Source organism: Rhizobium sp. BK529 (genome assembly GCF_014194105.1).
In the GTDB taxonomy this organism is placed as follows: domain Bacteria; phylum Pseudomonadota; class Alphaproteobacteria; order Rhizobiales; family Rhizobiaceae; genus Rhizobium.
Genome location: NZ_JACIAU010000001.1, coordinates 3,023,782 through 3,080,888 on the forward strand (window position 1 = coordinate 3,023,782; position 57,107 = coordinate 3,080,888).

Sequence of the window (57,107 nt, forward strand, 5' to 3'; positions counted from 1 at the left end):
TTTTCGCCCAGATCGACAAGAACATGACAGCCTATGTCTCGGCCCTCCTGCAAATGGAGCATGACGAGGCCCGCAAACTGCAGAAGCAATACTATCTTGAACATGGGACAACGCTGCAAGGCCTGATGATCCATCACGGGATCGATCCTAACGATTTTCTCGAAAAGGCCCATGCCATCGACTATTCCGCGCTGACCCCACAGCCGGAACTTGCCGAAGCCATCAAGGCCCTGCCGGGGCGCAAGTTCATCTTCACCAATGGCAGTGTCAGGCATGCGCAGGCGACGGCCAGCGCGCTCGGCATTCTCGATCATTTCGACGATATTTTCGATATCGTTGCGGCCGACTACCTGCCAAAGCCGGCACAGGCGACCTATGACAAATTCACGGCGCTCGAGAAACTCGAAACCGGCAAGGCGGCGATGTTTGAGGATCTGCCGCGCAATTTGACGGTGCCGAAGGCGCTCGGCATGCAAACCGTTCTGCTCGTGCCGCGCAATCTGGAAGAGACTGTCGTCGAATGGTGGGAGCGGACGAGCGGCGAGGACGATCACATCGACTTCGTCACCGACGATCTCGCTGATTTCCTGAAGAAGATTACTGCCTGACTTACCAAAATTTCATCCATCTTACAGATGTTTAATTGGGCCGTGACGCGGTTCGGTCCTACCTTTCGTAGCGAGGGACATTCTACGAAAGGACGCACTGATATGTATCGCAACAAGCTTATCCTGACGGCGCTTTCTTCTGTTCTTCTACTCGGCGGAGCCGCCGGGGCCAGCTTCGCAGCAGCGGGCGACCAGCCTAATCGTCCGCCTCACCAGGGGAAGATGGAGCATGGCATGATGGGCGGACCGCGCGGCGCCGCCTTCCGCGAAATCGCCTTTGTACGCATGCTGAAGCAGTTCGACGCCAATAAGGACGGACAGGTCTCCAAGCAGGAGGCAACCGACGGCATGGAGAAGATCTTTGCCGCCATTGACACGAACCATGACGGATCCCTAACTCCGGGGGAAATCCGCGAATACCGTCAGGCCCAGTTCAAGGCTCGCCGCGAAGCTGCCTCGGCCAAACAAGGCGATGCGGACGCGGATGCAACAGCTCCGAAGATGGCCGATAACAATGACCGTGGCCGGCCCGATCGCGACGGTCGTCATGGAAGGCACATGCGGATCATGAGCGCTTCACTGATGATGCATCGCATCGATACGGATGAAAACGGCCAGATCAGCAAACAAGAGGCGGAAACCGCCTTCAACAAGTTCTTCGATCGCATGGACCGTAACAAGGACGGTGTGATTTCGATCGACGATATGCCGGACCAGCCTTTTCTCTAAGAGGAAGTGATTGTCTCTTCCTTAATATCGCGAGGGGTTTGCCCCTTACCCAGAGCCCTCTTCCCTTCTACGGGGAGAGGGTTTTTCGTGGCAGTTTCTCGAAGGTGAAGCTCACGAAGCAAATGCCACCGGCCTATGTGGCACTGCTCTGCTCCCGGTGCTCGTAAGCGCCCTGCACGATCTCCCAGGCCTCGTCGGCCGTGTCGACGAAGCTGATCAGGTTCACGTCTTCAGGCGCGATCGTACCGAATTCGGCAAGCGCTTCGAAATTGATGATACTACGCCAGAATTTCGAGCCAAAGAGCAGCAGCGGGATGCGCTCCATGCGGCCGGTCTGGATCAGCGTCAGGCACTCGAAGAATTCATCCAGCGTGCCGAAACCTCCGGGAAAGACTGCAACCGCCTTGGCGCGTAGCATGAAATGCATCTTACGGATCGCGAAATAGTGGAAATTGAAGCTGAGCTCCGGTGTCACATAGGCATTCGGCGCCTGCTCATGCGGCAACACGATGTTGAGGCCGATAGAAGGGGCACCCTCATCAGCCGCGCCGCGGTTACCAGCTTCCATGACGCCGGGGCCGCCGCCGGTGACGACGACATATTCGTGGAAATCGAAGCCGGCCGAGTAACGTGAGCACAAACGGGCGAATTTGCGGGCCTCATCGTAATAAACCGATGCTGCTTCGAGGTTTGCACGCTGGGTCTCGTTGCGGGCTGCCCAGGCGCTCTGGCCGGGGGCCGGAATACGGGCGCCGCCGAACATGACGACGGTTGACGTGATGCCGCGCTCGGCCATCATCATCTCCACCTTCAGCAGTTCAAGCTGCAGGCGGATCGGGCGAAGCTCCTCACGGCAGAGGAAATCCTCGTCCACATAGGCCAGGCGATAGGCCGGCGAGAGCGTCTGTGGCGTTTTTGGAACCGCTTCCGCACGCTGCTTGTCGCTCGAACTGCTCTTCAGCGGATCCCAGACGCTGTCCTTGCGCCCCGCGCCGCCGTTTCTTGCCTTCGCCATGTCGAAATGCCTTTCAGTATCACCGGTCACAAGTGATCGGATATGTCGCTATAACGCCTTGAATCCAGATATGATCTTGTCCGAAAAATCATTCCATTTTACGGGCGCATGCTGTAGATCGGGTGACAGCCCGCCAACCGCAATTCCGGAGACTCCGTCGTCTCCACGATAAAGATCGAAGTTTAAGGAATTCTCATGAGCGCCACTGACCTCGCATCCCTCGAAAAGACCATCGAAACCGCCTTCGACAATCGCGATAATGTGAACACGTCGACCAAAGGCGAAGTCCGCGATGCGGTCGAGGCTGCTCTCAATCTGCTCGACGGGGGCAAGGCACGTGTGGCCGAACGCGGTGCCGATGGCGCCTGGAAAGTCAATCAATGGCTGAAGAAAGCCGTACTGCTCTCTTTCCGCCTCAATGATATGGAAGTGGTCAAGGGCGGTCCCGGCCAGTCAACCTGGTGGGATAAGGTTCCGTCGAAGTTCGAAGGCTGGGGCGAAAACCAGTTCCGCGCCGCCGGCTTCCGCGCCGTGCCGAACGCCGTCGTGCGTCGCTCTGCTTACATCGCTCCGAATGCGATCCTGATGCCATCCTTCGTCAACCTCGGCGCCTATGTCGGCGAAGGCACGATGGTCGACACCTGGGCGACAGTCGGTTCCTGCGCACAAATCGGCAAGCATGTGCATCTTTCCGGCGGCGTCGGCATCGGCGGCGTTCTGGAGCCGATGCAGGCTGGCCCGACCATCATCGAGGACAATTGCTTCATCGGCGCCCGCTCGGAAGTCGTTGAAGGCTGCATCGTGCGTGAAGGCTCGGTACTCGGCATGGGTGTCTTCATCGGCAAGTCCACCAAGATCGTTGACCGCGCCACCGGCGAAATCACCTATGGTGAAGTACCGCCCTATTCCGTCGTCGTCGCAGGCTCGCTGCCGTCGGACAAGACGATGGCGAATGGCCAGCCCGCACCGAGCCTCTATTGCGCTGTCATCGTCAAGCGCGTCGATGAACAGACCCGTTCGAAGACGGGCATCAATGAACTGCTCAGGGATTGATGACAGTCCGGAATTGATCCGGTAAACAGTCGGCGTCTTTTTGGGCAAGACGGCCCGCGCCTTGCCACGTCTTTGCCATTCCCACCGGATAATTCCACCGCCATGACCGCCACGAATCCTGTTGCCAATCTTCAGACGTTGATCCGCTGCCCGTCCGTGACGCCGGCGGAAGGTGGAGCGCTTTCGGCGCTGGAAGCTATGCTTTCGCCGCTCGGCTTCAAGGTCGAGCGAATGGTTGCGGCGGAAGCTGGCACGCCCGATGTCGAAAACCTCTATGCCCGTTTCGGGACGGATGGCCCGCATTTGATGTTCGCAGGCCACACCGACGTCGTGCCCGTCGGCGACGAAGGTGCCTGGACGCATCCGCCCTTTGCCGCCGAGATCGCTAATGGTGAGCTTTTCGGCCGCGGCGCGGTCGACATGAAGGGCGGCATTGCCTGCTTTGCAGCAGCCGTTGCCCGTCATATCGAAAAGTATGGTGCGCCGAAGGGTTCGATTTCCTTCCTGATCACCGGCGACGAGGAAGGCCCATCGATCAACGGTACGGTCAAGGTTCTGCAATGGGCGGCTGAACGCGGCGAGACCTGGGATGCCTGCCTCGTCGGCGAACCGACCAATCCGAACAAGCTCGGCGACATGATCAAGATCGGCCGGCGCGGCTCGCTCTCCGGCAAGATCGTCGTGCATGGCGTGCAGGGCCATGCCGCCTACCCGCACCTCGCCGACAATCCGGTGCGCGGCATGCTGCAGCTGACCCAGGCGTTGATGGATCCACCCTTCGACGCCGGCACCGATAATTTCCAGCCCTCCAACCTCGAAGTGACGACCATCGATGTCGGCAATCCGGCGACGAACGTCATACCGGCCAGGGCTCTGGCAAGCTTCAACATTCGATTCAACGACAGCTGGACGGCGGATACGTTGCGGGCCGAGATCATCCGGCGCCTTGATGCGGCCGCCGCAGATGGCGCATTGAGGCCGAGCCGCGAGCCGGTGAAATACGAGATCATTTGGGCCGATCGGCCGAGCCACGTTTTCCTGACGCGTAACAATGCGCTGATCGCCTCATTGTCCTCGGCGGTTGAGAGCGTCACAGGTGCATCGCCTGTTCTGTCGACCACGGGCGGCACCTCGGATGCGCGCTTCATCAAGGATTATTGCCCGGTCGTGGAATTCGGTCTTGTCGGCAAGACCATGCACATGGTCGATGAACGGGTCGCCGTTGCGGATCTGGAGACGCTGACAGCGATCTACGAGACCTTCGTCGAGCGTTGGTTTGAGAATGCCGGGGTTTGAGAATGCCGGGCTTTAGAGAGGTTCAATATTATCTCGCCGGCATCTGGTTGCTAATCAAGCTCGATCCGCGCGGTTTTCGCTTCCTCGATATATCGGACCGCGGCGTCAACCGTTCCTTCTGGGCAATCGTCTGGTGCTTGCCACCGACAGGAATTTCCTGGCTCGCGTTGCGTAACGGCTATCTCAGATCGATGCCGCCGGAGGCTGATGTAAGCTATCCCTTCTATTTTCGGCTAGGGCTTATCGAACTTAGCAACTGGATCGTGCCGCTGATCTTTGTTGGCCTGCTGCTGCTTGCTTTGCGCATGGGGGAGCGTTTCGCGCCTGTCGTCGTCGGCGTCAACTGGCTCAACGTGCCGCTCGCCTACATCAACGGATTGTTGCTGGCACTTGTCTTCTTCATCCCGAGCTTGATCGACATCGTGCGATTGCTGCTGCTCGTTTTGGTGCTGGCTCAAATTTTCGTGCTGACACGCGTTCTAAGAATGATCTGCCACGGGCAAGTCCTGATGGTCAGCGCGCTAACTCTGGCGCTGATAGTGCCGTCGATGATCGTGTCGGATTATCTGTTCAACTTCCTCAGCATATCCTCAGGGTAATCAGCGCGGATTGACGACTTCACCGTCCTCCTTGATGAATATTCCGACATCGGGATTGGGAAAAATCTCCGGCACGGCTTTGGGCGGGTGGCAGGCTCACGCCCCTCTCCATCACCACGATCGGTCGGTTTATCGGATGCGGGTCATCGCCAACCTATTGCGCGACGTGCCGCATGCGGGATTATGATAGATCGTCACCGTCATCGTTTTCATCCCCCTCTTTGCGGCGATCGGTAATCACCTCGGGATAGTCAACCTGCATGAAATAGAGCCCGTCCGGCGGCGCCACAGGTCCGCAGGCCTTGCGATCGCGTGCGTCGAGGGCCGCCCGCACATCGTCAGGCGTCCACTTGCCCTCGCCGGCGAGCTTCAGAGTTCCGGCGAAGGAGCGAATCTGATTGTGCAGGAAGCTCTGAGCGGTGGCGCGGATCTCGACCAGTTCGCCGTTACGCGTCACATCCAGCCGGTCGAGCGTGCGCAGCGGGCTGCTTGCCTGACAGTGCGCTGAGCGGAAGGTGGAAAAATCGTGCCTGCCGACGAGCGTCTGGGCTGCAGCATGCATGGCCTCGTGATCGAGCACCTTCGGCACCCACCAAGCCTTGCCTGCTTCCAACGCCAGCGGCGCCCGGCGACTGATGATGCGATAGAGATAATGCCGGCGAAGCGCGGAAAAGCGGGCGTCGAAGAATTCGCTCGCAACTTCTACATTCAGGATCGCCACCGTTTCGCCAGCGAGCTTCAGATGGGCGTTCAGCGCATTCTGCAGCTTGAAGGGTGACCAGTCCTTCGAGAGGTCGGCGTGGATGACTTGCCCCATAGCATGAACGCCGGAATCGGTGCGCCCGGCGCCACGGACGGAAACGGTATCGCCTGATGCCGAGAAAATCGCCCGTTCAATCGCGCCCTGCACGGACGGTCCATTGTCCTGTCGCTGCCAGCCGACATAGGGGCCGCCGTCATATTCGACGATCATGCGGTATCGCGGCATCAGGCGAGCCTCGTACCCGCAGCAAGCGGCGTACCGCGCAGGAAGTCGGCAGCGGCGAGCGGCTTGCCACCGGCTTTCTGAAGCTTTGTGAGGCGGACGGCGCCTGCGCCGCAGGCGATCACAAGATCGTCCGTCAGAAGCGTGCCGGCTGCCCCCTCACCCGTCGCGAGTTCTGAGCCGAGCACCTTGACGCGTTCCATCTTGCCGTTGCTCTCAAGTTCGAACCAGGCACCTGGGGACGGTGCGAGACCGCGAATATGATTGTGGACGTCCTTGGCGTCGCGGCTAAAATCGATGCGCGTTTCCGACTTATCGATCTTGGCGGCATAGAGCACGCCTTCGGCCGGTTGGGGGGTGAGCGGCAGGTCGTTCATCTCCAGCTTGACCATGGCTTCAGCCATCGCCTTCGCGCCTGTTTGCATAAGCCTGTCATGCAGTTCGCCGGCTGTCATATTGGGACCGATCTCGACTTCGCGCGTCAGCGCCACGTCGCCGGTATCGAGACCCTTGTCCATCTTCATGATCATCATACCGGTCTTTGTATCGCCGGCCATGATCGCCCGCTGGATGGGAGCGGCACCGCGCCAGCGCGGCAGTAGTGAGGCATGGCCGTTGTAGCAGCCATACCGCGTGCCATTGAGGATGGCTTCGGGCAACAGTAGACCATAGGCGACGACGACGCCGACGTCAGCGCTCAGCGCACGGAAGCGCTCACGCTCCACGGAGTCTTTGAAATTAACCGGCGTGAAGACCGGCAGGCCGAGCAGTTCGGCCGCCTGATGCACCGGCGATTTCTGAAGATCGAGCCCCCGTCGTCCGCCGGGTCGCGGTGGCTGGGTATAGACGGCGACGATCTGGTGGCCGGCTTCGACGAGCAGGCGCAGCGTCGAGACGGAAAAATCGGGCGTGCCCATGAAAACGATACGAAGAGACATTCTATCTCGCCAATTGAGGATCAACCGTCTTCAAACGGTTTGCCGGCTTACAATCAAGCCCGCTCGAAATCTATCGTATCACCGCTGCTATTCGGTTCAGAGCGCCTTGGATTTTGCAGCCTTGGTGAACTTCTTGATCACCATGTCGCGCTTCAGCCGCGAAATGTGATCGATGAAGAGCACACCGTTCAGGTGATCGATCTCATGCTGCAGGCAGGTCGCCAGAAGGCCATCCGCCTCTACGCTCTGTTCCTTGCCTTCACGGTTCAGATATTTGACCGTGACCTTCGCAGGGCGCTCGACTTCCGCATAATAGTCGGGAATGGACAGGCAGCCTTCCTCATAGACGGAGCGGTCTTCCGAGGAACTGACGATCTCCGGATTGATGAAGACGAGCGGCTGCTTCTCCTCACCTTCCTTTGCGAGGTCGATGACCAGCATGCGGCGCGGCAGACCGATCTGGATCGCGGCAAGGCCAATGCCTGGCGCGTCATACATAGTTTCCAGCATGTCGTCGGCCAGACGCTGGAGATCGGCGTCGACCCGTTCGATCGGCTTGGAAACCTGACGGAGGACGGGATCGGGAAGAATGATGAGTGGCTTGATGGTCATGGCGTTCCCATAACGCATCTTTTCACGCTAGGGAATCATCCGCCGGGCAGGGATTGCGGTTTTTTGCAGCACCTGCCCGAATTTTTCTCTCGATTACTCAGGCCGCGCGGCGAGCGGCAGTGGTACCCTGCCGGCTTTCGGCGCGCGCGCGGAAACGCTGCAGCAGTTCGACGAGGTTTTCGACCTCATCTTTCAGCCTGCGGGTTTCGGCCGAGGTACGCTCCACCATGCTGGAATTCTGCTGGGTGATCGTATCCATGTTGCGGATCGCGATGCTCACCTCGTTCACGCCCGTCGCCTGATCGCGGGCAGCGGCGGCGATATCGGCGACGAAGCGATTGATGATATCGATGCGGCTGATCATGTCACTCAGCGCCTCCCCGGTGCTGCTGACGATGTTCACACCTTCGTTCACCTGCGTCGAGCTTTCCGAAATCAGGTTCTTGATCTCCTTGGCAGCATCGGCCGTGCGCTGAGCGAGCTGGCGGACTTCCTGTGCGACGACGGCAAAGCCCTTGCCGGCATCACCGGCACGTGCGGCCTCGACACCGGCATTCAGCGCCAGCAGGTTCGTCTGGAAGGCGATCTCGTCGATGACGCCGATGATCTTGGCGATCTCGGTGGAAGACTTCTCGATGCCTGCCATGGCGGAAACGGCGCTGGTGACAAGCTCGCCAGAGTTCTTGGCCTTCTCCTGCGTTTCACGAACGGCACCGGATGCCTTCTCGGCATTGGCGGCGGTCTGGCTGACGCTGACGGAAAGCTGCTGCAGCGCCGCCGAGCTTTCCTCGACACCAGCTGCCTGCTGAGCAGTACGCAAGGCGAGATCGTCGCCGGCCTTGGAGATCACATCGGCGCCTTCGAGAATGTGACTGGAGGTCGTACGAACAGAGGTGAAGCCCTCACGGAGCGCGCTGACAGCCCTGTTGTAGTCTTCGGCCATTCCACGGAAATTGCCCGGCAAGTCGGAAGGAATCGTTGCTTCGAGGTCCCCACGCGACAGAGCTTCGAGACCACGGCGCAGATGCTCTAACGCTAAGGCCTGATCGGCTTCGGCACGAACCCGCTCATCCTCCAGCAAACGACGCTTTTCGTCGAGCGCATCCAGATAGACCGAGATCGAATAATCCATGTCGAGCATTGCTGCCTTAATGACTGCCGTCAGCTTTTCGGCAAGCGCCTTTCCCTGTTGGCGGGCAAAGAGAGAGGGCCATTGCCTTTCCATCAGACCGCGGACGAGATCCGACATGACCAGCGCATAGCCGCCAATATACCAGCGCGGCTCCAGGCCGATACGGGCATGGGTGCGGCCGACAGCTGTGACGCCGTTCACATAGCTCTGGTCGAAATTGCCGCCTGAAAGATTGCCCCAATGTTCCTGCTGGCGCTTTTTGGCGTGGCCCATATGCGCTCTGTCTGAAAAGAAGCCAGAGACAGCCGGCGTTTTAGCAAGCTTGTTGTAAAACTTGTCCAGGGCACCGCCGAGGAGCTCCGAGATCGTCGGGCGCAGTTCCCGCAGGTTCTTGCGTGCCTCGTCGTCGAGCTCAATGAAGTCAAGGCGCTGCCGGAGGGCATTGTCGGTCTGCTGGGAAGTCATGGGGGATCTCTATCTGGCGCGAATGCGGAGGGATAACGGCGCCAGATTTGGCGAATATGGTTGAGCAATCGTTAAACGCATCGCTAATTTTTCTTCTGTTACAGCGAAGTAGCCGAAAGCAGGCGAAAATGCCAACGTGGATTGTTCACGTTTTGATCTGGATATCGCTGGGCATTTTGTTATGGTGCGATATGACCATGACACCCGACTCACTCACCATTTCCTTGCCCATGCTGAGCCCTGGCGTGCTTGCGATCGCCGGCGGCGCGCTCGCCGTCATCATTCTCGTGACGATTGTGTTTGCGCTGCGCAATGCCGGCATTCGTCGCGAGGAAGCAGAAGAGGCCAATCTTCGCGCTATGGAAAGCGAAGCGCGCATGGCCGAGCTTCTGAAGATCCAGGCCGAGATGCAGGGGCGCATCTCGACGATGGCCGAGGTCTTCGGCTCGAGGCAGGCCGAACTCAATCAGGCAATCAACCTGCGGCTCGACGGCATGTCGCAGCGCATGAACTCAACGTTGACCGAGCAAACGAAATCGACGCATGATAACCTGCAAAAGCTGCAGGAGCGTCTGGCTGTCATCGATGCGGCCCAAAGCAATATCCAGACGCTCGCCAAGGATGTCGTCGGGCTGCAGGCCATCCTCTCCAACAAGCAGACGCGTGGCGCCTTCGGTCAGTCGCGCATGGAGACTATTGTTGCCGACGGTCTGCCCATTGGCGCCTATGCCTTCCAGCAGACGCTTTCCAACGGCTCACGTCCGGACTGCACGATCCGGATGCCGAACGGCGCGCCGCCGCTGGTCATCGATGCGAAATTTCCGCTCGAAGCCTGGAACGCAATCCGCGATGCCGGTGGGCCTGACGACAGCAAGCTTGCCGCCCAGCAGTTTCGCCGCGACATGGAAGTGCACATAAAGGACATTTCCGACAAATATCTGATCCAAGGCGAAACGCAGGATACCGCTTTCCTCTTCGTTCCATCGGAATCGATCTTCGCCGAAATCCATGAGAATTTCGAAGCGATCGTGCAGAAGGCGCATCGTGCGCGCGTCGTCATCGTCTCGCCTTCGCTGCTGATGCTGTCGATCCAGGTCATCCAAGCCGTGCTGAAGGATCAGCGCATGCGGGCGCAGGCGCATGTCATCCAGGGCGAAGTCGCGCTTTTGATGGATGACCTCGGCCGGCTGGACGAGCGCGTCCGTAAGCTGCAGGGACACTTCTCTCAGACGCAGCGCGACGTGGACCAGATTATCACCTCTGCGGACAAGCTCACGAAGCGTGGCGCAAAGATCGAAGCACTGGAATTCGAGGCGGGTGGCGACGGCAAGCCGGTGCGCGAGAATGAGCCGCCACCAAAATCAGTCGAAAGCCGGACCGGCCTGCTCAAGCTCAGAGTGGTTGACGAGGAGTAATCGCTTCGGCAGTGTCGCGACCCAAACAAGGGACGGACATTTCATGATCACAGTTTTTGGCTCCATCAACATGGACCTTATCGCCACCACAGAGCGCCTGCCGAAGCCGGGCGAAACAGTTGCAGGTAACAGCTTTGCGACGGCTGCCGGCGGCAAGGGTGCCAATCAGGCGCTCGCCGCCCGGCGCGCAGGCCGTTACGTCCATATGGCGGGCGCTGTCGGCAAGGACGCATTTGCCGAGGGTGCGCTTGAACTTCTCGACAGCGCCGGCACCGATCTTTCCCGCGTCAGCCATGTCGAGGGGCCGACGGGCACCGCTCTCATTCTCGTCGGTGGCGATGGTGAGAACATGATCGCCGTCATCCCCGGCGCGAATGGCAAGGTCAGCGGTGACGATGCCGAGGCTACCGTCGGCGCCATGAATGAGGGCGATATCCTCATGCTGCAGCTCGAGATCCCGGTTGAAGCGGTCGAGCGCGCACTTGCCGTCTCTCGCGCCAAGGGTATCACCAGCATTCTCAATCTCGCTCCGCTCATCCCGGATGCGCCGCGTCTGGGGCGGCTGGCCGATATCGTCATTGCCAATGAGACCGAGTTCGAGCGTCTGGCTGGACAGGAGAATATGAGTGCCAGCGATCGTGAAGCGGCGTTGAAGCGGCTGCATGCGGAGACCGGCCAGACCCTGATCGTCACACTCGGGGGGGATGGTGTCATCGCGATCCGGGACAGTCAGATTTCCCGTGCTCAGGGCCTCGTCATCGAACCAGTCGATACAGTCGGCGCGGGCGATACGTTCTGCGGCTATTTCACCGCAAGCCTCGACGAGGGTCTGGATTTCAATTCGGCCCTGCGTCGCGCAGCAGTCGCCGGCTCGCTTGCCTGCCTGAAACCGGGCGCGCAGCCGTCGATCCCGCTCGCAGCCGAAGTCGCAGACAGAATATAATCCATTCCAGCTGCGAACATTCGAAGAAACACCACCCCCAGTTTTAGGGTGGTGGTCCGGTTTTGCTGTCAAAGCCCGGCAAATTTCATTCAAATTTAAGAGGTTTCTGACGATCCTTCTCAAGATCGCACCTCGTCCCTCTTCGAGGCGGTTCAACCCTATAGCTGCTCCATGACGGAGCGTGCCTTATCCGCTGTGCCGAAGAATGGCCGTTCGGCTCGTCCTTGCCCCGAGGAACACATGTTCGTTTTCAGAATGAAATCGCTTGCGGCGAAGCTCATTGTCATCACCGGTGCCGCCATCGCGCTGGTGCTCGTCGTTTCGAACCTTTTCCTGATCGATCAGACCCGTAACCGCGTCCAGACGCTCACGCTGGATCAGGCCAACTCGGAAGCCAAGTCGATCGCCAATGAGATCGCCGCCAATGTCGGCGAGCTTGCGAGCGCTGCCCGCACCATGTCGGGGGTCGTCGGACGCGGACATGAAGGCAAGATCCTCGACCGCAAGGGTATCATCAGCATTCTGAAAGCCAACCTCGAACAGAACGCCTTTGCCTTCGGCAGCTGGTTCTGCGAACAGCTTGGCGCTTTCGACGGCAAGACCACCGAGATCGCCAACAACAATGACGAGGGTACCAACAAGGCTGGCGCCTTCACGCCCTATTGGTCGAAGACCAAGACCGGCGATATCCAGTTTTCGACCTTCGACAATGACTATACTGCAGAATGGTGGAAGCTTGCCGCCGATAGCGGCAAAGGTGCTATCACGGCTCCTTATCTTGCCGAAGGTACGGACGTTCCGACGCTCTTGACCTCGATCGCCTATCCGGTCATGTCGGGCGGCAAGATGATCGGCGTGGAAGGTGTCGATATCTCGCTCAAATCACTGACCGACAAGGTTCAGGCACTGCGTCCTTTCGGCTCCGGCCGGGTGACGCTGATCGCCCAGAACGGCAACTGGATCGTCGCGCCGGTCCCGGACCTGATGTCGAAGCCTTATGGCGACAACCCGGGTGCTGCCGATGTGAAGGCTGCGCTTTCCTCCAAGCAGATCGGCCTCGTCAAGAACCTGAGCTTCGACGGTCTCGATCCCTTCGATCGCGTTATCTATCCCTTCTCGGTTCCCGGCCTGAACGCCACATGGGTCGTTCTGGTCGACGTTCCGCACACGGCAATGAATGCGCCGGTTCAGGACCAGACCTTCATGATGATCATCAACGGGATCATCGTACTCGGTGCTGTGCTGCTTGCCCTCTACTTCGCCGTCCGCACGCTGGTTCAGCGTCCGCTCGGCGGCCTCGTCACCAGCGTTAAGGCGCTCAGCGACGGCAGATATGATGAGGCGGTCGACGGTCAGAACCGTGCCGACGAAATCGGCTCAGTCGCCAAGGCTCTCGAAGGTTTCCGTTTTGCGCTCGCCGATACGCAGCGCCTCGAGGCCGAGGCCGACAGCCAGCGCCTTGCCGCCGAAGCCGAACGCGGTCGCTCGGAATTGGAACGCCAGCAATCAGTCAACCTGCAGCGTCACATCGTCTCGATCGTCGGCGCAGGCCTTTCGGAACTGTCGCAGGGCAATCTCGGTCATCGCATCACCGAGGATTTCCCTGGCGAATACGGCAAGTTGAAGCAGGACTTCAACGCCGCTCTGGCAAGCCTCGAAGAAACCATCAACACGATGAACCTCAGCGTCGTCAATATCGGCTCAGGCACCGGCGAAATCAGCAACAGCGCCTCCGATCTTGCCAAGCGTACCGAGCAGCAGGCGGCAAGCCTGGAGGAAACCGCAGCGGCCCTGAACGAGCTCACGGCCCAGGTCAATTCCAGCGCCGAGAACGCCCGTACGGCGGCCGACAATGTCAACCTCGCCTGCGAGGATGCAGAGAAGTCCGGCGAAGTGGTGCAAAAGGCAATTGCCTCCATGCACGGCATCGAGCAATCTTCGACGGAAGTCTCGCGCATCATCGGCGTCATCGACGAGATCGCCTTCCAGACCAATCTTCTCGCTCTGAACGCCGGTGTCGAAGCAGCACGCGCCGGCGAAGCCGGCAAGGGCTTTGCGGTTGTCGCACAGGAAGTCCGGGAACTCGCCCAGCGCTCGGCAAACGCTGCCAAGGAGATCAAGACACTCATCAATACCTCGGCCGTTCAGGTCAAGGAAGGCGTCGATCTCGTCGGACGCGCCGGAGACACGCTGCACAAGATCGCCGAACAGGTGATGGGCATCAACGGCCTCATCCGCCAGATTTCGGCCTCGGCCAGCGAACAGGCCATCGGCCTGAAGGAAATAAACCAGGCCATGAACCAGATGGACCAGGTCACCCAGCAGAACGCCGCGATGGTGGAAGAAACCACCGCGGCCAGCGTGACGCTGAACGACGAAGCTCAGACGCTGAAGGCACTGGTCGCCCGCTTCCGTATCTCCAGTCAGGGAAATGCCGCGGCACTGCGTTCCACAGCGCAGCAGATGCGCACACCGGCCTCTGCACCGGCACCACGTGCTCCGGCCCCGGCACCGCGCCGGGTCGCTGCACAGTCTTACGGCTCGGCCGCCGTTGCTCAGGACAATTGGGAAGAGTTCTGATTGCTGATTATCTGACAAGAAAAAGGCGCTCGATCACTCGGGCGCCTTTTGCGTTTCGGCTAAATCTCCAGCGATCAGGCGGCGTTCGACGTCTGCTCCTCATTCAGGAAGGCATAAATCGCCGACGCGGAGTCGGTCGCACGCAGCTTGGCAACCAGATCGTGGTCGCGGAGCACGCGAGCGATGCGTGAAAGCGCCTTCAGGTGATCGGCACCTGCACCTTCCGGCGCCAGAAGCAGGAACACCAGATCGACTGGCTGGTCATCCAGCGCTTCGAAATCGACCGGCTGTTCCAGCCGGGCAAAGATGCCGACGATAGAGTGGATGTTGGTGAGCTTGCCGTGAGGAATGGCGATACCGTTGCCGACGCCGGTCGAGCCCAGACGTTCGCGCTGCAGGATCACATCGAAGATTTCCCGCTCGGAAAGCCCCGTAATCTTGGAGGCTTTTGCTGCCAATTCCTGAAGCAACTGTTTCTTGGAATTTACCCTGAGGGCGGGAATGATCGCATCCTGGTGCAGCAAATCTGCCAATGCCATTTCTTTTTCCTTCTGTCGCCGAAACCAAGCGTCCGAGGGAACGGCGTCTTGCGATGTTCCCCCGTCCTGGTCTCAGCCTTTGATATTGGCCGAATCGATCCAGCCAATATTTCCGTCGTGACGACGGTAAACGATGTTGAGCTGCTCCTTGCCGGGGCTGCGGAACAGGAGAAGCGGCTCGTCGGTCATGTCGAGCGCCATAACGGCGGTTGCGACGGACATCGTCTTGAGCTGCTTCGTGCTTTCAGCGACGATTGCCGGAGCAAAATCGTCCGGGACTTCGTCTTCGTGATCGGGAACCGCGTCCATGACGGTGTAGGCCACTTCTGCGAAGCCATTACCGTTCAGATGGTTTCCGGCATGGTGATCCTTGAGCTTCCGCTTGTAGCGGCGCAGGCGCTTCTCGATACGCTCGGATGCCGCATCAAAGGCAAGCTGCGGGTCCATGGCTTCGCCTGCCGCATGCAGCACGACGCCGCTATCGAGATGAAGCTTGCAATCAGCGGAAAAACGAGAGCTCGATTTTTCCACGATCACCTGACCGGAATACCCCCCGTCGAAGTATTTCGTGACGGCTACACCAATTTGGTCCTCGATCTTTTGACGGAACGAGTCACCAATTTCCATATGTTTACCGGATACACGCACACTCATGGAGTTTCCCTTCTTATGTAGTTTGCGAGTATCAGTTTACGCCAAGCCTCAAACTCATCCAAGCACTTCGCGCAATCTCAAGCAAGATGAGCTCAAGTCTGCGTGTCCCTGGCGCCCTGAGGATGATGGGGATAATGTCCGGATGCCGTTCTGCTCCGATTGCGGCGGGCTTCTAGCGACAGGCTCCCGGAAAGTCAAGAGCCCGGCAAAGCGAGGCCCAGTCCACGCGGAAAGCGTGCAGCGAAAATCCCAGGGAATGGGGCGTCTCTGCGGTCAACAGTTCGCAGCGGCGAACATTGGCTCTCCCCTAAGTTGCGGCTAGAAACTGGCCACCTTGGCCAACGCGCGCTTTTCCCTGCGGCGTTGGACGGAAGAGGCGATGTTCATAGCCTCGCGATATTTGGCAACCGTACGGCGGGCGAGATCGATGCCACCGCTCTTGAGCATATCGACGATGTCGTCGTCGGAAAGCACCGCATCGGGGCTTTCCTGCATGATCAGCGTGCGAATCTTGTGGCGAACCGCTTCAGCCGAATGGCTGTCACCACCCTCAACGGCGCCGATCGAAACCGTGAAGAAATATTTGAGCTCGAAGAGGCCACGCGGCGTCAGCATGTATTTGTTTGAGGTTACGCGGCTGACGGTCGATTCATGCATCTTGATCGCCTCGGCCACTGTCTTCAGGTTTAGCGGCCGCAGATGATCGACGCCGTGCAACAGGAAGGCATCCTGCTGACGCACGATTTCGCTCGCCACCTTCATGATGGTCTTGGCGCGCTGGTCGAGGCTGCGCGTGAGCCAGTTGGCGCTTTGCAGACATTCGGAGAGGAAGGCATAATCCTCACCGTTCTTCGCCACGCGTGAAAAATAGGACTGGTTGATGAGGACCCGCGGCAGCGTATCCGGATTGAGCTCCACCAGCCAGGCGCCATCCGAGGAGGGGCGAACCACGACGTCGGGCATTATCGCCTCGGAAACGCCAGCCTCGAAACCGCTGCCGGGCTTGGGATTGAGCTGACGGATTTCCGAGAGCATGTCGAGTAGGTCTTCCTCATCGACGCCACAGAGGCGTTTCAGGGTAACGAAGTCGCGCCTTGCCAAGAGCTCGAGATTTTCGACGAGCGCTTGCATAGCAGGATCGTAGCGATCCTTCTGACGAAGCTGAATCGCCAGGCATTCGGCGAGATTGCGGGCGAAGACACCAGGCGGATCAAGCGTCTGCAACGCGGCCAGCACACGCTCGATATCTTCGGCATCCGTCCCGAGACGTTCGCCCGCTTCCGCCATATCCGCCTGCAGATAGCCGGCATCGTCGAGCTGATCGACGAGATTTTGGGCGATCAGGCGATCGGCCATATCCGGCAATATGAAGGGGATCTGCTGAGCAAGGTGGTCTCGCAAAGAGACCTGACCGGCGACGAAATCATCGAGATCGTAATTGTCCGTGCCGTCGGTGCTGCCCGGCATCGACTTCCACTGGCTGACAAGTTCCGGCGCATCAAGCCGCTGTGGCGCGCCGTCATCCGGGAAGACATTGGTATAATTGGCGTCGAGTTCGTCGCTCAGCCGGCTCGAGCTGCCATTGTCGTACCAGTCGCCAGACAGGGTTTCGCCACGGTTCTCATACTCGCCATCGCCCGCATCATCCGCCTGCTGGGGATATGGTTCGTCCGCAGCCTCGCGTTCACCGGACTCCCCCTCGCTCGACGGAAATTCCAAAAGCGGGTTCTTCTCCACTTCCTGGGCGATGAACTGGGTGAGTTCCACATACGTCATCTGCAGCAACTGGATGGATTGCATCAGTTGCGGTGTCATCACCAGGGACTGGTTCTGTCTCAGAAAAAGATTAGCAGACAGGGCCATGGCGGACGCGAAACTCCCTCGACTCCTCCAGGAAACCGTGTCCGGCTAGGGCTTCGGGCCACGGAAATCCGAGTTGGCCCAAAAATTGCTTTTTTATCCTATTTGGTCAAGCGGAACCTATGACGCGACTGTAATTTCCTACCGCCCAGGACTGGTTTAGAGACTGAAATTGTCGCCCAGATAAAGCCGCCGCACTTCCGGATTGTTGACGATGTCGTTCGCACGCCCATGTGTCAGCACCTCGCCGGCATGGATGATATAGGCCCGGTCGATCAATCCAAGCGTCTCACGCACATTGTGGTCGGTCACCAAGACACCGATGCCGCGGGCCGTCAAATGGTGCACGAGGTTCTGAATATCCGCGACCGAAATCGGGTCGACGCCGGCAAAGGGCTCGTCGAGCAGCATGAAGGTCGGGTCGGTTGCAAGCGCACGGGCAATTTCGAGGCGACGCCGCTCGCCACCGGAGAGAGCCACGGCCGCACTCTTGCGCAGCTTCGAGATATGAAACTCCTCAAGCAATTCGTCGAGCTTGCGTTCCCGCGTCGCCTTGTCGTTTTCATGAACCTCGAGGACGGCGCGGATATTCTCCTCAACCGTCAATCCGCGAAAGATCGAGGCTTCCTGCGGCAGGTAGCCGACGCCAAGGCGCGAACGACGGTACATCGGCATCGTCGTCACGTCATTGCCGTCGATCTCTATGGTTCCCTCGTCGACAGGCACGAGGCCGGTAATCATGTAGAAGCAGGTGGTTTTACCGGCACCGTTCGGCCCCAGTAGACCGACTGCCTCACCGCGTCGCACTACGAGTGAAACGCCATTGACGACACGCCGGGTCGCGTAGGTCTTGGTCAGACCACGCGCGATCAGCGTGCCTTGATAACGGGCCCTGTCGACAGGAGCCGCGGCGACTTCCGGCGCGGCTCTGCCAGACTTGGTGGATAAGGAGAATAACTTCACGTGAAAGGCCGACTTCTCAATTCTGCTTTGGCTGCTGACTCGGCTGCGATTTTGGATCGAGCTGAATCTGGACACGGCCACCGCAGCTTTCAAGCTCTGCCTGACCAGTCGCCATGTGCACGGTCAACTGGCAGCCGGTAAAGACGTTCGGTCCATCGGTCAGCACGACCTTCTTGCCCGTCAGGATAAAGACCTGCGAAGTCATATCGAAATTGCCGTCATCCGCCGTCGCCGTCTGCGTACCCGAGGTGAGGTAGACCTTATCGGTCACCAGGATCTTGTCGATATCGGCGCTGCCCGAAGCAAGCGAGCTCGTCTGTTCCGCCGCGGTCTGGGCCGGCTGGGCGGCAGGTGCTGCAGCGCCGCCGGTTTGGGGCTGCTTCGCCTTGTCCTTGTAATAGACCGTCATCTTGCCGGCCTGCATCGTCGTGGTGCCCTGAACGACCTTGACGTCGCCGGTGAAGAGCGCCGTGTGTTCCTGATCATGGATTTCAAGCTTGTTGCTTTCAATCTGGATCGGCTGATCGCTCGAAAGCTTCATGCCCGGCATCGTCGTCGACTGGGCGGCCGCCCCCGCGACCGACAGGACGAGCGCAAACGCGCCAGTGATGAAAACTACGCCAGTCTTACGCGTTGAAATGCGACAATCTTTTGTCATTTGACCCGGCTCTTTAGGTGCCCTGTTTATGGATGGTGGATGATTCAACATTCATGCGAACATTCCCCTCGAATGTGATCACCCGCCCCTTATCTGTTATATTGAGGGTCTGCGCAACAATCGAAGTATTGTCCTTGGTAATTCTGACGGGATCGTCCGTCGACATGTTTCCGCCCTTGATATCAAGGTGAGCAGACTGAAAATTCGCAACGAGACCGCTGCTCAAAACGAGCGTGAAAGGCGCCGTCATGTGCAGCTTGTCGGTCGCACGATTGAAATCAGCGGTTGCCGCCGTAACGCGGGCGATCAGGCCGTCATTCATCGGCACGGCAGCCTTGATCGTCTCCAGCGTTATCAAGTCGGGATTCCGGATATCTTGCAGCGCGCGCTCGGCAAGCATGGAATAGTTGATGCCATCGGAATTGCGCCCGGCGATCGCCGGCTTTTCCATCACGACTTTGCCGTTTTCGATTTTGGCACCTTCGATCTTGATGGTTTCCGGCAGGTAGGTTCGGATCACCGATACGGCGATGAAGATAAGAGAAATAGCGAGGGCCGTGACCGGCAGCAAAAACTTCAGGCGGCGGACACGCATGGAATGGAACCGGGCAAGGCCATAGGCGCTGTCCTTAGGTCCCGCGTAGGCGGGCGTCCCATTGTTCCTGAGGGTATTGAGCATATGCCTGGTCCATGTGTGATGATCGTGCCGCTTATATAGCAATGCCGGGCGCCAATCACAGTTCGTTTCGCATTATTACATTGGCTTGCCAATATGGATTTTTTTCTGCAACAAGCAACTAAACCGAAAATAGCAGGTTTCCGGACATTTTCACGACGGAGCTCGCGCCTTATCTCCCCAGCGGCGGAAAACCGCCCGTTGGGTTTCGTCTTTGGAGGTTGAAATGGACAGCTCGATCATCGCAGACCGCCGGCTGCTGCGCCGCAGGCTTGGCTTTTGGCGCCTTGTCGCGGTCGTGCTGCTGGTTGCGCTCGGCTTTGCGCTTTATAATTTTGCCTTCAGCGAAAGCAGTACGGCGCGGCCCCATATCGCCCATGTCACGATCTCCGGCTTGATTACCGATGATGACGAGCTGCTCGAGCGGCTGGAAAAGATCAAGGACAATGACCAGGCGAAGGCAGTCGTGATCTCAATCTCCTCGCCGGGCGGAACGACCTATGGCGGCGAAAAGATATTCAAGGCGATCCGGGCGATCGCGGAGAAGAAGCCCGTCGTCTCGGACGTCAGGACACTCGCCGCGTCCGCGGGCTACATGATCGCAACGGCAGGCGACACCATCATCGCCGGCGAAAGCTCCATCACCGGTTCGATCGGCGTCATCTTTCAGTATCCGCAAGTCCAGCCGCTGCTCGAAAAGCTCGGAGTCTCGCTGCAGGAGATCAAATCCTCGCCGCTCAAGGCCGAGCCCTCGCCGTTCCACGACACCAGCGAGGAAGCCAAGACCATGATCCGCAGCATGGTTCTCGACAGCTATGACTGGTTCGTCAACCTTGTTGCCGACCGGCGCAAATTGCCGCACGACGAGGCGCTGAAGCTTGCCGACGGCACGATCTATACGGGCCGGCAGGCGCTCAAGGTGAAACTCATCGACGCCGTGGGTGGAGAACCGGAAATCCGCGCCTATCTGACCACGCGAAACGTCAGCAACAACCTGCCCATGGTCGATTGGGACAAGAAGAGCAACACGCCCTTCCTGCTCGCGGGGGCTGTTTCGCGGTTGATTACGATCCTCGGTTATGGTGATCTTGTCAAAGGCCAGGATCTGAACGGCATCCTGCCCCCAAAGTTGCTCCTTGACGGGCTGCTTTCAGTTTGGCAGGTTGGCCAGGATTGAATAAGAAATCAATAATTTAAGGGGGCGACCGTGATCAAGTCCGAATTGGTGCAGATTGTTGCGGCACGCAATCCGCATCTCTACCACCGCGATGTGGAAAATATCGTCAACGCGGTCCTCGACGAGATCACTGATGCGCTTGCCGCCGGCAACCGCGTCGAGCTGCGTGGCTTCGGCGCATTTTCGGTCAAGAACCGCCCGTCCCGTTCCGGCCGCAACCCGCGCACTGGTGATACGGTATTCGTCGAGGAGAAGTGGGTTCCCTTCTTCAAGACCGGCAAGGAACTGCGCGAGCGCCTGAACCCCGGACAGGCGGACGAAGAGGATTGATCCTCACAATCGGCTATCAAGCCACACTTGAACTTTGCCGCCGCGCTTCTATTCTGGCGTCCGTGAAGCTTGCCTTCGCCAAACCGGCGCGGAGAACGACATGACCACGAAGATCATCAACCTTTTGATTTTGCTGCCGCTTGGCGTCATCTTGATCATCTTCTGCGTCGCCAACCGGCAGAGTGTCACGCTCGCCTTCAATCCGTTTCGGCCGGAAGATCAGGTTCTATCCTTCGCCGCGCCCTTCTTCGTGTTCCTGCTGATCGCGTTCATCATCGGCATGCTCGTCGGTTCGGCTGTAACCTGGTTCAACCAGGGCAAGCACCGCAAACGTGCGCGTGTTGAAGCCAAGGAAGCGATTCGCTGGCAAGGCGAAGCAGACCGCCACAAGACGCGGGCGGAAGAGATCGCCGGCCAGCTGCCCTCGCGATAATCACTTCTATTCCGCTGAAGCCGGAGCAAAACTCAGCTCCTCATAATCGCCTTCGGTCGAAGCGCCCCTGCCGGTGACCTGAAAGCCATGCGCCAGATAGAAAGCTTTGGCGCGGCGGTTGTTGACGAGGCATTTCAGCCGATATCTGTGCTTTGGCCAGGCGGGCAGCGATTGCAGCAACGCCGTTCCCGCGCCCTTGCCTTGAAATTCAGGCAAGACGTAAAGCATATGGATGAAATCATCCGCCGCCCAGATCGAGATGAAGCCGGCTATTTTCCCATTGGGTGCCTCGCAGACGGAAACGACTTCGCCATTCGTATGGGCGGAAAAATCCTCGCGATGAAACTTGCCGGGATCGACCCAAGTGAACGTCTGGCGCCGAACGGTCAGATAGATGTCGGAAAGCTGCATCGCGTCTTCGGGGCGGTTTGGTCGTATTTTCCAGGTCATCGGTCTTGCGTAAAAGGGATTATCGGGGATGCCAAGTCTTCGAGACCAAGTCTCGAGCTAGCCTGCAGCCTTTTCGACGACCGCAGCATTGAAATTTCCCCAGAAGCGGCGCGCGAGCTTTTCCAGCGTGGCGCGGATCAACCGGCTGCCGAACTCGGCGATCCGCCCGCCCGTATCGCCGTCGGCTTCATAGCGCAGAAGGGTATGCAGGCCCTCATCGACCAAGATAACATCGGCCTCACCTTTGGCGAAGCCGGCTATGCCGCCCCGCCCTTCCGCCGCGATAGTGTAGCTGCGCGGGGCATCGACATTTGAAAGCCTGATTTCGCCGTTGAAGGTCACTGAAAACAGCCCGAAGCCGACCTTGACGGTTGCCAGGAATTGCGTGGGCGACAGCTTTTCCACGCTCTGGCAGCCCGGAATGCACTGCTTGATGATTTCCGGATCGTTCATCGCCGCCCACACGACATCCCGCGGCGCGGCGATGCGCTCCTCCCCGATCAGATCCATCGGCAGTTCCTCATTTCCATCACCGGACCATATCATAATTGGAAAGCGCTTTGCCAAGGTCGGACGGGATGCTATTTGCACTGGCTCAATTGAATTCAGGACGCGGAAGACCACGTTGAAACAAAGAGAACGCCGGCCCGGAGTAAAGACGGCCTCAGGTCCGTCCGGCGGGCGCCGCACCGATGCGCGGCCGGCAAAACCGGAAAAACCTGCAGCAAAGGCAACGCCTGCGCGGGAACAGCGCCCACCGGCAGCGGTTCCGGCCGCAATCGAACGTCCGTTGACGGTCCGTACGGGCGACCGGCCGGTCGAGCGCGTGCCTGTCATGCTCGAATCCACAGGCGCAGGCGATTTTCATCTGATCGACAGCGGCAACGGCCAGAAGCTTGAGCAATACGGCCCCTACCGGATCATCCGACCAGAGGGGCAGGCGCTGTGGCAGCCGTCGCTACCCACCCATGTCTGGGAAAAGGTCGATGCGGTCTTCACTGGTGATACGGATGAAGAAGGCACTGGTCGCTGGCGCTTTCCCAAAGAAGCGCTCGGAGAGACCTGGCCGCTCAACCTGCTCGGCGTCGATTTTTTCGGCCGTTTCACCTCCTTCCGGCACGTTGGTGTCTTTCCAGAGCAGATCATGCATTGGAGCTGGATGAAGCAACACATCGAAAGCGCCGGCCGGCCGTTGAAGGTGCTGAACCTCTTCGGCTACACCGGTGTTGCCTCGCTGGTTGCCGCGGCTGCCGGTGCAGAGGTGACCCATGTCGACGCCTCAAAGAAGGCGATCGGCTGGGCGCGCGAGAACCAGGCGCTGGGGCGTATGGAAAAACTGCCAATCCGCTGGATCTGCGAGGATGCGATGAAATTTATCCTGCGCGAGGAGCGTCGCGGCAGCCGGTACGACATCATCCTCACCGATCCGCCGAAATTCGGCCGCGGGCCGAATGGCGAGGTCTGGCACCTCTTTGAACATCTGCCTGTGATGCTCGACATCTGCCGGGAGATCCTGTCGCCGAAAGCGCTCGGCCTCGTGCTGACGGCCTATTCGATCCGGGCGAGCTTCTATTCCATTCACGAGCTGATGCGCGAGACGATGCGGGGCGCAGGCGGCGTGGTCGAATCGGGCGAGCTCGTGATCCGCGAGGCTGGGCTCGACGGCAAGACGCCGGGCCGAGCCCTCTCCACCTCCCTCTTTTCCCGCTGGGTACCGAAATGAACGAATTTCACGATCGCGGCCCCCGCAGGGTCGGGCAGGTGAAGGAAGTCACCTCGCTCGCCAATCCGATCATCAAAGACATCAAGGCGCTGACCAACAAGAAGTCGCGCGAGGAGAGCGGCACGTTCATGGCCGAAGGCCTGAAGCTCGTCATCGATGCGATCGAGCTCGGCTGGACGATCCGCACGCTCGTCTATGCCAAGGCGGCAAAAGGCAAGCCGCTGGTCGAACAGATGGCGGCGAAGACCGTTGCGTCAGGCGGGCTGGTCCTTGAAGTCAACGAGAAGGTGCTCTCTTCGATCACGCGGCGCGACAATCCGCAGATGGTGGTCGGCATATTCGAAACACGCTGGGCAAAGCTCAAGGATATCCGGCCGAAGGAAGGCGAAACCTGGGTGACACTGGACCGCGTGCGCGATCCCGGCAATCTCGGAACGATCATCCGTACTGCCGATGCGGCCGGCGCCTCCGGCGTCATCCTCGTCGGCGAGACAACCGATCCCTTCTCGCTGGAAACGGTGCGCGCCACGATGGGTTCGGTCTTTGCCGTTCCCGTCGCCCACGCAACGGCCGAGGAATTCATCGCCTGGAAGAAGCAGGCCGGCGTTTCGGTCGTTGCGACCCACCTTGCCGGCTCTGTCGACTATCGCACGATTGACTACAAGAAGAAGCCGGTCGTGCTGCTGATGGGCAACGAGCAATCCGGCCTGCCGGACCGGCTTGCCAAGGAAGCGGATGCGCTTGCCCGTATTCCCCAGCAAGGCCGCGCCGATTCTCTCAATCTGGCCGTTGCCACCGCCGTCATGCTTTTTGAGGCACGCCGCCATCTCCTCTCACTGTCCGAGGGCAAATGACCGACCAGACGACCGTGCGCCCGGCACTCTTCTCACGACCTCTGCCGATCCTGATCTTCATCGTGGTCGCCGTCATCCTCGATCAGATCGTCAAGATCGCCGTCGACCACTATTTGCCGCTGCAGGAAGCCGTGCCTGTCATTCCGATGCTGGCGCTCTACCGCACCTATAATCTCGGCGTCGCGTTCTCGATGCTGTCAGGCATGGATGGATGGTTCATTGTCGGCATGCGGCTGATCATCGTCGCCTTCGTACTCTATCTGTGGCATCGCACGGCCAAGGACCGGTGGCTCGCGCATCTCGGTTATGCGCTGATCATTGCCGGCGCAATCGGTAATCTGATCGATCGTTTCGCCTATGGACATGTGATCGACTACATCCTCTTCCATACGGAAACCTGGTCATTCGCCGTCTTCAATCTTGCCGACAGTTTCATCACCGTGGGGGCGGGATGTGTCATTGTCGACGAGATGCTGCAAAAGCCAAAAAAGGCGGATCGCTAAATTTTTAGCGGATTCCTGAAAACATTCGGAACGGGCGATATGTTAGCTGATCCGCATGCAGAGTATGGCGCAGTTTCAGGAACGATTGTCCGCTGCATTCGGCGGAGCCGCCGTCAGGTCTGATCGAGACCGGACGACGAGCCAGTCGGCGTCGCCAATTCCTCTTCACTCCCGTCACCCGCTGCTCTTTCACTGGCTTGGCGGGGCGGGCCTGCTGGCGGCGATCCTGCTATTGCTTCTCTCCCATTGGAGCGGATCGCTTCTGGCCAGCCTCGGTGTCATCCTGCTTGCCGCCATCGCCGGCTATCTTGCCGTTCTTTTCGGAAATGGACACAGACAGCGCGGCCGTGGTCCGGAATTATTGGAACACGCAGATGCAACGGGCCTTCTGGGGACTGTCCATGACGTGCTCGGCGATATTGTCGTCACCCGCATGATGGACAGGCGCATCATCGGCGCCAACGAAACCTTCCGTAACCTGACGGGTCGTGCAAAACCCGAAGGTCAGACCTGCGAAGAGATCGGCCTCGCCTTCCGCCCCGGTCCGCAGCCGCATCGTTACGACGTGGAGATTTCAACGCCCGCCGGACAGCGCATCTTCCTCTGGCATGATGTCGTGACTCGCGACCCCGCAACCGGGCGCTTGCTACTCCAGAGCATCGCGCGCGATGTGACCGAAGAACGACTTGCCGCCGAAAGCCGTGAGGAAGCCCGGCAAAAGGCCGAATATAACAGCGCCGCCAAGTCGCGGCTGCTCGCCACGGTCAGCCATGAAATCCGCACGCCTCTATCAGGCATCCTCGGCATGGCGCATCTGATTTCAGAGACGAAACTGACGCAGGAACAGCAGAACTATCTGACCAGTATCGGTCAGTCCGGCCATGCGCTGTCTCAGCTGGTCGAGGATCTGCTCGATTTCTCCACGATCGAGGTCGGCCGTTTCCAGCTCCGCCCGCGGTCGGAATCCCTGCGTAAACTGCTCGAGAGCGTGGTGGAAATGCTGGCTCATCGCGCTCATGAGAAGGGCATAGAGATCGGTGCGACCGTTTCTTCCGACGTGCCGGAATTTATGAGCTTCGATCCGGCGCGGCTGCGCCAAGTGCTCTTCAATGTCATCGGCAATGCCGTGAAATTCACACAGGCCGGCGGTGTCTTCATCCGTGTCTCGAGAGCCGCCAATGAATTGCTGATATCGGTGACTGATACCGGCCCCGGTATGACGGCGGAGGAGCAGGCTCGCATATTCGGAGAATTCGAGCAGGGCGGATCGCTTGCTCAAAAGAGCAACGGCACGGGCCTCGGCCTTGCGATCTCTGCCCGCATCCTGCGTGAGTTCGGCGGATCGCTGACCGTCGCAAGCGAAAGAGGCAGGGGTAGCCAGTTCACCATCCGCTTCCCGGTCGAGTTGCCGGAGGAAGACGCCACCAGCCGGAACACGCTGCTGGCTGGAAACAGCATCGTGCTGCTGGCTCCGGCGGGTGCGGCACGCACGGCGATCGCCGAGACGATTACGACGCTCGGCGGGCGCTGCCATCTGGTCGCCGGCGGCGAGGCAGCACGCGAAAGCCTGCTGTCGCTTGCCCGCGGCGGCGACCGGCCAACCGATATCATCGTCGACCACCGCATGTCCGAGGAATTCTCGCTGCATATTGCCGACCGCACGGAGATTGCGGCGCTCGGCCTGCGCAAGGTGCTGCTCGTCAATCCGGAAGAGCGCAATTCGCATTCGCTCGACCTCTTCGACGCATGGCTGATCCGGCCGCTGCGCGAACAGTCGCTGATCGACGTGCTGCGCGGGCGCATGCGTGGCATGGAGAAACGCGACGCGCTGAACGATAACCAGCCGGGCATCGGACTCTCCGTCGCCGAACGCACCGCGACAGGCGAAGGGCTCTCCATTCTGCTCGGCGAGGACGACCCGATCAACGCCATGCTGGTGCGTGTCATGCTGGAAAAGGGCGGCCATTCGGTCCGGCATGTCGAGGATTTCGAGTCTCTACTCGACCGCGCGCTCGGTGACGGCAGGCCCGACATCATCATCAGCGACCTTTCCATGCCCGGCGGCAACGGCATCGACATGCTCGGCCGCCTTCGCGGACACGAGCGGCGGCTCGATCTTCAGCCGGTTCCCGTCATCATCCTGACTGCGGACAAGAGAGACGAATCGCGGCGGCAGGTCTTGCTCAACGGTGCCAATCGCGTCATGGTAAAGCCGGTCGATCCAGTCAGGCTGCTTACCGAAGTACAGGCGGTTGTCGCTCTTTCAGCACGCCGAGCCGAGGCGCGTTGAAGCTGGGGAAACCGGCACGTTTCTTGCGTGCACGAAATTGGCATGTCACTTTCCTGTCGTATATAAGTGTTTTATGGCCTGTGATAAGCCGGAGACGGGAGAGTTGCCATGTCTGTTGACATCCTCAATTGTGACGCCACTGCCGAGGCCTCGCGGCCGTCGACGGCTGCTGCGCCGAAGGAAGGCGATGTTTTGGGCCGCATCGGCAATCTTGAGACACGCCTCGCCCGCACCGCACGCGAAATCGATGCCGCGCAGGCCGTGCGTTACCGCGTTTTTGTCGAGGAAATGAAGGCCCAGCTGCCACCGGACGCCATGCGCCGCGGACGGGACTTCGATGCCTATGACGCTTTCTGCGACCACCTTCTGGTTCTCGATCGTTCGATCGAAGGCGATGCAGAAGACCAGATCGTCGGCACCTACCGGCTGCTCAGGCAGGAAGTTGCCATGGCTAATGGCGGTTTTTACTCGGCTTCCGAATTTGCGATCGATGAGCTGATCGCACGCCATCCCGACAAGCGCTTCATGGAACTCGGCCGCTCCTGCGTGCTGCCGGAATATCGCACCAAGCGCACGGTAGAACTGCTCTGGCAGGGCAACTGGGCCTATGCACTGAAGCACGGCATGAGCGCCATGTTCGGCTGCGCCTCTTTTCCGGGTGTTCATCCGGAAAGCCACGCGCTGGCTCTTTCGTTCCTTTATCACAGCGTGCTCGCCAAGGGTGAATGGGCCGTCGGCGCCCTCCCGCATCTGGCCCGCGGCATGGACCTGATGCCGGCTGAAGGTGTCAATCCGAAGAAGGCGCTGATGGCGCTGCCGCCGCTGATCAAGGGTTACCTGCGCCTCGGCGCGATGGTTGGCTCCAGCGCGGTTGTTGATCAGGCCTTCAACACGACCGACGTGCTGATCGTGCTGCCGATCTCAAGCATTTCCGACCGCTATCTGAACTATTATGGCGCCGATGCAGGCCGTTTCGCCAGCTAATCATCCCGATGGGAATTTGATCGCTTTTGCGGGCTAGATGCGGAGCGGACCAGATGTGGTCCGCTCCGTTCTCTTGTCTTATCAGGATCCGGCAGAATAGGCCGCAATCGCGGCCATATTCACGATATCGCTATCCTTGGCACCCATCGAAGTGATCTGCACTGCCTTGTCGAAACCGACGAGGATGGGACCGATGACCGTCGAGCCACCGAGTTCCTGCAGCATCTTCGTGGAGATCGATGCCGAATGGAATGCCGGCATGACGAGGACGTTGGCAGGGCCGGAAAGGCGGCAGAAGGGATATTGCTCCATCGCCTTGCGGTTCAGGGCAACGTCAGCGGACATTTCGCCGTCATATTCAAAATCGATACGACGCCTGTCGAGGATCTTCACCGCCTCGCGGACACGCTCGGAACGTTCGCCCGAGGGGTGGCCGAAGGTGGAATAGGCGAGCATCGCCACGCGCGGCTGGTAGCCCATGCGCCGTGCAAGACCGGCTGCCTCCTCGGCAATATCGGCGAGCTCTTCGGCCGTCGGCATATCGTGAACCGCGGTATCGGCAACGAAGACGGTGCGGCCGCGGCAAAGCGCGATCGACACGCCGATCACACGATGGCCCGGTTTGTGATCGATGCAGCGGCGCACATCCTCCAGCGCAGTCGAATAGTTGCGGGTAATGCCTGTCACCATGCCGTCGGCATCGCCAAGCGCCACCATGGTCGCGGCGAAATGATTGCGGTCGTTGTGGATGAGGCGCTGCACGTCGCGATGCAGGTAGCCTTTCCGCTGCAGACGGGCATAGAGATAGTCGATATAGGCGTCGACCCTAGTCGAGATGCGGGCGTTGACGATCTCCAGACCCGGACGATTGAGATCGATACCGGCACGCTCCGCAGTCGCTCGGATCAGGTCCTCGCGGCCGAGCAGGATTGCGGTGCCGAGCTGCTGATTGGCGTAGGACATGGCAGCGCGCAGTACCTGCTCTTCCTCAGCCTCAGCAAAGACCACGCGCTTCGGATGACGGCGCACGCGCTCATAAAGGCTGGCAAGCGTGGAGGCGATCGGATCGCGGCGAGCCGAGAGCTCGCGCTTATAACCTGCCATATCGGAAATGATCTTGCGGGCGACGCCGCTTTCGATCGCTGCTTCGGCGACGGCGGCTGGAATGGCCGATATCAGGCGCGGATCGAAGGGGACTGGAATAATGTATTGAGCCCCGAAGCGCGGGCGGTTGCCCTGATAGGCGGCAGCGACATCATCGGGCACATCCTCGCGGGCGAGGCTCGCGAGCGCCTTCACGGCGGCGATCTTCATCGCGTCGTTAATGGTCGTGGCGCGGACATCGAGGGCGCCGCGGAAGATATAAGGAAAGCCCAGAACGTTATTGACTTGGTTCGGGTAATCCGAACGACCAGTCGCCATAATGGCATCGTCACGGATGCGGGAAACTTCCTCTGGCGTGATTTCCGGATCGGGATTGGCCATAGCAAAGATGATCGGCCGATCGGCCATGGAGCGGATCATCTCCTCCGAGAAGGCGCCCTTTTGCGACAGGCCGAAAACAACATCCGCACCTTTCATGGCTTCTTCCAGCGTCCGGGTATCGGTCTTTGCCGCGTGCGCCGATTTCCACTGGTTCATGCCCTCGGTGCGGCCCTGATAGATGACGCCCTTGGTATCGCAAAGGATGATGTTCTCAGGTGCAAAGCCCATCGACTTGATGAGCTCGACGCAGGCGATGGCGGCGGCGCCCGCCCCATTGCAGACGAGCTTAGTGGTCTTGAGATCGCGGCCGGTCAGTTCCAGCGCGTTGATCAGGCCGGCTGCGGCGATGATCGCCGTGCCGTGCTGGTCGTCGTGGAATACGGGAATATCCATCAACTCGCGCAAACGGCTCTCGATGACGAAGCAGTCAGGAGCCTTGATGTCTTCCAGATTGATGCCTCCAAAAGAGGGGCCGAGGAAGCGCACGCAGTTGATGAACTCGTCGACATTTTCGGTGTCGACTTCAAGGTCGATGGAATCGACATCGGCGAAACGTTTGAAGAGCACCGATTTGCCTTCCATGACCGGCTTGGAGGCAAGCGCGCCCAGATTACCGAGGCCGAGGATGGCCGTGCCGTTGGAAATGACGGCGACCATGTTGCCGCGCGTCGTATAGTCGTAGGCCGTTGCCGGATCGGTAGCGATGGCTTTGACCGGCACTGCGACACCAGGGGAATAGGCCAACGAGAGATCGCGCTGCGTCGCCATCGGCTTGGTGGGGTTGATCTCCAGCTTGCCGGGCCGGCCCATCGCGTGAAATTCAAGCGCTTCCGTGTCAGTAACAGACGTCGCCGGCCGTTCTTTCTTCTTCATATGGGACATGCCTCCTCCAAACGCCTGTGGGTGACGTTTTCCTCTTCCCCAATAGCTGTTGTCATCTATAGCGGCGCGCGGATAGGGTTGGCACCTGTTTTTTTGGGAAAAACTGCACCTCCGTGAACGCACGAATAGACAGCAGAAACGAAGCCTTCTCGGCAGCCGAGCTTGCGACTGAGGAAAGCCGCGCCTCGGCAACGCCGATGATGGAGCAATATATCGAGATCAAGGCGAACAATCCGGATTCGCTGCTCTTCTATCGTATGGGCGATTTTTACGAGCTGTTTTTCGAGGACGCGCTCGAGGCTTCGCGCGCGCTTGGTTTAACGCTGACCAAGCGCGGCCAGCATATGGGGCAGGACATTCCCATGTGCGGCGTGCCTGTGCATGCGGCCGACGACTACCTGCAGAAGCTGATCGCGCTTGGCTTTCGCGTCGCGGTCTGCGAACAGGTGGAGGATCCCGCGGAAGCCAAGAAGCGCGGCTCGAAATCGGTCGTCAAGCGCGACGTCATCCGCTTGGTCACACCAGGCACTATTACCGAGGAGAAGCTGCTTTCACCCTCGGAATCGAACTATCTGATGACGTTGGCGCGCATTCGCGGTTCCTCCGAGCCGGTGCTGGCGCTCGCCTGGATCGATATTTCCACCGGCGTTTTCCGAGTAGCGGAAACGGATGCCTCGCGGCTGCTCGCCGATATCCTGCGCATCGATCCGCGCGAGCTCATCGTGCCTGATACGATCTTTTATGACAGCGAGCTGAAACCGGTCTTCGACGTGCTCGGTCGCACAGCCGTTCCACAGCCGGCTGTGCTTTTCGACAGCGCGACGGCGGAGGGTCGCATAGCGCGCTATTTCGACGTTTCGACGCTTGACGGTTTCGGCAGCTTTTCACGCGCCGAGCTTGCTGCGGCGGCAGCGGCCATTGCCTATGTGGAAAAGACGCAGATTGCCGAGCGGCCGCCGCTCGGGCGCCCGGAGCGGGAAAGCGGCGCTTCGACGCTGTTCATTGATCCCGCCACCCGCGCCAACCTCGAGCTTGTGCGCACTCTGTCCGGCGATCGTAATGGCGCGTTGCTGAGGGCGATCGACCGCACGATCACCGGCGGCGGAGCCCGATTGCTCGCTGAACGGCTGATGTCGCCGCTCACTGATCCCGCCCGGATCAACGAGCGGCTGGATTCGATCGGCTTCCTGATGCAGGAACCGTCGCTCTGCGGCGAGCTGCGCGATGCGCTGAAGCATGTGCCCGACATGCCGCGAGCACTTTCCCGCCTGGCGCTCGATCGTGGTGGTCCGCGCGATCTCTGGGCGATCCGCCAGGGGCTCGGTGCAGCGGCGCAGCTCGTGGGCCAGCTGAACGGCGCCCTGCTGCCTGAGGAGCTGGAACGCGCCCGCATGGAACTGCGGGCGCTGCCATCGGCCCTTGAAACCCTGCTTGCGGAGACCCTCGCCGACGAGTTGCCGCTGCTGAAACGCGACGGCGGCTTCCTGCGTGACGGCGCCAACGCCGAGCTGGACGAGGTCCGGGCATTGCGCGACCAGTCGCGCCGCGTCATTGCCGGCTTGCAGCTGCAATATGCCGAAGAGACCGGCATTAAGTCGCTGAAGATCAAGCACAACAACATCCTCGGCTACTTCATTGAGGTTACGGCCGGCAATGCCGGCCCGATGACCGACACATCTGAGGCGAAGGCCCGCTTCATTCATCGCCAGACGATGGCGAACGCCATGCGCTTCACGACCACAGAGCTTGCGGATTTGGAAAGCCGCATCGCCAACGCCGCCGACCGCGCGCTGCAGATCGAGCTTGAAGCTTTCGACCGGATGACGGAAGCTGCGGTTGCCGAGGCGGAGGCGATCAAGGCCGGCGCACGCGCACTGGCCATTATCGACGTTGCGGCTGGTTTGGCACTGCTTGCCGAGGAGCAAGCCTATTGCCGGCCATTGGTCGACGGCTCAAAGATGTTTGCCATCGAAGGCGGCCGTCACCCTGTCGTCGAACAGGCGCTGCGACGGCAGTCCACAGGTCCCTTCGTCGCCAATAATTGCGATCTGTCCCCCGTCTCCGATGGCAAGGATGGGGCGATCTGGCTGCTGACAGGCCCGAACATGGGCGGTAAATCGACGTTTCTGCGCCAGAACGCGCTGATTGCCATCCTTGCCCAGATGGGATCCTTCGTGCCGGCAACATCGGCACATATCGGCATTGTCGACCGGCTGTTCTCGCGTGTCGGCGCATCTGACGATCTGGCGCGCGGGCGCTCCACCTTCATGGTGGAAATGGTCGAGACAGCGGCGATTCTCAACCAGGCGACCGATCGCTCCCTCGTCATTCTGGACGAAATCGGTCGCGGCACGGCAACCTTCGACGGTCTTTCCATCGCCTGGGCCGCTGTCGAACATCTGCATGAAGTCAATCGCTGCCGCGGGCTGTTCGCGACGCATTTCCATGAGCTGACGGTGCTGTCGGAAAAGCTCGCCCGGCTATCTAACGCAACGATGCGGGTGAAGGAATGGGACGGCGACGTCATCTTCCTGCATGAAGTCGGTCCGGGCGCTGCCGATCGCTCCTACGGCATTCAGGTCGCGCGGCTTGCCGGCCTGCCGGCGTCGGTCGTGGCTCGTGCACGCGATGTACTGACCCGTCTTGAAGATGCCGATCGCAAAAACCCGGCGAGCCAGCTGATCGACGATCTGCCGCTTTTCCAGGTCGCGGTGCGACGCGAGGAGACATCGCGCGGGCCCTCCAAGGTCGAGGAGGCCCTGAAGGCAATGAGCCTCGATGACATGACGCCGCGAGAGGCGCTCGATGCGCTTTACGACCTCAAAAAGAAGATGAAGTAGGAGCAGCGTCCCCGTGTTTATGGAAAAGCTGCTTCAGGAAACCCAGCGCCTCTCGGTCATCGTCTCGATGCTCGAAATCATGAAACAATCGGATGGTAATCTGGAGGCGCGCGGCTGGAATACACCGATCGGTATGGCGAAGATCACCGGTTCCTGCCTGAAAATCGGTGAACTGAGCGACGCGATCGTCGATACTGGTTATCGCGAATGCGACAAAGCGACCCTCGATAGCATCATGAGCGAGACACGGCAGGTCCTCGACACGCTGCTGACGCAACCGCTTCCCTGAGGCCTTGCGGCAAAGGGTCCTTCGCCGACGGCTTGCCAACACCATTTCGCCAAAATTAAAGGTTCATGCAATATGAACACCTGTATTATCAGGCGGCCAAAGAGGCTTTAGCGCATGCAGACGAAATCAGAGGCGCGCCACGAGCAAGCGGCCCGGCCCGGGCAGGAAGCCGCCCGGCCAATGGTGACGCACGACATCGATTTCTCGGAGATCTTCGATGTAGAACTGCTGCAGGGACAGTGCGACGCCATTGCCGAAGCCAACCGCAATCGTCCCGACGTACTGCGCAGCGATCTTCTTGCCGTTTTGAAGAAGGCGAGCATCGATGGGCGGCGGAAGGCACGTGAACTGCTGGATGCCGAGGGTAGCGGGCTTGATTGCGCGCACCGCATTTCCTGGCTGCAGGACCAGATCATCACCATTCTCTATAAGTTTGCCACTGCGCACATCTTTCCGAAGCAGAAGGATAAGTTTGCCGTCACGGCGGTCGGCGGTTATGGGCGCGACACCTTGGCGCCGGGCTCCGATATCGACCTGCTCTTCCTCTTCCTGCCAAAGCCGGCAGAAGAGACGCACAAGGCCGTCGAATTCATGCTCTACATACTGTGGGACATGGGCTTCAAGGTCGGGCACGCAACCCGCACCGTCGAGGAGTGCATTGCGCTTTCCAAGTCCGATATGACGATCCGCACTGCCATATTAGAGATGCGCTACATTTGCGGGCTAAAGTCACTGGGGACGGAGCTGGAAGCTCGTTTCGACAAGGAAATCGTTACCGGGACCGGGCCGGAATTCATCGCCGCCAAACTTGCCGAACGTGATGAACGCCACCGCAAGGCCGGTGACACGCGCTATCTCGTCGAGCCGAATGTCAAGGAAGGCAAAGGCGGCCTTCGCGACCTGAATACGCTCTTCTGGATTTCGAAATATTATTATCACGTCCGCGATCCAGCCGATCTGGTGCTGCTCGGGGTTCTGTCGAAGCAGGAATACCGGCTTCTCGAAAAGGCGGACGACTTTCTCTGGGCCGTGCGCTGCCATATGCACTTCCTGACCGGAAAAGCCGAGGAACGTCTTTCCTTCGATATCCAGCGCGAAATTGCCGAGGCGCTCGGTTATCATTCCCGCCCCGGCCTTTCGGCCGTCGAGCGCTTCATGAAGCACTATTTCCTGGTTGCCAAAGACGTGGGCGACCTGACGCGGATCCTCTGCGCCGCACTTGAAGACCAGCAGGCAAAGTCGATTCCCGGCCTTACGGGCGTGATCAGCCGCTTTACACACCGCAGTCGCAAGATCCCAGGCAGCGTCGAATTCGTGGAAGATCGCGGCCGTATCGCGCTTGCCAATCCCGATGTCTTCAAGCGCGATCCGATCAGCATCATCCGCTTGTTCCATGTGGCCGATATCAATGGCTTGGAATTTCACCCGGATGCGCTGAAGCGTGTCACGCGTTCGCTCGCTCTCATCAACAACGACCTCCGTGACAATGACGAGGCCAACCGGCTTTTCCTGTCGATCCTGACGTCCAAGCGCGATCCGGCATTGATCCTGCGGCGCATGAACGAGGCCGGCGTGCTTGGCCGTTTCATTCCCGAATTTGGCAAGATTGTCGCGATGATGCAGTTCAACATGTATCATCACTATACTGTCGACGAGCATCTGATCCGCGCCATCGACGTTCTCTCGGAAATCGACAAGGGCAAAGCTGAAGAACTGCATCCGCTGTCCAACAAGCTGATGCCACATATCGAGGACCGCGAAGCCCTTTATATCGCGGTTCTGCTGCATGACATCGCCAAAGGCCGGCAGGAAGACCATTCGGTCGCCGGCGCGCGCGTTGCCCGCAAGCTCTGCGCGCGCTTCGGCCTATCACAGAAGCAGACCGAGACCGTCGTCTGGTTGGTCGAGGAACACCTGACGATGTCGATGGTCGCCCAGACCCGCGACTTGACCGACCGCAAGACGATTACCGATTTTGCCGACCGTGTTCAATCGCTGGACCGGCTGAAGATGCTGCTGATCCTGACGATCTGTGACATTCGCGCTGTCGGACCGGGCGTCTGGAACGGCTGGAAGGGCCAGTTGCTGCGCACACTCTATTACGAGACGGAACTACTGCTCGCCGGCGGCTTTTCAGAAGTATCCCGCAAGGAACGCGCCCAGGCTGCCGCCGAGGCGCTTTATGGGGCGCTGTCCGACTGGCCCCAGAAAGATCGCCGAACCTACACGAAGCTGCATTACCAGCCTTATTTGCTTTCCGTGCCGCTGGAAGATCAGATCCGCCATGCGCATTTCATCCGGCAGGCGGATAAGGCTGGACAAGCCCTGGCAACCTCCGTGCGCACCGACAGCTTCCATGCCATTACCGAAATCACCGTTCTTTCGCCCGACCATCCCCGCCTGCTCGCCGTCATTGCCGGCGCGTGCGCGGCGGCCGGCGCCAATATCGTCAACGCGCAGATCTTCACGACGTCGGATGGCCGGGCGCTCGATACGATCCATGTCAGCCGCGAATTTCCGAACGATGAGGACGAACTTCGTCGCGCAGCCACGATCGGCAGGATGATCGAGGACGTGCTTTCCGGCCGCAAACGCCTGCCCGAGGTGATCGCGACCCGCGCGAAGAACCGCAAGAAGAGCAAGGCTTTCATCATCCCGCCATCGGTCACCATCACCAACAGCCTGTCGAACAAGTTCACGGTTATCGAGGTGGAGTGCCTCGACAGGCCGGGCCTGCTGTCAGAAATGACCGCGGTGCTCTCCGATCTGTCGCTCGACATTCAATCTGCCCGCATTACCACGTTCGGTGAAAAGGTCATCGATACCTTCTATGTCACCGATCTCGTCGGCCAGAAGATTTCGGGCGACAGCAAGCGGGCCAATATCACTGCCCGCATGAAAGCGGTCATGGCCGAAGAGCAGGACGAACTGCGCGAGCGCATGCCATCCGGCATCATCGCGCCTGCCGCTACCGCGGCCGAAAAGAAAGCCGGTTCCTCAGTATGAGTCTCGTCAAGAAATTCGCCACCGTCGGCGGCGCTACCCTCGGCAGTCGTATCTTCGGTTTTGCCCGCGAAACGCTGATGGCTGCAGCACTCGGCACCGGGCCGATGGCCGACGTCTTCTATGCCGCCTTCCGCTTTCCGAACCTCTTCCGCCGGCTCTTTGCCGAGGGCGCTTTCAACGCTGCCTTCGTACCGCTCTTCGCCAAGGAGATCGAGGAGAACGGCACCGACGGCGCCAAGCGCTTCTCAGAAGAAGTGTTCGGCGTTCTCTTCTCGGTTCTGCTGCTCATCACCATTGTGATGGAACTCTGCATGCCATTGCTGGTGCGCTTCGTCATTGCGCCAGGCTTTGCCGATGATCCCGAGAAATTCGGCATCACCATTCGCATGGCGGCGGTGATGTTCCCCTACCTCATGTGCATGTCGCTGACGGCGATGATGAGCGGTATGCTGAATTCGCTGCATCATTTCTTTGCCGCGGCCGTCGCACCCGTCTTCCTCAACGTGGTGATGATCGCTGCGCTGTTCTATGCGCTTTATACGGGCGCCGAACCGCTGGCGACGGCTTGGTATCTCTCCTGGGGCGTTCTTGTTGCCGGCATCCTGCAGCTTGCCGTCGTTTACGTCGGCGTTCTGCATGCCGGCATGAGCATCGGCTTCCGCTTTCCGAAGATGACATCGAACGTCAAGAGGCTGCTGATCCTTGCCGTTCCGGCCGCCGTCACCGGTGGCATCACGCAGATCAACCAGCTCATCGGCCAGGCGATCGCCTCCTCCCGGGAGGGCGCTATCGCCGCCCTGCAATACGCCGACCGCATCTACCAGCTGCCCCTCGGTGTCGTTGGAGTCGCCGTAGGCGTCGTGCTGCTGCCGGAACTTGCGCGCGCGCTGAAGGGCGGCGCGTTGCGCGAGGCAGCTTATCTGCAGAATCGATCGATCGAATTCGTGCTGTTCCTGACGATCCCTGCCGCCTTCGCACTCTGGATCCTCTCCGATGAGATCATTCGCGTACTTTATGAACGCGGCGCCTTCCACCAGGAAAACACCCTCATCGTCGGCTCGATCCTGGCGATCTACGGCATCGGTCTGCCGGCCTTTGTGCTGATCAAGGCGCTGCAGCCGGGCTTTTACGCCCGCGAGGATACCAGGACGCCGATGCGCTTTTCGGCAATCGCGGTTGCCACCAACTGCGCCACGGCGCTGACGCTGTTTCCTTATATGGGTGCTCCGGGCATCGCCGTCGCTGAAGCAACGGCCGGTTGGATCAGCACCGTGCTGCTCTTCACCACGCTTCTGCGCCGGGGCCATCTGACATGGGAATGGGCGCTAGCCAAACGCGCCGCTCTGCTAATCGTCGCTTCCGCCATCATGGGTGCCGTCATCATCTATCTCAAGCAGCATTGGGCATCCTTGCTTGCCTCGGGCACGCCACTATTGACCAAGGTTGGCACGCTTGGCCTTCTGATTGCGATTTCGATGGTCGTCTATTTCGCAACCGCTTTCCTGATCGGCGGAGCAGATCTCGGCATGATCCGGCGCAATCTCAACCGCAAACCGGCGCCGGCGAAGGACGTCTGAGTCCTTTCACGCAATTCCGGACGCCAAGCGGCTGCACAGTTTTTAGCAATCCACCCATCGCCTCTGCGGCCCGACATCGACGTGAACTATGCCGTTGCAATAGGTGCCAATCCCGCCAATTCCGGGCGCGGTTTTGGCTGCGGCGATAATGGTGCGCTCCGAAACGCCGGGAATCCGGATATCCGCCGCCAGGCATTTTCCATGCAATGAGCCATGGCGGCTTGGATGCGGCCGAAAGCCTGAGGTGATCATCGGGCGCCGTCCGGTCTTTGCCGCAATATGCGACAGGACCGCCCGCAATCGCGCCGGGAAGCAGCCGGCACGAACACTGACGGTCTGAACCGTGTAGGCAAGACGCATCTCATGTTTCGGGAGACTGTTGGTCTGTCGTCGGCCATCTTGACCGACGGCTGTGGCTGCTGATTGTAGGGCAAAGAGGCCCGCCAAAGCGAGCAAACTGGCGTTCTGCATGGTCCCTCCGATTGGCTCCCCCGACGGCTCAAGCGGCCGTCACGCCAGTCGAAGGATTCTCTGTTCAAAGAAAGCTTTTTTGTGGAATTTTATACTCAATTTTAGCTAAGTGTTGTGATCAATTTGACGTAAAATCAGCCATTTGTCTGCTCATAGACGGAAAAACTTACTAATCCCAGGAGATCACATGCCCCAATCCCTGTTCCTCGTCACCCTCGTCGTTGATGACTATGACCGCGCCAAAGCCTTCTATTGTGAGGCTCTCGGCTTCGAATGCCTTCAAGATGAATTGCAGCCGGAAGGCAAGCGCTGGGTCGTTGTCAAACCGAAGGACGGGGACGGGGCGGCCTTTCTGTTGGCACAAGCGGCAAACGAGGCGCAGCGGGCCGCCATTGGCAACCAGACCGGCGGACGCGTCGCCTTCTTCCTGAAGACCGACAATTTCGCACGCGACCACGCCGCGATGCTTGCCGCCGGCATTCGCTTTCAGGAAGAGCCGCGACACGAGGTTTACGGTACGGTTGCGGTCTTTGCGGATCCTTACGGCAACACCTTCGACCTGATCGAACATGCCGCGGGCTGAACCCCTTGATTGCAATCCTGAGCACGTGCATAAGCGCCCGCGTTAGCAACATGGGCCTTTGGCCCTGGGGCCCTCCACCAGCCTAATCGAGGACAACTTCATGGGTGAATTCAAGAAGCTCGTATTCTCCGGCGTTCAGCCGACGGGCAACCTGCATCTCGGCAACTATCTCGGCGCGATCCGTCGCTTCGTGCAGCTCCAGGACGGCAACGACTGCATCTATTGCGTTGTCGACCTGCATGCGCTGACCGCACAGCTCGTCCACGAGGACATGCTGTCGCAGACGCGCTCGATCGCAGCCGCTTTCATCGCTTCCGGCATCGACGCCGAAAAGCACATCGTTTTCAATCAATCCGCTGTACCGCAGCACGCCGAGCTCGCCTGGATCTTCAACTGTGTCGCCCGCATCGGCTGGATGAACCGCATGACGCAGTTCAAAGACAAGGCGGGCAAGGACCGCGAGCAGGCCTCACTCGGTCTCTACGCCTATCCGAGCCTGATGGCCGCCGACATTCTCGTCTACCGCGCCACGCATGTGCCCGTCGGCGAGGACCAGAAGCAGCACCTCGAGCTGACGCGCGACATCGCGATGAAGTTCAATCTCGATTACGCTTCGCACATCCGCAAGACGAATTACGGGATCGACATCACCGTCGGCGATGAGCCGGTACATGCCTATTTCCCGATGGTCGAACCATTGATCGGCGGACCGGCGCCACGCGTCATGTCGTTGCGCGACGGCACAAAGAAGATGTCAAAGTCCGATCCGTCGGACCTTTCGCGCATCAACCTGATGGACGACGAGGACGCGATCTCCAAGAAGATCCGCAAGGCCAAGACCGATCCGGATGGCTTGCCGAGCGAAGCCGCCGGCCTCGAAAGCCGGCCGGAAGCCGAAAACCTCGTCTCGATCTATGCGGCACTTGCCGACAAGACGAAGGATCAGGTGCTCTCGGAATTCGGCGGCCAGCAGTTCTCCGTGTTCAAACCGGCGCTGATCGATCTCGCCATCCAGGTTCTGTCGCCGATAACTGCTGAGATGCGTCGCCTGATGAACGATACGAGCCATATCGACGCGATCCTGCGAAATGGCAACGAGCGGGCAAGGGCGCGCGCCGACGTGACGATGCGCGAACTTCGCGAGATCATCGGCTTCCTCTATTAATCCCATCGACATGCAGAGCCCCCGTGCAAAACGGGGGCTTGCAAATTCTCCGCAGCAGGTGTCAGAGTCCGCGCCATGGTATCGAAGCGACTCTCACGGCTCGAAGGTCATCGCCGCAAATTCATGGCGGTGATCGATGCTACACCAGAATGCCAACGTGCCGTCCACTATGCCGGGCGGCGCGCCAAAAATTCCAATGGCGGTCTCGTTCTGCTCTACGTGATCCCTGCCGGCGATTTCCAGCAGTGGCTCGGCGTCGAGGAGATCATGCGGGCCGAAGCCCGCGAAGAGGCGGAAGCTACCGTCGCCAAGGCCGCTCAGATCGTGCGCGAAACGATCGGCATCGAGCCCGAGATCGTCATTCGCGAAGGCAATTCGGCCGAGCAGATCAATGCCGTCATCGAGGAAGACAGGGACGTCGCGATCCTCGTGCTTGCAGCAAGCTCTGCGAAGGAAGGACCGGGACCGCTGGTTTCCTCCGTTGCCGGACGCGGCGCGGCTTTCCCCATTCCGGTCACCGTGCTTCCAGACACACTGACCAACGAGGAAATAGACGCCCTTTGTTAGGTCATTTCTTGAGTATCAGTCTCTTGAATCGGCTGGAGAATGGGCTTATTTTCTTTTGAAGAATTCTAAAGACGGCAAAGGCTGAAGCCCGCCGCATGGAGAGCGAGATGTTCATTCAGACCGAAGCCACGCCGAACCCCGCCACGCAGAAGTTCCTTCCCGGCAAGGTCGTGATGGAAAACGGCACGGCCGAATTCCGCAATGCCGACGAGGCCCAGGCTTCGCCACTCGCTGCCCGCCTTTTCGAAATTCCCGGCGTCACCGGCGTCTATTTCGGATACGATTTCATCTCCGTCTCCAAGGACAATGCCGAGTGGCAGCATCTGAAGCCGGCCATTCTTGGCTCGATCATGGAGCATTTCATGTCCGGCAAGCCGGTCATGGGCGACGCCTCGATCCTCTCGGAAGATGTCGATGCCGGGGACGAATTTTTCGATGAAGGCGACGAGTCGATCGTGCTGACCATCAAGGAACTGCTGGAGACCCGGGTGCGTCCGGCCGTTGCCCAGGATGGCGGCGATATCACCTTCCGCGGCTTCAAGGACGGGAAGGTCTATCTGAACATGAAGGGATCCTGCTCCGGTTGCCCGTCCTCGACGGCAACACTGAAGCACGGCGTTCAGAATCTGCTGCGCCATTTCGTTCCGGAAGTGCAGGAAGTGATTGCCGCTTAAAAATCTGAAGTTCGTCGGGCGTTCATCTGCGGTTCGGCCCGACGGATTTATGGATAGGCAACAATAGTTTATTCGGAAATTGATGGCATGATCGTTCTGGCGCTCGACACGGCAGGTGTGGATTGCGCTGCCGCTGTTTACGATAGCGGCAGGAATACGATGCTGGGGGAGGCATCGGACATGATCGGCAAGGGACATGCTGAACATCTGATGGGTGTCATCGACCGCGCGCTGGAACAGGCGGGCGTCGCGCTATCGGATATCGACCGCCTTGCCGTCACCATCGGTCCCGGCTCTTTTACCGGTATCCGCGTCGGCGTTGCGGCAGCCCGTGGATTTGCGCTTTCCCTCAATATTCCCGCTGTCGGTATCACCACGCTAGAAGTCATGGCGGCGGCTCAGCGCGCAAAATTGCCCGGCCGCGCCGTTCTGGCAGCGATGGATGCCAAGCGGGATGAAATCTATCTACAGTCTTTTGCAGCTGATGGCGCGCCGCTCGATGAGGCCCGCGCGGTGAGTGTTGCGGAGGCCCAGGCCTTTGCATCTGACTTCGACGGCGAGATAACCGGTTCGGCGACGCCGCTCCTGAAGCCGGATGCAGCGGGCGACTACGCCAACTCCTTCCCGATCTCCATCGTAGCGCGTCTCGGCGCTGCCGCGAACCCGAATACCGGAAAGCCGAAGCCCCTTTATCTGCGTGGACCCGATGCCAAACCGCAGGCCGGTTACGCCATTGCAAGAGTATGACAATGCTAGAAGCCTATCTGACGCTTAAGCCGGAATTCGAAATCGTCGCCATGGAGCCGGAGGATTGCCTCGACGTTTCCGTCCTGCATGGCGAGCGCTTTGCCCGCCCCTGGGGTGACGGCGAATTCCACAGCCTGCTTACGCAGACCACCGTTTTCGGCTTCGTTGCCCGCCAAACCAATGCCATTCTGAAAAAGACCTTGCCCGGCTTCATCCTCGCCCGTCAGGTTGCGGGAGAGGCGGAAATCCTCACGATAGCCGTTCAGGCGAAGGTCGCGCGCTCAGGCCTCGGTTGGCGGCTGATGCAGGCGGCCATGCGCGAAGCGCGCCTGCGCGGCGGCGAGAGCATGTTCCTGGAAGTCGATAACGGCAATACCGCCGCTCTCGGCCTTTATCGCAAGCTCGGTTTCGAACAGGCGGGCGAACGCAAGGGCTATTATAAGGACGCCAATGGGGCTACTTCTACGGCGCTTGTCATGAAGCGCGTTCTTCGGTAGTTCCCTTCTCGACAGGAATAACGAGAAGACAGCCATGACTGAGGTAGCCAAGACCCTCGAGGAGCTTTGCGCTGAACGCGGCATGCGCATGACCGAGCAGCGCCGGGTGATTGCGCGCATTCTCGAAGATTCCGAAGACCATCCCGATGTCGAAGAGCTCTACCGCCGTTCGGTGAAGGTCGATGCCAAGATTTCCATTTCGACGGTCTATCGCACCGTCAAGCTGTTCGAAGATGCAGGCATCATCGCCCGGCATGATTTCCGCGACGGCCGTTCTCGCTACGAGACGGTTCCGGAAGAACATCACGATCACCTGATCGATCTGAAGAGCGGAATGGTCATTGAGTTCCGCTCTCCGGAAATCGAAGCACTGCAGGAGCGGATCGCCCGCGAGCATGGCTTCAAACTGGTGGATCACCGCCTGGAACTCTACGGCATCCCGCTGAAAAAAGACGAACTCTGATATCATGGCAGTCCGGGAGCGCCGCATTTGATCGTCTGGCTGCGCATCGCCTTCGCCTTTTTCGTCATCATTGTCGTCAGCATCCTGCTCATGCCGCTGCAGGTGCTGGCGCTCACTTTTGACTGGAAGCTGCGACGCACCCTGCCCCGGCGCTGGCATCGCATCGTCTGCTATTGTCTCGGCATCCGCATTCGGGTGCGAGGCAAACTCGAAAGCCGACGACCTCTTATGCTCTGTTCCAACCATTCCTCCTGGATGGACATCATGGTCATGTCGGCGGTCGCCGATGTCGCCTTCATTGCCAAGATAGAGGTACGCGATTGGCCGATCTTCGGCACGCTCGCCAAGCTGCAGAAGAGTGTTTTCGTGGTGCGCGAGGAAAAGCGCCGCACCGGCGATCAGGCGAGCGAGATTGCCGCCCGCATGGCGGACGGCGAAATCGTCGTGCTGTTTCCAGAGGGGACGACCTCCGACGGCAACCGCCTGCTGGAGGTCAAATCGTCGCTCTTCGGGGCAGCCGCAATGGCCGTACCGCATTCCCAGACGGGTGCCGTCATGGTGCAGCCGGTTGCGATTGCCTATACGCAAGTCCACGGCATCGCCATGGGACGTTATCATCGCCCGCTTGCTGCCTGGCCCGGCGATATCGAGCTTCTACCTCATCTGATCGACATCCTGAAATGTGGCGCGATCGATGCCGAAGTCTCCTTTGGCGAGGCGGTCGAATATGGCGAGAAGACAAATCGCAAGGCGGTCAGCACCACGATCTCGGCTCGCATCCGAAACCTGTTGAACAGCAGTCTGCGCGGCCGCGATATCGCCTAAGGCGACATGCCCTTTTCTCGCGCTTCAAAAACCACTAAATAGCGCGCCATGACCCAAGACAGCGCCCTTCTTCAGCCGCCGGAGACAATCCTCCGCGATGGCTCCAACAGCCGCAAGGTTTTCATCAAGACCTATGGTTGCCAGATGAACGTCTATGACTCAACGCGCATGAGCGATGCTCTTGCCCGCGATGGCTATGAGCCGACCGAGGACATGGAAGAGGCTGATCTCGTCCTGCTCAACACCTGCCACATCCGCGAGAAGGCAGCCGAGAAAGTCTATTCCGCACTTGGGCGCCTGCGCGAGATGAAAAAGCGCAAGGCTGCCGACGGCCGCGAGATGATGATCGGCGTCACCGGCTGCGTCGCGCAGGCTGAAGGCGAAGAGATCCTGCGTCGTGCTCCTGCTGTCGATGTCGTCATCGGCCCCCAGACCTATCACCGCCTGCCGGATGCGCTGCGCCGCGCCAAGGAAGGTCATCGCGTCGTCGATACGGAATATGCGATCGAGGACAAGTTCGAGCACCTGCCGATCGCCGAGGCGCCGAAGATCCGTGCCCGCGGCGTGACCTCCTTCCTGACAGTCCAGGAAGGCTGCGACAAGTTCTGCACCTTCTGCGTTGTGCCCTATACGCGTGGCTCGGAAGTCTCGCGGCCGGTCTCGCAGATCGTCGAAGAGGCGATGAAGCTCGTTGCCGCTGGCGTGCGTGAAATCACCTTGCTCGGCCAGAATGTCAATGCCTGGCACGGCGTCGGCCCGCAGGGCGAAGAGTGGAGCCTCGGCGATCTGCTCTACCGGCTTGCCGATATCCCCGGCCTTACGCGCCTTCGCTATACGACGAGCCACCCGCGCGACATGGATGACCGGCTGATCGAGGCACACCGCGACCTGCGCGCCTTGATGCCCTATCTGCATCTTCCGGTTCAGGCAGGTTCGGACCGTATTCTCAAGGCGATGAACCGTCGGCATACGGCCGCCGAATACCTATCCCTCATCGAGCGCATCCGCAAGGCGCGTCCCGATATCGCACTGTCGGGCGATTTCATCACCGGCTTTCCGGGGGAGACAGACAAGGAATTTGAGGATACACTAAAACTCGTTGAGGAGGTGCGTTACGCGCAGGCCTTCTCGTTCAAATATTCGACGCGGCCGGGTACGCCCGGAGCGGAATTGAAGGATCAGGTGCCGGAAGATATCAAGGCAGAACGGCTGGAACGCCTGCAGGCGCTGCTTCTCAAGCAGACGCAGGAATTCAACGAGTCCTGCATCGGCAAGGAAATCGACCTTCTCCTCGAAAAGCCCGGCCGGATGCCTGGCCAGCTCATTGGCCGGTCACCGTGGCTGCAGTCCGTGAATGTTGATGCAAAAGCATCGCAAATCGGTGACATTATTAAAGTGCGAATCACAGGAACCGGAACCAACAGCCTGTTTGCCGAACGCGCAGAGGCTGAGGTCTAACCCAGGGAGCTCGACCGCTTGAACGGACAGGAATTGGTTTCTACTTCACCGCGCCACCCACGCATAGCGAGCGACGCCAATCACTTCGTCCTGACGTTCGAGAACAACCGGTTCGCCAGCGAACTTTTCGGACAGTTCGACCAGAATTTGAAGCTCCTGGAACAGCGGCTCAATATCGATGCGCGGGCACGCGGCAACTCCGTTGTCATCACCGGCGATGTGCTGGCCACCAACCAGGCGCGACGCACGCTCGATTACCTCTATGAAAAACTCCAGAAAGGCGGCAGTGTGGAGCGTTCAGACGTGGAAGGCGCAATCCGTATGGCGGTTGCAGCCGACGACCAACTCACGCTGCCGACGATGGAAAGAAAAGCCAAATTGACGATGGCGCAGATTTCGACGCGCAAAAAGACGATCATCGCGCGAACGCCAACGCAGGATGCCTATATGCGGGCGCTGGAGCGCTCGGAGATGGTGTTCGGAGTCGGTCCTGCCGGTACGGGCAAGACCTATCTCGCCGTCGCCCACGCCGCCCAGCTTCTGGAGCGCGGCGCCGTCGAGAAGATCATTCTTTCGCGACCCGCCGTCGAGGCCGGCGAACGCCTGGGCTTCCTGCCGGGCGACATGAAGGAGAAGGTCGATCCTTATCTGCGCCCGCTTTATGACGCGCTCTATGACATGATCCCTGGCGACAAGGTCGAGCGAGCAATCACCGCCGGCGTCATTGAAATCGCGCCGCTCGCCTTCATGCGTGGTCGCACGCTTGCCAATGCCGCCATCATCCTCGACGAGGCACAGAACACCACGTCGATGCAGATGAAGATGTTCCTGACACGTCTTGGCGAGAACTCGCGCATGATCATCACCGGCGATCCGAGCCAGATCGACTTGCCGCGCGGCGTCAAATCCGGCCTCGTGGAGGCGCTGCATCTCTTGAACGACGTCGAAGGCATCTCGACGGTGCGCTTCAAGGATGTCGATGTCGTGCGCCATCCGCTGGTCGGCCGCATCGTCAAGGCCTATGATGCGACCTATGTGGCGGCAAACGAAGAGGCCAGCCGGCAGGACTGATGGCCGAGCTCGACATACAGATCAGCATCGAGGACACGGGCTGGCCCGCCGAAGATGTATTGCATGCCCTTGGCGAACGCGTGCTGGGAGCAGCCGCCGCCTACCTGCGGGAAGAGGAAAATCAGCCCTTCCCGAAGATGCCGCCGGAAGTTTCGCTCGTCTTCACCGACGATGCCTCCATTCAGGACATCAATGCGGAATGGCGCGGCAAGGACAAGCCGACCAACGTCCTGTCGTTTCCGGCCTTTCCGGTCAAACCCGGCAAAACGCCAGGCCCGATGCTCGGCGATATCATCATTGCCAGGGAGACGGTGGAACGCGAAGCGCAGGAGCTCGAAAAGAGTTTCGACGACCATTTGACCCATCTTATGGTGCATGGTTTCTTGCATCTGCTCGGCTACGACCATATTAATAATGACGAGGCCGAAATTATGGAGGGGCTCGAGACTCGCATTTTAGCAGTGCTCGGCCTATCTGACCCCTACGAGGGTCAAGACCTTAAAATGGAACCATGAGCGAATTTTCAACGAAGCCGGCGTCAGACGCCAACGACTCCGACCAATCCTCCTCTTCAGACGAGGGTGGTAGTAGTCGACACCGACCGCAATCCTTCTGGTCGCGCGCAGCGCGCATGCTAAGGCCGCAACACGGCTCACGACTGCGCGAAGACCTTGCCGATGCGCTGATGACCGACCCAGCTGCTGCCGATGCCTTTTCGCCCGACGAGCGGGCGATGCTTCACAATATCCTGCGCTTCCGTGAAGTGCGCGTCGCCGACGTGATGGTGCCCCGCGCCGATATCGAGGCGGTCGACCAGACTATCACCATCGGCGAACTGATGATCCTCTTCGAGGAAAGCGGCCGCTCGCGCATGCCCGTCTATGCCGAAACGCTCGACGATCCGCGCGGCATGGTGCATATCCGCGACCTTCTCTCCTATGTCGCCAAGCAGGCGCGCAATAAGCGCCGCAGCAGCACCAAGCCTGCAGCAGGTGCGCCTGCAATAGACGTATCGCCGGAACATATCCAGAAGGCGCCGCGCTCGGCCAAGCCGAATTTCGACCTCGGACGCGTCGACCTGCAGAAGACGCTCGCCGAAACCGGCATCATCAGGCAGATCCTCTTCGTGCCGCCCTCCATGCTGGCATCCGACCTTCTGCGTCGCATGCAGGTGAACCGCACCCAGATGGCGCTGGTCATCGACGAATATGGCGGCACTGACGGCCTCGCCTCGCATGAAGACATCGTGGAGATGGTGATTGGCGATATCGACGACGAACATGACGATGAAGAAGTCATGTTCAAACGCGTTTCGGAAGACGTCTTCGTTGCCGACGCCCGTGTCGAGCTCGAAGAGATTGCCGAAGCCATAGGCCCGGATTTCAACATTAGCGAGCAGATCGACGAGGTCGATACTCTGGGTGGTCTGATCTTCTCGGCGCTCGGACGCATCCCCGTGCGCGGTGAAGTCGTGCAGGCGCTGCCGGATTTCGAATTCCATATTCTCGATGCCGATCCGCGCCGCATCAAGCGGGTGCGCATCACCCGCAAGCGTCAGGCAATCCGCCGCCGCGCCAAGACAGACGGCGATGGACCACCGATTGGCGAAGGAAACGACGAGCGGCCGGCGGAATCCACGGCAAACTGAACGTTCCGTAAGACGACAAGCGCACGCTTTTTTGAAAGACTGCGATTGGATTGATTCGCGGCTTTGATGGGAGTGGGCATGGAGCGGCTTGCGGATAGGATTATCCTCGTCTGGGGTTTAAAACGGTCAATGCTTGCGATCGCAGCAGGCGCCTTTGCCGTTTTGGCGCTGCCTCCCGTCGGCTTCTTCGCTGCGATGTTCGTTTCCTTCTCCCTGCTCGTCTGGCTGATCGATGGGGCGGCTGCCTCGCCGGAAAGCAGCCTTCCCGGCAGGCTCTGGCCGGCATTTGTCACCGGCTGGCTGTTCGGCTTCGGCTATTTCGTAGCCGGACTCTGGTGGCTTGGGCATGCGCTACTGATTGATTCAGAAGAGTTTGCCTGGGCTTTGCCACTCGCAATCCTCGGGCTCCCAGCCTGCCTTGCCATCTTTTATGGGTTGGCGACTGCCCTTGCCCGTATCTTCTGGTCGGATGGCATGGGCCGGATTGCGGCACTTGCTGCCAGCTTCGGCCTGCTTGAGTGGGTACGCAGCTTCATCTTTACCGGCTTCCCCTGGAACGCCATCGGCTACGCCATGATGCCCATGCCACTGATGATGCAGTCCGCGCATGTGATCGGCACTATGGGGGTGACGGCTCTCTCGGTCTTCGTCTTCGCTGCCCCGGCCCTCGTTGGAACCCGACAGGGAGCGAAACTCGGTATCGGTCTCGCGGTCACGCTCTTTGCGGCGCATCTCGGCTACGGTGCCTATATTCTCTATCTCACGCCGAAACCCGAGGCTTTACCCGAGGACAAGCGGCCTGTCGTTCGCCTTGTGCAGCCGGCGATCGATCAGACCGCCAAGATGGACAATGATGCAGATCGCGAAGCGATCTTCGAGACCCATCTCAAGCTTTCGGCGGCGCCCCCCAAGGAAGGTGGCAAGAAGCCTGACATCATCGTCTGGCCGGAAACCTCGATCCCGTTCATCCTCACCGATAATAAGGATGCGCTCACGCGGATTGCCGATACGCTCGACGACAATCAGATCCTGATCGCGGGAGCCGTGCGCGCCGAAGAACTCGGCCCCGGTTATGCCACCCGCTATTATAATTCGATCTATGTGATCGACGGGCGGGGGCAGATCGTGGCCGCTTCGGACAAGGTGCATCTCGTTCCCTTCGGCGAATATCTTCCCTTCGAGGATACGCTGAATGCGTTCGGTATCCAGAATGTGGTGGAAATGCCGGGTGGTTTTTCGGCCGCCGCCAGCCGTCATCTGCTTGAGCTTCCAAACGGGCTGAAATTCTATCCGCTCGTCTGCTACGAGATCATCTTCCCCGAAGAAATGACAGGCGACATCGATGCAGCGAACGCCATCCTCAACATTACGAATGACAGCTGGTTCGGCTCGACACCAGGTCCTTACCAACATTTTCAGCAGGCCCGCGTACGGGCGGTCGAGACCGGTCTGCCGCTGATTCGCGATGCGAATAACGGAATTTCGGCGGTTGTAGACGCGCGCGGCGAAATCGTTTCAGGTCTAAAATTGGACCAAATTGGCTTTATTGATGCAACTCTCAATGGATTCGAAAAAAACAATGGAAGCCCGCACCCCCGCCAAACGTACTTCTGGTTGACTGAAACGTTACTGATAATCATCGCGCTAATTTCACGCAGGGGTTTTATTTTCGGGTTGAATTGACCAAAAACCCCTAAAATTGCATAGTGGTAACAATCGGCGTTAGTGACGTATGCTTCAACGTGGGTTATCGCGACTTGCAACGTGGCGTTACGGAATGAGGTCAGGGCATGCCGGTTAGAACAAGGTTGAATTTTTCTTTGCTAGGGCACGACCATGATTGAGAATAAGAAGAAGCCGAATCCTATCGACATCCATGTCGGTAGCCGTATTCGACTTCGCCGTACCATGTTGGGCATGAGCCAGGAGAAGCTCGGCGAAAGCCTCGGCATCACCTTTCAGCAGATCCAAAAATACGAGAAGGGTACCAACCGCGTTGGCGCCAGTCGTCTCCAGAACATTTCAAGCATCCTCAATGTGCCCGTTTCCTTCTTCTTCGAAGATGCTCCTGGCGAACATTCCGGTGCCTTGACCGGCATGGCGGAGACCTCGAGTTCGAACTACGTCGTCGACTTCCTCTCCTCTTCAGAAGGACTCCAGCTCAACCGCGCATTTGTGAAGATCACCGACCCCAAGGTTCGTCGCAAGGTCGTCGAACTGGTGAAAGCGCTGGCCGCAGAAGCTGACTCCGACTGAGCCTCCCCCACGCTAGGGAAAACTCGAAGGCGGCCGAAAAGGCCGCTTTTTTGCGTTTTTGGGGCAAAATTTGTCACTTCGCCGCAGATATAAAGATATATTTATGTCCTTCTGTGCTTGTCATTCGAGCACGAACTGAGTACCTACTAGGCTGCTTTTGTTCTTTGAGGGGAATCCCGGAATGCGCGCGAATTATCTCTTTACCAGCGAATCTGTTGCCGAAGGTCACCCGGACAAGGTGTGTGACCGCATCTCCGACGAGATCGTCGATCTGGTCTACCGCGAGGCGGCAAAGACCGGCGTCAATCCGTGGGGCGTGCGTATTGCCTGCGAAACCCTCGCGACGACCAACCGCGTCGTTATTGCCGGCGAAGTTCGCCTGCCGCCGAGCCTGATGAAGAAGGACAAGGACGGCAAGGACGTCATCAACCCATCGAAGTTCAAGGCTGCTGCCCGCCGCGCCATCAAGGACATCGGTTACGAGCAGGACGGCTTTCACTGGAAGAAGGCCAAGATCGACGTGCTGCTGCACTCGCAGTCGGCCGACATCGCGCAAGGCGTGGACAGCGCCGCTGACCAGCAGGGTGACGAAGGTGCTGGCGACCAGGGCATCATGTTCGGCTACGCCTGCAAGGAAACGCCCGACCTCATGCCGGCGCCGATCTATTATTCTCACAAGATCCTTCAACTCCTCGCCGCTGCCCGCAAGAAGGGCGAGGGCGAAGTCGCCAAGCTCGGGCCCGACGCCAAGAGCCAGGTCACCGTACGCTATGTCGACGGCAGGCCGGCAGAAGTCACGTCGATCGTTCTCTCCACCCAACATCTCGACGAAAGCTGGGATTCGAAGAAGGTTCGCAGCGTCGTCGAACCCTATATCCGCGAAGCCCTCGGCGACCTGAAGATTGCCGACGATTGCAAGTGGTACATCAACCCCACCGGCAAGTTCGTCATCGGTGGCCCGGATGGTGACGCCGGCCTCACCGGTCGCAAGATCATCGTCGATACTTACGGCGGCGCTGCTCCGCACGGCGGTGGCGCATTCTCCGGCAAGGACACGACCAAGGTCGACCGTTCGGCTGCCTATGCGGCACGCTATCTCGCCAAGAACGTCGTAGCCGCCGGCCTTTCCGATCGTTGCACGATCCAGCTCTCCTACGCCATCGGCGTCGCGCAGCCGCTGTCGATCTATGTGGACCTGCATGGCACCGGCAAGGGTGTTTCCGAGGATCAGGTCGAAGCCGCGATCCGTCAGAACATGGATCTGTCGCCGTCGGGTATCCGCCGTCATCTCGATCTCAACAAGCCGATCTATGCCAAGACATCGGCTTACGGCCATTTCGGCCGCAAGGCCGGCCGCGACGGCTCGTTCTCCTGGGAGCGCACGGACCTCGTGAAGGCGCTCAAGGATGCCGTCAGGACCAAGGCTGCTGCATGACGGATATGGAACGCCGGAGCCGGACGACCGAAGCATTTTTCGGTCGCCGCAAAGGAAAGGCTCTGCGTGAGCAGCAGGCCGAAAGGCTCGCTACCCTGCTCCCGGCATTCATCGTCGATCTGTCAGCGGCTCCCCCAGAGCCGCTGAAGACGCTTTTTCCTGTTGCGGTCGACAGAATGCGGCTGGAGATCGGCTTCGGCGGCGGAGAGCATCTCATCCACCGCGCGCTGGAAACTCCCTCGACAGGATTTATCGGCGTCGAGCCGTTCATAAACTCCATGCAGAAGCTGCTGGCGCGTGTCGATGAAACGGGCGCGCGCAACGTGCGCGTCTACAACGACGATGCGACGCAACTTCTCGACTGGCTTCCCGATAGCTGTCTCGATCAGATCGACCTGCTCTATCCGGATCCTTGGCCGAAACGGAAGCACTGGAAGCGGCGTTTCGTCTCGAAGACCAATCTCGACCGTTTCCACCGCGTGCTGAAGCCGGGGGGGCTTTTCTGCTTCGCCTCCGACATCGACACCTATGTAAACTGGACGCTGCTGAAATGCCTCGAGCATGGCGGCTTCGAGTGGACAGCAGAGAATGCCGCCGACTGGCTCACGCCCTATCAGGGCTGGCCGAGCACCCGCTATGAAGCCAAGGCCCGCCGTGAGGGTCGTTCCTCAGCCTATCTCACCTTCAAACGCGTCTGATCTGTCTTGGCATAGATGCCGGGCAGCATGCCGTCTCAATCGCCACTGCGCTGTTGAAGACCGCATCGCCACGGCGTTCGAAACAACCGATAATGGGGTCGCCTTTGTCGGTGCGAGTTTTTCAAGGATCGAGAGGAACGCCGGGCTGTCGAGCGATAGCGCACGGTTCTAACCAGCTCTGCGGGAGATAGGATTCGGATAGGAGGCCAATATCGCATCGGCTGCAGCTTCCGCGTCGCCGAAAATGGGGAAACGCTGGAAGGCGGCTATATGCATGGGCAAGGGGCTAGCAAGGGGCCCCTCACGTCGCCCATTATCATTCTTCAACATGCATTCTGCCTCGCGGCAGGCCGGTCATGGTCAATGCAGGCTGACCGTCTTCAGCTCGTCTTCAGCAGCCTTGAAGAAGGTGCTCGAGCGGTTATCCGTCAGCAGGATCGGCGTACCATCGGCGCCGAACAATGCCCAGAGATCAACGCTCGGATCGATATCCGGCGCCTCGGGGAAGCACTTGGCAACCTCCTCGGTGCGTATTTTGCGGATATAGGCGACCTCGCCATTGCCGATGCCGGCAAGTTCGGACTTGGTCAGACGCGACGTGGCTTCTTTCATCAACATTCCTGTTCCTCCGGGAGAAGGGACCAACGGTTCAATAAACCGTTGTGCTACTGTGAAACCGAAATGTTAATTTTCTTGACCATGCGCGCCGGTTCCGGTCGAATTAGATCGACCGAAAGCAGACCGTTCTTGAGGCTTGCGCCCAAGACCTGCATGCCGTCTGCGAGCACGAAGGTGCGCTGGAACTGCCTCGCGGCGATGCCGCGGTAGAGATAATCGCGCTCGCCCTGATCGATCTGGCGGCCACGGATCAGAAGCTGGTTTTCCTCAGTTGATACGTCGAGCTCTTCTTCGCTGAAACCGGCGACGGCAAGCGTAATGCGAAGCCGTTCAGGTGCGTCGTGAGCGGCGGCGATACGTTCGATATTGTAGGGTGGATAACCGTCGCTTGCCTTGGAAATCCGCTCAAGCGTCTTTTCCATAGCGTCGAAGCCCAGAAGCAGCGGGCTGGCGAAAGGGGTGATGCGGCTCATCTTCCAAAGTCCTTGATGCAAGCGACCTTTCCGGACCTCATATGCAGCATCCGGGTACGCCCAATATGGGAACGACGGTTGCCCGCTGCAAGGCGTGACGGCGGTCGGTCCAGACATCTCACATTTTAAGGCAAAGCCGCATGAGATCGCTTCCTTGACAAAGGGCGCGAGGCCTCGCATCAAAACAAGCCCGGCGCGATGTGCTGATTTGCGACGGGAGCGTGAAGACAATGAGAAGGTGCATGCTGTAGCGACGCGCACCAGAGGATGGAACGATTCGGATGGCAGAACCGAGAAAGATCATTATCGATACCGACCCTGGCCAGGACGATGCCGCCGCGATCATGCTGGCCTTCGGCAGCCCGGAAGAACTTGACGTGCTGGGCATCACCACCGTCGCCGGCAACGTGCCGCTGGCTCTGACGAGCCGCAATGCACGCATCATCTGCGAGCTTTGCGAACGGACCGACATCAAGGTCTTTGCCGGCGCCGACCGGCCGATCGCGCGCAAGCTGGTTACCGCCGAGCACGTGCATGGCAAGACAGGCCTTGACGGCCCGACCCTTCCCGAGCCGACGATGCCGCTGCAGGCGCAGCATTCCGTCGACTTCATCATCGAAACGCTGCGACGCGAGCCGGAAGGCACTGTCACGCTCTGCACGCTCGGACCGTTGACCAATATCGGTCTGGCTTTCCAGAAGGCGCCTGATATCGTTCCGCGCATCCGGGAATTGGTGATGATGGGAGGCGGTTTCTTTGAAGGCGGCAACATCACACCGGCGGCCGAGTTCAACATCTATGTCGATCCTGAGGCCGCCGATATCGTGTTCCACTCAGGTGTGCCTGTTGTCATGATGCCGCTTGACGTCACACATCAGCTTCTGACACGCAAGGATCGGGTGAAACGTATGGCCGATATCGGCACGGCACCCGCCAAAGCGATGGTGGAGATGCTGGAATTCTTCGAGCGCTTCGACGTCGAAAAATACGGCTCGGACGGCGGCCCGCTGCACGACCCGACGACGGTCGCCTACTTGCTGAAACCCGAGCTCTTCAAGGGCCGGGAGTGCAATGTCGAGATCGAGGTGAAATCGGAACTGACGGTCGGAATGACCGTCGTCGACTGGTGGCACGTGACCGACCGCAAGCGTAATGCGAAGGTCATGCGCCATGTGGATGCCGACGGCTTCTTCGATCTCCTGATCGAGCGCTTCGCGCGAATCTGATCCGCCATTATCCAACGGAAGCAAAAAGGCCGCTGAGCGGCCTTTTTCAATTGTCAGATGTTCCGCTCCTTCAGGCGTCCTTCTCGTCAAGCACGGAGTTAGCATCTGCTTCGACGATTTTGGGGCCGCCCTTTGCAACGCCGACCATGGCCGGGCGCAGCACGCGCTCGCCGATGGTGAAGCCTGCCTGCACCACCTGAACAACTGTGTTGTTCGGCACTTCAACATTCGGCACTTCGAACATCGCCTGATGGAAGTTCGGGTCGAACTTCTGGCCGACCGGCTCCAGCTTGCGAACGCCGTGACGCTCGAGAGCCGAAAGCATGGAACGTTCGGTCATCTCGACACCTTCGATCAGCGTCGTCAGGCCGGCATCGGCAGTAGCCTTGGCTTCCGGCGGAATAGCATCGAGCGCGCGGCGCAGGTTGTCAGAGACGGCCAGCATGTCGCGGGCGAAGCCTGCGACAGAATAGGACTTGGCGTCCTTGACCTCGCGCTCCGTGCGGCGGCGCAGATTGTCCATTTCGGCAGCGAGCCGCAGATAGCGGTCGCGCAGTTCAGCATTTTCAGCCTTCAGAAGCTCAAGCGGATCAGGTTCACTCGCAGCAGCTTCCTTCACGGCTTCATTCTCGACGTTTGCGGCAGCTTCGGCTGCGGCTTCCGCTGCAGCTGCGTCAGGTCCGTTCTGCGTCGTTTCATCGGTCATGACGGTCTCCGGTTGGTGTCTTCTCAGATGCGCCCGATATCGATGTTTGGCCGGAAAAAATCAAGTCTGCGTGACGAAGAAGCGAAAATTCGAAGCAGTTCTGTGAAATATTTCAAAGAGAGCCGCGTGAAAGGCGCGAAACGAGCTGGGCGGTATAATCGACCATCGGGACGATACGCGAATAATTGAGTCGCGTCGGGCCGATGACACCAACCGCACCAACAATGCGGTCATCATCATCGCGATAGGGCGCGACGATCAACGAAGAGCCTGACAGCGAGAAGAGCTTGTTCTCTGAGCCAATGAAGATACGCACACCCGGTCCGCTTTCGGCAAGATTCAGGAGCTCGATCAAGCTGTCCTTCTTCTCGAGATCGTCGAAAAGCAGGCGCAGCCGGTCAAGGTCTTCGGCGCCGCCTACACCTTCCAGCAGGTTTGCGCGGCCGCGGACGATGAGCTGCGCAGGCTTGGTCTCGTCCGAACTGCCAGCCCAGACGGCAACGCCGCGTTCAACGAGATCCCGCGACAGCGCATCGAGCTCGTGGCGAACTTCATCTTTCAGCCGGCTCAGTTGCAGGCGCAATTCCGGCAGCGTCTGGCCAGTCATGTGCGCGTTGAGGAAATTGGCGGCCTCAGTAAGCTGCGAAGAAGTGACACCCGCGGGCAGTTCGATAATGCGGTTTTCGACCTGATCGTGATCGCCGACAAGCACAGCCAGCGCCTTGGTCGGCTCCAGGCGGATGAACTCGACATGTTTCAACACCGGATCGCTCTTGGAGGTAATGACGAGGCCGGCGCCGCGCGAAATGCCCGACAGCATGCGGCTTGCCTCGTTCATCATCGATTCCACGGGATTGTCGCGGCTTTCGGCCCGCACCTGGCGATCGATGCTGGCACGCTCTTCAGCCGAGAGATCGCCGACCTGCATGAAGGCATCGACGAAGAAGCGTAAGCCCACCTGGGTCGGCAGGCGGCCAGCGCTG

Annotated in this window: 56 protein-coding genes and 1 pseudogene (2 of these 57 only partly in view); 37 read left to right on the plus strand and 20 right to left on the minus strand. The window is 59.5% G+C overall.

Translation table 11 applies throughout. The features are described 5' to 3' along the window. Window positions 1–608, plus strand: partial view of a pyrimidine 5'-nucleotidase gene (locus FHX08_RS15180; protein ID WP_132652836.1) — the 3' portion only. Its footprint begins 100 nt before the window's first position; 608 of the gene's 708 nt are visible here — the last part of the coding sequence; its start codon lies beyond the left edge, outside the window; it ends in the stop codon at window positions 606–608. Window positions 609–710: 102 nt separating this feature from the next. Continuing rightward, window positions 711–1,337: an EF-hand domain-containing protein gene (locus FHX08_RS15185; protein WP_132652837.1), complete on the plus strand. Its 627-nt coding sequence runs from the start codon at window positions 711–713 to the stop codon at window positions 1,335–1,337. Window positions 1,338–1,470: 133 nt separating this feature from the next. Here the strand turns inward: FHX08_RS15185 and FHX08_RS15190 are convergent, their stop codons facing one another. After that, complete coding sequence (locus FHX08_RS15190) at window positions 1,471–2,352, minus strand: LOG family protein (protein WP_132652838.1); 882 nt, start codon at window positions 2,350–2,352, stop codon at window positions 1,471–1,473. A gap of 195 nt (window positions 2,353–2,547) precedes the next feature. On the opposite strand from FHX08_RS15190, the gene dapD reads away from it, so the two are divergent. From dapD to FHX08_RS15205, 3 genes are all read left to right on the plus strand, one after another. Next, window positions 2,548–3,405, plus strand: coding sequence for a 2,3,4,5-tetrahydropyridine-2,6-dicarboxylate N-succinyltransferase (gene dapD / locus FHX08_RS15195; RefSeq protein WP_184327289.1), 858 nt, complete (start codon window positions 2,548–2,550; stop codon window positions 3,403–3,405). Between the two features lie 102 nt (window positions 3,406–3,507). Further along, window positions 3,508–4,701 carry a succinyl-diaminopimelate desuccinylase gene (dapE, locus tag FHX08_RS15200; protein ID WP_132652840.1) on the plus strand — a complete coding sequence of 398 codons (1,194 nt, stop codon included), beginning with the start codon at window positions 3,508–3,510 and terminating at the stop codon, window positions 4,699–4,701. A 2-nt stretch (window positions 4,702–4,703) separates the two neighbouring features. Then, window positions 4,704–5,300 (plus strand): hypothetical protein, encoded by a 597-nt coding sequence (locus FHX08_RS15205; RefSeq protein ID WP_132652841.1) that lies wholly within the window; start codon window positions 4,704–4,706, stop codon window positions 5,298–5,300. A 138-nt stretch (window positions 5,301–5,438) separates the two neighbouring features. On the opposite strand, the pseudogene FHX08_RS31455 reads toward FHX08_RS15205, so the two are convergent. The 5 genes and pseudogenes from FHX08_RS31455 to FHX08_RS15225 all read right to left on the minus strand — a co-directional run. Then, window positions 5,439–5,504, minus strand: a pseudogene (locus FHX08_RS31455) (arsenate reductase (glutaredoxin)); the annotation flags it as partial. Beyond that, window positions 5,482–6,288, minus strand: coding sequence for a tRNA pseudouridine(38-40) synthase TruA (truA, locus tag FHX08_RS15210; protein ID WP_132652842.1), 807 nt, complete (start codon window positions 6,286–6,288; stop codon window positions 5,482–5,484). The pseudogene FHX08_RS31455 and the gene truA, both read right to left, overlap by 23 nt. Beyond that, window positions 6,288–7,223, minus strand: coding sequence for a methionyl-tRNA formyltransferase (gene fmt / locus FHX08_RS15215; RefSeq protein ID WP_132652843.1), 936 nt, complete (start codon window positions 7,221–7,223; stop codon window positions 6,288–6,290). The genes truA and fmt overlap by 1 nt, the downstream gene beginning before the upstream one ends. 96 nt (window positions 7,224–7,319) lie before the next feature. Next, window positions 7,320–7,835 (minus strand): peptide deformylase, encoded by a 516-nt coding sequence (def, locus tag FHX08_RS15220; protein WP_132652844.1) that lies wholly within the window; start codon window positions 7,833–7,835, stop codon window positions 7,320–7,322. A gap of 97 nt (window positions 7,836–7,932) precedes the next feature. After that, entirely contained in the window at window positions 7,933–9,432 is a 1,500-nt protein-coding gene (locus FHX08_RS15225) for a globin-coupled sensor protein (RefSeq protein WP_132652845.1), read from the minus strand. 191 nt (window positions 9,433–9,623) lie between these two features. Here FHX08_RS15225 and FHX08_RS15230 point away from each other — a divergent pair, with 191 nt between their 5' ends. The 3 genes from FHX08_RS15230 to FHX08_RS15240 all read left to right on the plus strand — a co-directional run bounded on the left by FHX08_RS15230 (window position 9,624) and on the right by FHX08_RS15240 (window position 14,370). After that, window positions 9,624–10,847 carry a DNA recombination protein RmuC gene (locus tag FHX08_RS15230; protein ID WP_132652846.1) on the plus strand — a complete coding sequence of 408 codons (1,224 nt, stop codon included), beginning with the start codon at window positions 9,624–9,626 and terminating at the stop codon, window positions 10,845–10,847. 43 nt (window positions 10,848–10,890) lie between these two features. Further along, entirely contained in the window at window positions 10,891–11,790 is a 900-nt protein-coding gene (locus FHX08_RS15235; protein WP_132652847.1) for a ribokinase, read from the plus strand. Window positions 11,791–12,030: 240 nt separating this feature from the next. Then, the gene (locus FHX08_RS15240; protein WP_132652848.1) at window positions 12,031–14,370 is read left to right on the plus strand and encodes a methyl-accepting chemotaxis protein; all 2,340 of its coding nucleotides are present in this window, start codon (window positions 12,031–12,033) and stop codon (window positions 14,368–14,370) included. A gap of 74 nt (window positions 14,371–14,444) precedes the next feature. Here the strand turns inward: FHX08_RS15240 and ptsN are convergent, their stop codons facing one another. The 6 genes from ptsN to lptC form a co-directional block, all read right to left on the minus strand. After that, window positions 14,445–14,909, minus strand: coding sequence for a PTS IIA-like nitrogen regulatory protein PtsN (gene ptsN, locus FHX08_RS15245; protein ID WP_132652849.1), 465 nt, complete (start codon window positions 14,907–14,909; stop codon window positions 14,445–14,447). 72 nt (window positions 14,910–14,981) lie between these two features. Beyond that, window positions 14,982–15,563, minus strand: coding sequence for a ribosome hibernation-promoting factor, HPF/YfiA family (gene hpf / locus FHX08_RS15250; RefSeq protein ID WP_132652850.1), 582 nt, complete (start codon window positions 15,561–15,563; stop codon window positions 14,982–14,984). A 318-nt stretch (window positions 15,564–15,881) separates the two neighbouring features. Then, on the minus strand, window positions 15,882–17,426 hold the full coding sequence (gene rpoN / locus FHX08_RS15255) for an RNA polymerase factor sigma-54 (RefSeq protein ID WP_132652851.1): 1,545 nt from the start codon (window positions 17,424–17,426) through the stop codon (window positions 15,882–15,884). A gap of 156 nt (window positions 17,427–17,582) precedes the next feature. Further along, complete coding sequence (lptB, locus tag FHX08_RS15260; RefSeq protein ID WP_132652853.1) at window positions 17,583–18,386, minus strand: LPS export ABC transporter ATP-binding protein; 804 nt, start codon at window positions 18,384–18,386, stop codon at window positions 17,583–17,585. A gap of 16 nt (window positions 18,387–18,402) precedes the next feature. Further along, window positions 18,403–19,044 (minus strand): LptA/OstA family protein, encoded by a 642-nt coding sequence (locus tag FHX08_RS15265; RefSeq protein ID WP_132652854.1) that lies wholly within the window; start codon window positions 19,042–19,044, stop codon window positions 18,403–18,405. 13 nt (window positions 19,045–19,057) lie between these two features. Continuing rightward, entirely contained in the window at window positions 19,058–19,723 is a 666-nt protein-coding gene (gene lptC / locus FHX08_RS15270; protein WP_132652855.1) for an LPS export ABC transporter periplasmic protein LptC, read from the minus strand. A gap of 223 nt (window positions 19,724–19,946) precedes the next feature. Between lptC and sppA the strand changes: the two genes are divergently transcribed. From sppA to FHX08_RS15285, 3 genes are all read left to right on the plus strand, one after another. Further along, on the plus strand, window positions 19,947–20,897 hold the full coding sequence (gene sppA, locus FHX08_RS15275) for a signal peptide peptidase SppA (RefSeq protein ID WP_132652856.1): 951 nt from the start codon (window positions 19,947–19,949) through the stop codon (window positions 20,895–20,897). 30 nt (window positions 20,898–20,927) lie between these two features. Beyond that, window positions 20,928–21,227: an integration host factor subunit beta gene (locus tag FHX08_RS15280; RefSeq protein ID WP_003544934.1), complete on the plus strand. Its 300-nt coding sequence runs from the start codon at window positions 20,928–20,930 to the stop codon at window positions 21,225–21,227. 100 nt (window positions 21,228–21,327) lie between these two features. Further along, entirely contained in the window at window positions 21,328–21,660 is a 333-nt protein-coding gene (locus FHX08_RS15285) for a LapA family protein (protein WP_132652857.1), read from the plus strand. A gap of 6 nt (window positions 21,661–21,666) precedes the next feature. On the opposite strand, the gene FHX08_RS15290 is transcribed toward FHX08_RS15285, so the two are convergent. Beyond that, window positions 21,667–22,110, minus strand: a complete 444-nt coding sequence (locus tag FHX08_RS15290) for a GNAT family N-acetyltransferase (RefSeq protein WP_184327290.1) — start codon at window positions 22,108–22,110, stop codon at window positions 21,667–21,669. 57 nt (window positions 22,111–22,167) lie between these two features. Then, window positions 22,168–22,620 (minus strand): CoxG family protein, encoded by a 453-nt coding sequence (locus FHX08_RS15295; RefSeq protein WP_132652859.1) that lies wholly within the window; start codon window positions 22,618–22,620, stop codon window positions 22,168–22,170. A 115-nt stretch (window positions 22,621–22,735) separates the two neighbouring features. On the opposite strand from FHX08_RS15295, the gene FHX08_RS15300 reads away from it, so the two are divergent. The 5 genes from FHX08_RS15300 to FHX08_RS15320 all read left to right on the plus strand — a co-directional run bounded on the left by FHX08_RS15300 (window position 22,736) and on the right by FHX08_RS15320 (window position 28,464). Continuing rightward, window positions 22,736–23,833: a class I SAM-dependent methyltransferase gene (locus tag FHX08_RS15300; RefSeq protein WP_132652860.1), complete on the plus strand. Its 1,098-nt coding sequence runs from the start codon at window positions 22,736–22,738 to the stop codon at window positions 23,831–23,833. Further along, complete coding sequence (locus FHX08_RS15305) at window positions 23,830–24,687, plus strand: TrmH family RNA methyltransferase (RefSeq protein ID WP_132652861.1); 858 nt, start codon at window positions 23,830–23,832, stop codon at window positions 24,685–24,687. Before FHX08_RS15300 ends, FHX08_RS15305 begins: the two co-directional genes overlap by 4 nt. Then, window positions 24,684–25,190, plus strand: coding sequence for a signal peptidase II (gene lspA, locus FHX08_RS15310; RefSeq protein ID WP_132652862.1), 507 nt, complete (start codon window positions 24,684–24,686; stop codon window positions 25,188–25,190). Before FHX08_RS15305 ends, lspA begins: the two co-directional genes overlap by 4 nt. 262 nt (window positions 25,191–25,452) lie before the next feature. Then, a complete protein-coding gene (locus FHX08_RS15315; RefSeq protein ID WP_409527407.1) occupies window positions 25,453–27,480 on the plus strand; it encodes a hybrid sensor histidine kinase/response regulator in 2,028 nt (675 codons plus the stop codon). 108 nt (window positions 27,481–27,588) lie between these two features. Next, window positions 27,589–28,464, plus strand: coding sequence for a GNAT family N-acetyltransferase (locus tag FHX08_RS15320; RefSeq protein WP_132652864.1), 876 nt, complete (start codon window positions 27,589–27,591; stop codon window positions 28,462–28,464). A gap of 81 nt (window positions 28,465–28,545) precedes the next feature. Here the strand turns inward: FHX08_RS15320 and FHX08_RS15325 are convergent, their stop codons facing one another. Further along, on the minus strand, window positions 28,546–30,831 hold the full coding sequence (locus FHX08_RS15325) for an NADP-dependent malic enzyme (protein ID WP_132652865.1): 2,286 nt from the start codon (window positions 30,829–30,831) through the stop codon (window positions 28,546–28,548). A gap of 113 nt (window positions 30,832–30,944) precedes the next feature. Here FHX08_RS15325 and mutS point away from each other — a divergent pair, with 113 nt between their 5' ends. The 4 genes from mutS to murJ all read left to right on the plus strand — a co-directional run bounded on the left by mutS (window position 30,945) and on the right by murJ (window position 38,543). Further along, complete coding sequence (gene mutS / locus FHX08_RS15330; RefSeq protein ID WP_132652866.1) at window positions 30,945–33,671, plus strand: DNA mismatch repair protein MutS; 2,727 nt, start codon at window positions 30,945–30,947, stop codon at window positions 33,669–33,671. A gap of 13 nt (window positions 33,672–33,684) precedes the next feature. Continuing rightward, window positions 33,685–33,960, plus strand: a complete 276-nt coding sequence (locus FHX08_RS15335; protein WP_132652867.1) for a hypothetical protein — start codon at window positions 33,685–33,687, stop codon at window positions 33,958–33,960. Between the two features lie 114 nt (window positions 33,961–34,074). Next, entirely contained in the window at window positions 34,075–36,966 is a 2,892-nt protein-coding gene (locus FHX08_RS15340; protein WP_132652868.1) for a [protein-PII] uridylyltransferase, read from the plus strand. After that, the gene (gene murJ, locus FHX08_RS15345; protein WP_132652869.1) at window positions 36,963–38,543 is read left to right on the plus strand and encodes a murein biosynthesis integral membrane protein MurJ; all 1,581 of its coding nucleotides are present in this window, start codon (window positions 36,963–36,965) and stop codon (window positions 38,541–38,543) included. Before FHX08_RS15340 ends, murJ begins: the two co-directional genes overlap by 4 nt. A 42-nt stretch (window positions 38,544–38,585) precedes the next feature. On the opposite strand, the gene FHX08_RS15350 is transcribed toward murJ, so the two are convergent. Next, window positions 38,586–39,014, minus strand: coding sequence for a YcbK family protein (locus FHX08_RS15350; protein ID WP_184327291.1), 429 nt, complete (start codon window positions 39,012–39,014; stop codon window positions 38,586–38,588). A 187-nt stretch (window positions 39,015–39,201) separates the two neighbouring features. Here FHX08_RS15350 and FHX08_RS15355 point away from each other — a divergent pair, with 187 nt between their 5' ends. From FHX08_RS15355 to FHX08_RS15430, 16 genes are all read left to right on the plus strand, one after another. Further along, a complete protein-coding gene (locus tag FHX08_RS15355; RefSeq protein WP_184327292.1) occupies window positions 39,202–39,597 on the plus strand; it encodes a VOC family protein in 396 nt (131 codons plus the stop codon). 100 nt (window positions 39,598–39,697) lie between these two features. Beyond that, complete coding sequence (trpS, locus tag FHX08_RS15360) at window positions 39,698–40,762, plus strand: tryptophan--tRNA ligase (protein ID WP_132652872.1); 1,065 nt, start codon at window positions 39,698–39,700, stop codon at window positions 40,760–40,762. Between the two features lie 75 nt (window positions 40,763–40,837). Then, window positions 40,838–41,329, plus strand: a complete 492-nt coding sequence (locus FHX08_RS15365; RefSeq protein WP_132652873.1) for a universal stress protein — start codon at window positions 40,838–40,840, stop codon at window positions 41,327–41,329. Between the two features lie 107 nt (window positions 41,330–41,436). Further along, a complete protein-coding gene (locus tag FHX08_RS15370; RefSeq protein WP_112541816.1) occupies window positions 41,437–42,003 on the plus strand; it encodes a NifU family protein in 567 nt (188 codons plus the stop codon). Window positions 42,004–42,090: 87 nt separating this feature from the next. Further along, a complete protein-coding gene (tsaB, locus tag FHX08_RS15375; RefSeq protein WP_132652874.1) occupies window positions 42,091–42,750 on the plus strand; it encodes a tRNA (adenosine(37)-N6)-threonylcarbamoyltransferase complex dimerization subunit type 1 TsaB in 660 nt (219 codons plus the stop codon). Next, window positions 42,747–43,247, plus strand: a complete 501-nt coding sequence (locus FHX08_RS15380; RefSeq protein ID WP_184327293.1) for a GNAT family N-acetyltransferase — start codon at window positions 42,747–42,749, stop codon at window positions 43,245–43,247. Before tsaB ends, FHX08_RS15380 begins: the two co-directional genes overlap by 4 nt. A gap of 34 nt (window positions 43,248–43,281) precedes the next feature. Beyond that, window positions 43,282–43,710 carry a Fur family transcriptional regulator gene (locus tag FHX08_RS15385; protein ID WP_132652876.1) on the plus strand — a complete coding sequence of 143 codons (429 nt, stop codon included), beginning with the start codon at window positions 43,282–43,284 and terminating at the stop codon, window positions 43,708–43,710. 27 nt (window positions 43,711–43,737) lie between these two features. After that, complete coding sequence (locus FHX08_RS15390; RefSeq protein WP_132652877.1) at window positions 43,738–44,535, plus strand: lysophospholipid acyltransferase family protein; 798 nt, start codon at window positions 43,738–43,740, stop codon at window positions 44,533–44,535. A 48-nt stretch (window positions 44,536–44,583) separates the two neighbouring features. Continuing rightward, window positions 44,584–45,993 carry a tRNA (N6-isopentenyl adenosine(37)-C2)-methylthiotransferase MiaB gene (gene miaB, locus FHX08_RS15395; RefSeq protein ID WP_132652878.1) on the plus strand — a complete coding sequence of 470 codons (1,410 nt, stop codon included), beginning with the start codon at window positions 44,584–44,586 and terminating at the stop codon, window positions 45,991–45,993. Between the two features lie 18 nt (window positions 45,994–46,011). Further along, window positions 46,012–47,064 (plus strand): PhoH family protein, encoded by a 1,053-nt coding sequence (locus FHX08_RS15400; protein WP_132652879.1) that lies wholly within the window; start codon window positions 46,012–46,014, stop codon window positions 47,062–47,064. Then, a complete protein-coding gene (gene ybeY, locus FHX08_RS15405) occupies window positions 47,064–47,579 on the plus strand; it encodes an rRNA maturation RNase YbeY (protein ID WP_132652880.1) in 516 nt (171 codons plus the stop codon). The genes FHX08_RS15400 and ybeY overlap by 1 nt, the downstream gene beginning before the upstream one ends. After that, window positions 47,576–48,712, plus strand: coding sequence for a hemolysin family protein (locus FHX08_RS15410; RefSeq protein WP_132652881.1), 1,137 nt, complete (start codon window positions 47,576–47,578; stop codon window positions 48,710–48,712). Before ybeY ends, FHX08_RS15410 begins: the two co-directional genes overlap by 4 nt. 78 nt (window positions 48,713–48,790) lie before the next feature. Continuing rightward, window positions 48,791–50,395: an apolipoprotein N-acyltransferase gene (gene lnt, locus FHX08_RS15415; RefSeq protein ID WP_132652882.1), complete on the plus strand. Its 1,605-nt coding sequence runs from the start codon at window positions 48,791–48,793 to the stop codon at window positions 50,393–50,395. A gap of 153 nt (window positions 50,396–50,548) precedes the next feature. Then, entirely contained in the window at window positions 50,549–50,968 is a 420-nt protein-coding gene (locus FHX08_RS15420) for a helix-turn-helix domain-containing protein (protein ID WP_112541825.1), read from the plus strand. A 181-nt stretch (window positions 50,969–51,149) separates the two neighbouring features. Beyond that, window positions 51,150–52,403, plus strand: a complete 1,254-nt coding sequence (gene metK / locus FHX08_RS15425) for a methionine adenosyltransferase (RefSeq protein ID WP_132652883.1) — start codon at window positions 51,150–51,152, stop codon at window positions 52,401–52,403. Then, a complete protein-coding gene (locus FHX08_RS15430; protein ID WP_132652884.1) occupies window positions 52,400–53,101 on the plus strand; it encodes a tRNA (guanosine(46)-N(7))-methyltransferase TrmB in 702 nt (233 codons plus the stop codon). Before metK ends, FHX08_RS15430 begins: the two co-directional genes overlap by 4 nt. A gap of 360 nt (window positions 53,102–53,461) precedes the next feature. Here FHX08_RS15430 and FHX08_RS15435 read toward each other — a convergent pair whose 3' ends face one another. Together FHX08_RS15435 and FHX08_RS15440 are read right to left on the minus strand one after the other, a co-directional pair. Next, the gene (locus tag FHX08_RS15435; RefSeq protein ID WP_112565322.1) at window positions 53,462–53,719 is read right to left on the minus strand and encodes a DUF1150 family protein; all 258 of its coding nucleotides are present in this window, start codon (window positions 53,717–53,719) and stop codon (window positions 53,462–53,464) included. Window positions 53,720–53,766: 47 nt separating this feature from the next. Beyond that, window positions 53,767–54,192, minus strand: a complete 426-nt coding sequence (locus FHX08_RS15440; RefSeq protein ID WP_132652885.1) for an Hsp20 family protein — start codon at window positions 54,190–54,192, stop codon at window positions 53,767–53,769. Window positions 54,193–54,473: 281 nt separating this feature from the next. Here FHX08_RS15440 and FHX08_RS15445 point away from each other — a divergent pair, with 281 nt between their 5' ends. Next, a complete protein-coding gene (locus FHX08_RS15445) occupies window positions 54,474–55,418 on the plus strand; it encodes a nucleoside hydrolase (RefSeq protein ID WP_132652886.1) in 945 nt (314 codons plus the stop codon). Between the two features lie 70 nt (window positions 55,419–55,488). On the opposite strand, the gene grpE is transcribed toward FHX08_RS15445, so the two are convergent. Further along, a complete protein-coding gene (gene grpE, locus FHX08_RS15450; protein WP_132652887.1) occupies window positions 55,489–56,124 on the minus strand; it encodes a nucleotide exchange factor GrpE in 636 nt (211 codons plus the stop codon). 112 nt (window positions 56,125–56,236) lie between these two features. Next, on the minus strand, window positions 56,237–57,107 hold the 3' portion of the coding sequence (gene hrcA / locus FHX08_RS15455) for a heat-inducible transcriptional repressor HrcA (protein WP_132652888.1). 218 nt of this gene lie beyond the right edge of the window; only the last 871 of its 1,089 coding nucleotides appear in the window; the start codon falls outside the window, past its right edge; the stop codon is at window positions 56,237–56,239.

Bases quoted from the DNA above. Each gene is read 5' to 3' on its own strand.
- FHX08_RS15445 (WP_132652886.1), top strand. From the start codon at position 54,474: ATGGCAGAACCGAGAAAGATCATTATCGATACCGACCCTGGCCAGGAC.
- FHX08_RS15370 (WP_112541816.1), top strand. From the start codon at position 41,437: ATGTTCATTCAGACCGAAGCCACGCCGAACCCCGCCACGCAGAAGTTC.
- grpE (WP_132652887.1), bottom strand. From the start codon at position 56,124: ATGACCGATGAAACGACGCAGAACGGACCTGACGCAGCTGCAGCGGAA.
- sppA (WP_132652856.1), top strand. From the start codon at position 19,947: ATGGACAGCTCGATCATCGCAGACCGCCGGCTGCTGCGCCGCAGGCTT.
- FHX08_RS15430 (WP_132652884.1), top strand. From the start codon at position 52,400: ATGACGGATATGGAACGCCGGAGCCGGACGACCGAAGCATTTTTCGGT.
- ybeY (WP_132652880.1), top strand. From the start codon at position 47,064: ATGGCCGAGCTCGACATACAGATCAGCATCGAGGACACGGGCTGGCCC.
- FHX08_RS15355 (WP_184327292.1), top strand. From the start codon at position 39,202: ATGCCCCAATCCCTGTTCCTCGTCACCCTCGTCGTTGATGACTATGAC.
- lspA (WP_132652862.1), top strand. From the start codon at position 24,684: ATGACCGACCAGACGACCGTGCGCCCGGCACTCTTCTCACGACCTCTG.
- FHX08_RS15325 (WP_132652865.1), bottom strand. From the start codon at position 30,831: ATGTCCCATATGAAGAAGAAAGAACGGCCGGCGACGTCTGTTACTGAC.
- def (WP_132652844.1), bottom strand. From the start codon at position 7,835: ATGACCATCAAGCCACTCATCATTCTTCCCGATCCCGTCCTCCGTCAG.
- FHX08_RS15190 (WP_132652838.1), bottom strand. From the start codon at position 2,352: ATGGCGAAGGCAAGAAACGGCGGCGCGGGGCGCAAGGACAGCGTCTGG.
- FHX08_RS15235 (WP_132652847.1), top strand. From the start codon at position 10,891: ATGATCACAGTTTTTGGCTCCATCAACATGGACCTTATCGCCACCACA.
- dapD (WP_184327289.1), top strand. From the start codon at position 2,548: ATGAGCGCCACTGACCTCGCATCCCTCGAAAAGACCATCGAAACCGCC.
- FHX08_RS15290 (WP_184327290.1), bottom strand. From the start codon at position 22,110: ATGACCTGGAAAATACGACCAAACCGCCCCGAAGACGCGATGCAGCTT.
- FHX08_RS15240 (WP_132652848.1), top strand. From the start codon at position 12,031: ATGTTCGTTTTCAGAATGAAATCGCTTGCGGCGAAGCTCATTGTCATC.
- FHX08_RS15320 (WP_132652864.1), top strand. From the start codon at position 27,589: ATGTCTGTTGACATCCTCAATTGTGACGCCACTGCCGAGGCCTCGCGG.
- FHX08_RS15340 (WP_132652868.1), top strand. From the start codon at position 34,075: ATGCAGACGAAATCAGAGGCGCGCCACGAGCAAGCGGCCCGGCCCGGG.
- FHX08_RS15380 (WP_184327293.1), top strand. From the start codon at position 42,747: ATGACAATGCTAGAAGCCTATCTGACGCTTAAGCCGGAATTCGAAATC.
- FHX08_RS15350 (WP_184327291.1), bottom strand. From the start codon at position 39,014: ATGCAGAACGCCAGTTTGCTCGCTTTGGCGGGCCTCTTTGCCCTACAA.
- hpf (WP_132652850.1), bottom strand. From the start codon at position 15,563: ATGAGTGTGCGTGTATCCGGTAAACATATGGAAATTGGTGACTCGTTC.
- FHX08_RS15420 (WP_112541825.1), top strand. From the start codon at position 50,549: ATGATTGAGAATAAGAAGAAGCCGAATCCTATCGACATCCATGTCGGT.
- metK (WP_132652883.1), top strand. From the start codon at position 51,150: ATGCGCGCGAATTATCTCTTTACCAGCGAATCTGTTGCCGAAGGTCAC.
- fmt (WP_132652843.1), bottom strand. From the start codon at position 7,223: ATGTCTCTTCGTATCGTTTTCATGGGCACGCCCGATTTTTCCGTCTCG.
- FHX08_RS15365 (WP_132652873.1), top strand. From the start codon at position 40,838: ATGGTATCGAAGCGACTCTCACGGCTCGAAGGTCATCGCCGCAAATTC.
- lptC (WP_132652855.1), bottom strand. From the start codon at position 19,723: ATGCTCAATACCCTCAGGAACAATGGGACGCCCGCCTACGCGGGACCT.
- FHX08_RS15305 (WP_132652861.1), top strand. From the start codon at position 23,830: ATGAACGAATTTCACGATCGCGGCCCCCGCAGGGTCGGGCAGGTGAAG.
- truA (WP_132652842.1), bottom strand. From the start codon at position 6,288: ATGCCGCGATACCGCATGATCGTCGAATATGACGGCGGCCCCTATGTC.
- FHX08_RS15205 (WP_132652841.1), top strand. From the start codon at position 4,704: ATGCCGGGCTTTAGAGAGGTTCAATATTATCTCGCCGGCATCTGGTTG.
- tsaB (WP_132652874.1), top strand. From the start codon at position 42,091: ATGATCGTTCTGGCGCTCGACACGGCAGGTGTGGATTGCGCTGCCGCT.
- FHX08_RS15265 (WP_132652854.1), bottom strand. From the start codon at position 19,044: ATGACAAAAGATTGTCGCATTTCAACGCGTAAGACTGGCGTAGTTTTC.
- FHX08_RS15285 (WP_132652857.1), top strand. From the start codon at position 21,328: ATGACCACGAAGATCATCAACCTTTTGATTTTGCTGCCGCTTGGCGTC.
- FHX08_RS15435 (WP_112565322.1), bottom strand. From the start codon at position 53,719: ATGTTGATGAAAGAAGCCACGTCGCGTCTGACCAAGTCCGAACTTGCC.
- FHX08_RS15440 (WP_132652885.1), bottom strand. From the start codon at position 54,192: ATGAGCCGCATCACCCCTTTCGCCAGCCCGCTGCTTCTGGGCTTCGAC.
- lnt (WP_132652882.1), top strand. From the start codon at position 48,791: ATGGAGCGGCTTGCGGATAGGATTATCCTCGTCTGGGGTTTAAAACGG.
- FHX08_RS15185 (WP_132652837.1), top strand. From the start codon at position 711: ATGTATCGCAACAAGCTTATCCTGACGGCGCTTTCTTCTGTTCTTCTA.
- FHX08_RS15410 (WP_132652881.1), top strand. From the start codon at position 47,576: ATGAGCGAATTTTCAACGAAGCCGGCGTCAGACGCCAACGACTCCGAC.
- miaB (WP_132652878.1), top strand. From the start codon at position 44,584: ATGACCCAAGACAGCGCCCTTCTTCAGCCGCCGGAGACAATCCTCCGC.
- FHX08_RS15225 (WP_132652845.1), bottom strand. From the start codon at position 9,432: ATGACTTCCCAGCAGACCGACAATGCCCTCCGGCAGCGCCTTGACTTC.
- dapE (WP_132652840.1), top strand. From the start codon at position 3,508: ATGACCGCCACGAATCCTGTTGCCAATCTTCAGACGTTGATCCGCTGC.
- ptsN (WP_132652849.1), bottom strand. From the start codon at position 14,909: ATGGCATTGGCAGATTTGCTGCACCAGGATGCGATCATTCCCGCCCTC.
- FHX08_RS15295 (WP_132652859.1), bottom strand. From the start codon at position 22,620: ATGGATCTGATCGGGGAGGAGCGCATCGCCGCGCCGCGGGATGTCGTG.
- rpoN (WP_132652851.1), bottom strand. From the start codon at position 17,426: ATGGCCCTGTCTGCTAATCTTTTTCTGAGACAGAACCAGTCCCTGGTG.
- murJ (WP_132652869.1), top strand. From the start codon at position 36,963: ATGAGTCTCGTCAAGAAATTCGCCACCGTCGGCGGCGCTACCCTCGGC.
- trpS (WP_132652872.1), top strand. From the start codon at position 39,698: ATGGGTGAATTCAAGAAGCTCGTATTCTCCGGCGTTCAGCCGACGGGC.
- FHX08_RS15230 (WP_132652846.1), top strand. From the start codon at position 9,624: ATGACCATGACACCCGACTCACTCACCATTTCCTTGCCCATGCTGAGC.
- FHX08_RS15385 (WP_132652876.1), top strand. From the start codon at position 43,282: ATGACTGAGGTAGCCAAGACCCTCGAGGAGCTTTGCGCTGAACGCGGC.